This is a genomic window from Mycobacterium sp. (genome assembly GCF_004298145.1).
Classification (GTDB): domain Bacteria; phylum Actinomycetota; class Actinomycetes; order Mycobacteriales; family Mycobacteriaceae; genus Mycobacterium.
On the sequence record NZ_SCRH01000068.1, the window covers coordinates 1 to 57671 of the forward strand.

Here is a 57671-nt window from a genome sequence, read left to right on the forward strand (position 1 = left end):
GGCCGCCACTCCCGTCTCCGCCGCGATCTCGTCCCAGGCGGCGGCCGCGGCCATCATCGGCCCCGAGCCCGGACCCGCATACATGCGACCCGAATTGATTTCGGGCGGTAACGCACCGAACTCAAGCACCTATCCTCCTCAGTTGGCCAAGACCGCAGGCGATCTCGGCTGTCACATGGGAATCAGTGGTGGCGGTAATCACGGCGCTGTAAACGACCCCACCGGTCGATCGCTGCATCAACGGGAGTCCTGCCGGAGGCCCTTGCCCCGCGCCCCGGCCAGCCGGGTCGACCGGCACACGCTGACCAATGGGCTGCGTCCGGAAAGGTGATCTGCCACCACGCTTCTCGGACATTTGGTCAGAAACGACATGCACCTTGTACCTCGGCCAATCCCCGTTTTCAGCAACCGAGCGACAGCTCCGTATTCCCGAACTGCCGCCCGGGACTGAGATTAGTTCGTCACCGGGCAAACACCGACACGCAAGGGCCACTGTTCATCAATGGCCAGCCACTGTTCATTCCCGGCCGGCGTCAGTTCATATACGGCAACGGAATGTTCATAAGCCGTTTGCTTGCTGTCGCTCCGTGGCGCCGGCTCTGCGGTGGCCGCCCGTAGGTTGCGCTGTCAGTCCTCTTCGAGAATCAGCGCCATTTCGGGGCAGGACGCGACGCCGTCGCGAGTCAGTTGCTCGTCTTCGGGCCTGACCTCATGCTCCTCGAGGATCGAATAGCCTGACTCGTCAATGGGAAAAAGGTCGGGGTCGACGGCATAACACTGGGCGTGGCCCACGCATTTCGACTGTTCCAGACGAACCCTCACGATGCTTCCTCCCTGGGCGACGCGATACGGCCGCAGTCTTTCCGCAAATCTGCGCGATCGCCGTTCACGGTCCAATACCCAGATTAGTCGGTCGGTAAAGTGTTGAAGATGTTCGCCATCGAGGCCGGGGGCCGAAAAGCTCGGATGATCTCGGGCGTCCGGGTTCGTGTTCCTTTGCCCCCATACGATATTGATGCGCCCCAGACGACCGGAGATCGAAGCGCATGAGCGACGACCAAAACGGCACGTTCTTCTTGCCCCGGCTGGAATTCGGCAAGCTGCCGATGAGCGTGGATCGCGGCCTGGGATGGAAGACGCTGCGCGACGCGGGGCCGGTGGTGTTCATGAACGGCCACTACTACATAACCCGCCGCGAAGACGTGCTGGCCGCTCTGCGCAACCCCAAGGTGTTCTCGTCGACGGTGCTTCAGCGCCCCGGCCACCCATTACCGGTGCTGCCGCTGGCTTTCGACCCACCGCAACACACCCGCTACCGTAAAATCCTGCAGCCGTATTTCAGCCCGCACGCGTTGAGCAAGTCCCGTCCGGTGCTGGAGCGTCACGCCCGTGACATGATCGCGGCGCTGGCGAGCCGGGGCGCGTGCGAAGCGATGGCGGATCTCGCGAGCCTGTACCCGTTTCAGGTGTTTCTGGACCTCTACGGTCTGCCCCTCGAGGATCGCGATCGCCTGATCGATTGGAAAGATTCCGTCGTCGGCGACAAGCCCTTCCTCACCCAGGCCGACATGGAAAAGGCCCAGCAACTGCCGGAATATCTGATCGACGCTATTGCGCAGCGCCGGCAAAACCCGGGATCGGACATGTTGTCGCAGGTGATGACCGGCGAGGGCAACTTCAGTGACCTCGAGCTGCTCGGCATGAGTCACCTGTTGATCCTGGCCGGTCTGGACACGGTGACTGCGGCGATCGGATTTTCGCTGTTCGAATTGGCCCGCAGGCCGCAGCTGCGCAAGGAACTTCGCGACAACCCCAAGCAGATCAGGGTTTTCATCGAAGAGATCGTCCGGCTGGAACCGTCGGCGCCGGTGGCGCCCCGGATCACCACCGAGTTCGTCAACGTCGGCGGCATGACGTTACCGCCGGGCACCTCGGTGCGGTTGTGCATGGCGGCCGTCAATCGTGACGACAGCGACTCGATGTCGACCAACGAGCTCAATATGGATGGAAAAGTGCACCGGCACTGGGGGTTTGGCGGTGGCCCGCACCGCTGTCTGGGCTCCCATCTGGCTCGCATAGAGCTGACGGTGATCGTCGCCGAGTGGCTCACTCAGATTCCGGATTTCGAGCTGCCCGCGGACTACTCCCCCGTGATCAATTACCCCTCAAAGAGTTTCGCGCTCAAAGAACTGCCGCTGCGCTGGGGCTGAGCCCTGGTGTGACCCAGTCGGCCCCGGCGCAGCGGCTGTACGCCTTTGAGTCCTACTTGCGCAGCTCGGTCGCCGCGACCTGAACGAACACACCGGTGTCCTCGGCCATCAGCAGGCCTCGACCACGGGGCAGCGGACCACCCTTCATCTTGCCGCGGATGAATCCCTCGTCGGGGTCGGCGTCCATCACCAGCAGAGGCGCGTTCGCCTGGGCCAGCGCCCGCAACATCGGATCGCTGCCGGCCGACGACCAACCACCGAACGTGCGCGTGACGAACACGTGCAAGCCGACGTCGGCGGCCCGGGTCACCCAGGGCGCGGCCTTGTGCAACGGCGAGTCGAAACCTGCTGGCAGCTGCTGGATGTCGTCGACGATCAAGAAGATCTCCGGCCCGCTCCACCAGTTCCGCGACAGCAATTCTTCGGCGGACAACCCGGGCGGCGGCTCGCGGCCGGCCAGGACCGCGGCCAGATCGCCCATCATCGCCTGCACACCGTCGAGGTTGTACGCGAATTTCTCCACGTAATCGGAGCCGAGCGTGGTCAGCAGCTGACGGCGCGGGTCCACCAGCCACACCTGGGCCGAGGGCTGCCCGGCCGGCGGCGTCGGTGCGCTGGTCGCTCCCGGCGCGTACAGGCGCCCGATTTCTTTCATGATGGTGGCCAGCGTCGTGGTGCGCCCACATTCGCGACGGCCCGTGACCATCAGGTGTGCGTTCTCGGCGAAGTTGAGATAAACCGGCGACAGGTCCAATTCCGAGATGGCCCAGGCGATTCCGCCGGCACCGACACCCTGGCGGGTGTCTTGGGCGGCAAGCTCGCGAAGCTGTTCCACGCCGAACGTCGCCGGCAACCGGCGCACCGGCGGGGCCTGGCCGCTGGCGATCCGACTGACGGCTTCGACGATGCTGTCGGACTCGAACCGGTTGTCAGGCGTGCTGGCCAGCGCCGGCCGGGCGACCAACGTGTGCAGACCGGACTGGGGGTCGGCATCGAGGCGGACGTAGTTGACCGCGACCATGCCACGACCCGGCTTCACCGGAACATCCTTGGCGAACCGGGAACGCACCAGCTTGGCGTCCTCCACGGCGGCCAGCCGCAACTCGACGCGGGAGCCGAAGCCGCTGCGCACCGGTGGCCGCAGCTCGGATTCGCGATCGGCGGTGACCACCACGTGCACCCCGAACGAGGGGCCCTGGTTGATGATCACGTTCACCTGCTCGATCAGCACCTCGTTTTCTTCGGCCAGCGCGCGGTAGTTGTCCACCACCAGGTAGACGTCGCCGAACCCGTCATCGGGGACCGGGCCGGGCTCATCGCCGAATTTCCGCCGCCGGAACACCTCCATCGAGGCGATCTCGTACTCGAGGAAGGTGCTTTTGCGCTTCCGCACCAACGCCAGCAACTCGGCCACCGTGCGGCGGACACCGTACGGGTCGGTCGGACCGGCCACCTCACCGACATGGGGCAGACGGGCGACCGTGGTCAGCGCGGTGCTGCTGTAGGCCAAGCAGTAGAACTGGAGCTGCTCGGGCGTGTGGGTCAGCGCCGCCGAGCAGATCAGCGTCTGCAGCGCCGTGGTTTTGCCCGAACCACCGGCCCCCAGAATCAGGACGTTGGCACCGGGCCCCGACGTGTCGACCTTCCACGGTGGCTGGTCGTGCTTGAACGGGCGGTCGATGATCCCGATCGGGAAGACCAGATCCCGCGCGGTGCCGTAATCCTGCTGCCACGGGTGACCGAGGAACCGGTTGACCAACTCGTCGATGGCGACGGGCTGGTTCAGCGGCGGCTGCCACAGCCGGTACGGCTGGAAATCGATCTTGCGCAGTTGATCGATGATGACGGTACCGACCTTCGGCGTCCTGATCCCTTCGACGTCCTCGTCCGGCCCTTCAGCCTCCAACAGCTCGCCGTCGGCGGGAATGGCCGGAACGCTGACATCTGGTCCCCCGACGCTGACCTCCAGCGGGGTGAACGAGTTGGTGAACAGCTGCGGACGGACGTAGTCGATGCTGTGCGCCAACGCCGGCGCTACGTCTCCGTCGTCGGTGAGGCCGCGCGGAAAGTAGTCCCGCCAAAGGAATTCGGCCTGGAACCGGACGACGTCCTCCAGGCTGCGCCGGAAGTAGCCCAGGCCGGCCTTGGCGGGCAGGTTGACCGCGTTCGGCACGCCGGCTGCCTGCGCCGCGCCGGCGGTACGCGCTTTCAACACCAGCCGGTAACCCATGTTCTCCATGAGCTTTTCGGCGCGGCTTTCGATGGTCTGCGACGCCATCATCAGGTGAATCCAGTAGGCGCGGCCCTGACGGCCGATCGAGTCGAGGACGTCGACCGCCGTCGGCATGATGCGGAACCATTCGTAGAACTCGTCGATGACCACCACGAGCATCGGCAGTGGTGCCATGTCCTGGCCACGCGCGCGCATCCGGCCGCGTACCGAGTTGTACTCCTTGGCGTCGTCGACACCGGCGCTGTCGCAGATCGCCTTACGGCGGGCGATTTCGCCCCACAGCGCATCGAGGAAGCGCTCCATCAACGCCTGGTCCTCTTCCAGGTCGGTGATGATCCGGGACACGTGCGGCACCCCGACGAACGGCTTGACCGCCGACCCACCCTTGAGGTCGGCCAGCACGAACTGCAGTTCCTCCGGCGGGTGGCTGAGCATCAGCGATTCGATCACGGTCCGCACCAGGGTCGATTTCCCCGAACCCGTCGTTCCGGACATGACTCCGTGCGGGCCGTCACCGCCCTCGTCCAGCGACTTCATGTCCAGGAACAAAAGCTCGCCGTTGTCGGAACGAACACCGAACGGGGCCCGCAACCGCGACCTGCCCATCGAGTCGTTGCGACTGCCCCACAGCGACTCGAAGTCGATATGCCCAGGATCGTCGATTCCGTAGTAGGCCATGATGTCTCGGGCGCCGATGTGCGCCACCCGCTGGCCGATCTCTTCGTAGGCCTCGGCGAGCCGCCAGCGCGCCAGCTTCTGCGAGAACTCCTCCGCTTCGGCGATGCTGATGTGGTCGGTGAGAGCGAAGAACCAGGGCTTCTCGTCGATCACCATCCAGGTGTCGCGGTCGCGGGGCAGCGCCTCGATCACACCCTTCTTGTCGAACCGCAGGGTCCGCTCGGGGACGGCGCTCCACATGGCCGAGCCGGTGAGGTCGAAGAACGTCACCCCGTCGACGCCTTCGCCGCTGATCACGTACTCCCATTGGGGGTCAACGGCATCGGCGATGATCACGGTGTGAGGCGTCGGGGTCTGGGCCGACGAACTGGCGTGCCGGGGGGTGAAAGACCCACGGCCGGCAAACAATTCGGCTTGCTCGGCGGCGAACTCACGCACCGAGCTGTACACCATCCGTGCATTGCCGGCGGCGTCCTGGCGGCGCGGATCGCCGAAGTGCGGCAGCCATTTCACCCAGTCCCATTCGTCCAAATCGGAACTGACGACGATCATCCGCACGTGGTCGGGTCCGTGGGAGAACGCCAGCTGGCAGATGATCGCCCGCATCAATCCCAGGACCGGCTCGCGGTCCCCGGCCAGCGAGTACCAGGGTTCGACCAGCACCGAGATCATCTTGGGCAGGTTGTACACGACGCTTTGATAGCGCCCGAACTCCTGAAGTGCCTTACCGGTTACCGGCTCGAGTTCGATGTCGGTCGGCATGTTCTGGGGCTCACCCCAGGTCACCTCGGGACGTGTCATACCGACGCCGACGCGGACGACGCCGAAGTTGAGGTCCTTGCCGTCGGGTTTGCGTTCCCACATCCGCGAAGATCCGACCGCGGCCGCCAGCGTGGTGGGCGCCGGGTGGAACCACCGGTAGTTGGCGTCCATGCTGTCGGCCGACTCGTGAGCGGTCTCGCGCAGCATGTCCAGCATCAACATGAACTGGGCGCGCATCGAGTCCAACTTCGGCCGGCTCATCTGCTGCTGGCCGCCAAATCGGCCGCCGAACATCATCATCGCGACGCCGCCGATCATGAAGATCGGGAAGATGGCGCCGGCGCCGCCGAACACATGGGAACCGCTGCCGAAGACCATGGCGATCATGCCGATCAGCAGGCCGATCACCAAGACGCCGACCACGACGAGCCACCAGGGCTTGCCTTCCGGCGGCGGAATGCTCAGCGGTGTCGGAAGGACGATGTTCTCCGGCTTGATGACCGGGGGCTTCTCCGGCGTCGGCCGGGCAAATCCACGTTTCACTTGGGTACCGCCAACTCTCCTGGGGACATATCCATCGGTAGCGTGTCGTGCTGCACCAGCGCATCCGCTCGCGACAACGTCGGCCCTTGCGGCAGCAGCCGTAGCGCCACCCAGGGCGCCAGGGCAGGTGTCGTCTTCAGGCCCAACGCTTCTCGTACGTCACGGGTGTCGTCGACTCCGAACCGGGCGCCCGCGTCCGTGAGCCACCACAGCGATTCGGTCGTCTTGGCGCCGGGTTCGTTTCCGGTGACGGCCACGAAGTTCGCATAGTCGGGACCGAAGAACACCTGGTCGGCTACGCGGCCGGTGGTGTCGGCCTTGACCAGCGACACCACCCTGTTGACATCCTTGGTTTCGACCGGAATGGTCGCGCCGGAGATGACCTGCACGCGTGCCCGGTTTTCACCCGAGGTCTTCTGCCACCACCAGCAGGTCGCCGGATTCTCGCGGATATCCATCACATTCAGCGGTGCATCCGGGTAGGAGGACAGGTCCAGCTTGTTGACCACGGGCATCTTCGCCAGCGCGGACGGTTCCACGGTCACCGGTTTGGTGTTGCCCGGCCCGGCGTTTTGCAGGATCTGGGCCACCAACGGTGGCAGTGTCTGCACACCGTCAGCCAATACCAATGAATACTGTTGCGGCCCACTGATTTGCGGGGTGACGATCACCGTGCCGATCGGTCCGGGCGCCCCGGGGAACGACGCGCCGGCACCCGCGTTCTCAATCTGCGGCACCGTCAACTCCGGACCCACCGGCAGCGCGTCGTACAGGGCGCGGCTCATCGGCTTGGCCGTGCTGACCTGCTCCGGGGTCAGCCCCAGCGGCAGGAGCACCGATCGGTTCGCCGCGTCGATGCGAGAGCGGCGTCCGTCGCGGACCACCCAGGCGTCGCCGCCGTAGTTCAGCACCACCGCGTCCGTCCCGGTCAGCACCCGCCGGTGGTGGCGCAGGTCGGGATTGCCGTCGATGACCGTGACCGTCACGCCGGACGGCGCCCCGGAGCCGGTCGAGTTCGACACGGTGTCGCAGACCAACCAGGACGACGCGGCCGGGCTGGTGGGGTGGAAGCTCGACGGCGCGCCCGGGATGCCCACCATTGGGCCGCGCGGCAGGCTGGTGATTTGGTTGGACTTAACCAGGTGCGGGTTGTCCGGGCGCCCGGTGATCAGGCGGGCCGAGGCCAGGTTCAGCGCCGGGTACAGCCTCTCGCCCACGCGGACGTATAGCGCGCCGGAGTCGCGGTCGGCGATGATCGGCGAATCCCCGACCTGGCCCGCCGGGCTGATGAACGAGTACAGCAGCGCGCCCAGGCAGATCACCAGAGCGGCGGACACCGAGGCCACCACGGCCAGGTTCTGACGCCGGCCCGGCTCGACCTCCATGCGCACCCGCCACCGGGTCAGTGCGATCGCGGTCCGGCGGGCAAGGAACTGATAGCCGGTGACCTGGGTCCGCGTCGACAACCCGAGGCCGTACCCCGTGCCGCGCTGCCCGCGACTCTCTTCCGCCACTAATTCACCATCCGGTCTGCTCGAACGCCTGGATATTTTCTATCGCGCGAATTGTTACGACAACCCGTGACAACGGTAAGGCACCTACACGGACCTCGCCATGCGGCGCCGAAGCGCATTCATTTCCACATCTGTTCACGCACCCGAATCCGGCCCGTTCACCGTGTTGGAGTCTCCAGCGCGGACGGCCGCGACAGGCGCCACTGAGCTGGCAGTTTCTCTTCCCCCACGGATCAGTTCACCGGATTCTTGTCGGTCCCCTCCGGGCATCGTAATGGCGCATGGCGCCGGTGTCCTGTTGAGCGTGCGAGCGGGTTACCCACGGGAGATACAAGTGAACGGCAGGCGGCCGTCCAGCAAAGAAAATGCCAACTCGCGTCGGATCCGAGTCGCCGGTGCGCGAATCCTGGCAGCAAGATGGCGGCATGACCGAACTCGCGCCGTCGCTGATCGAACTCGCCAGGAGATACGGCATCGCGACGGACTACGAGGATTGGACCGGTCGGAGGGTGCGGGTCGCCGAGACCACGCTGAAGGCGGTGTTGGCCGCGCTCGGCGTCGCGGCCGGCGACGAGCAGGAGCGCAACGTCGCGTTGACCGCCAAGCTGCGATCGCACTGGGCGCGCCGGCTGCCGGCGACCATCGTCGGGCGTACCGGTGAGCAGATCCGGTTCTGGGCCCACGTCACCCACGGTGATCCCGCACAGGTGTGGTTGCGGCTCGAGGACGGCACGGTGCGCGGAGGCGTCGAACAGGTCGACAACTTCACCCCGCCATTCGACCTGGACGGGCGCTGGGTCGGCGAGGCCAGCTTCCTGCTGCCCACCGATCTGCCGCTGGGCTATCACCGGGTGCACCTGCGTTCCGGGGACCTGGAGGCCAGCACCGCGCTCATCGTGACACCGGATTGGCTCGGGCTGCCGGAGCAGCTCGGCAACCGCCGCGCCTGGGGCCTGGCCATTCAGCTCTACAGCGTGCGGTCCCGGCAGTCCTGGGGCGTCGGGGATCTCACCGATCTGACCGACCTGGCGGTGTGGTCGGCGTCGCGCCACGGCGCCGACTATCTGTTGGTCAATCCGCTGCATGCGGCCGCGCCCCCCGGTCCGAAGAGTCGCATGGAGCCGTCGCCGTACCTGCCGACATCGCGGCGCTTCGTCAACCCGATTTATCTTCGCGTCGAGGCGATACCCGAATTCGCCGACCTGACCAAGCGCAGCCGTGTCCGCCGACTGCGCTCGGAGGTCCAGCAGCGCGCCGGTCGCGTCGACGCGATCGACCGCGACAGCTCGTGGGCGGCCAAGCGGGTCGCACTCAAGCTGCTGCACCAAGAACCGCGGTCGGCCGGCCGGGAGCTGTCCTATGTCGCGTTCCGCGACCGGGAGGGGCGCGCGCTCGACGACTTCGCCGGCTGGTGCGCGCTGGCCGAAAAGTACGGCGACGACTGGCATTCCTGGCCCGAAGCGCTGCAACACCCCGGCGCGTCCGGGGTCGCGGACTTCGTCAGAAAGCATTCCGACACAGTCGATTTCCACCGCTGGTTGCAGTGGCAACTCGACGAGCAGCTTGCCGGGGCGCAGTCGCAGGCGATCCGCGCCGGAATGTCGTTGGGCATCATGGCAGACCTGGCCGTCGGTGTGCACCCCAATGGCGCCGACGCCTGGGCGCTGCAGGATGTGATGGCGCTCGGCGTGACGGCGGGGGCGCCGCCGGACGAGTTCAACCAGCTCGGCCAGGACTGGTCGCAGCCGCCGTGGCGACCGGACCGGTTGGACGAGCACGAATATCGGCCTTTTCGCGCAATGATCCGTGCGGTGCTGCGACATGCCGGCGGGGTGCGCATCGACCACATCATCGGGTTGTTCCGGCTCTGGTGGATCCCGCGCGGTGCATCACCCACCGAGGGCACCTACGTGCGCTATGACCACGAAGCCATGATCGGCATCGTCGCCCTGGAAGCGCATCGGGCCGGCGCGGTGGTGGTGGGCGAGGATCTCGGCACGGTCGAGCCGTGGGTGCGGGATTACCTCCTGCTACGTGGCCTGCTGGGCACCTCGATCCTCTGGTTCGAGTTGGATCGCGACGGGAACGGCGGTCCGCTGCCGGCCGAGCGCTGGCGGGAGTACTGCCTGTCCTCGGTTACCACGCACGACCTGCCGCCGACCGCCGGCTACCTGGCGGGAGACCATGTGCGCCTGCGTGATTCGCTGGGGTTGCTGACCCGGCCCGCCGCCGACGAGCTCGAGTCCGACCGGGCCGAGGTGGCGGCGTGGCTGGCCGAGTTGCGCCGGGTGGGGCTGCTCGAGGACGGCGAAGACGACCCGGAGCGGGTGATTGTGGCCCTCTACCGGTATCTGGGCAGGACACCGTCACGGCTGCTCGGTGTGGCGCTGACCGACGCGGTCGGTGACCGCCGCACCCAGAACCAGCCCGGCACCACGGACGAGTACCCCAACTGGCGGGTCCCGCTGACCGGTCCCGACGGGCGCGAGGTGATGCTCGAGGACGTGTTCACCGATCCCCGGGCCGCCACGCTGGCCGAGGCCGTGCGCGCCGCGATCGCACCCGCCACCTCAGAGACCAGGGAAAGCGCGACCCGCTGAATGCGCTACCGGTTGCCTTGTTAGCTTCACAAACCATGAAGGTCTCGGTCGTGGCCCCGGTTGCCGACGGTGTCACCGCGGACCCCGAGTGGATGGTGGGCTTCGCGCGCCACCTCGAACTGTGCGGGTTCGAATCGATCGTTGCCGTCGAGCACACGGTCCTGCTCACGCGCTACGACAGCGTGTATCCCTACGACAATTCCGGACGCGTCGGGTTGGCGGCCGATTGCCCCATTCCCGACCCGCTCGATCTGCTGGCGTTTCTGGCCGGCCACACCACCAGTCTCGGGCTGGCCACCGGGGTGTTGGTCCTGCCCAACCACCATCCGGTGGTACTTGCCAAACGGGTCGCCACCGTCGATGCGCTCTCGGGCGGAAGACTGCGGCTGTGTGTGGGTGTCGGCTGGCTCAGGGAAGAGCTGCAGGCATGTGGCGCGGACTTCGACAACCGGGGCAGGCGGGCCGACGAGCAGCTGGCTGTGATGCGGGCACTGTGGGCCGACCAACACGGAGGGGCGTCATTCCACGGCGAGTTCTTCAGCTTCGATAACGTGATGAGCTATCCCAAACCCGTTACGGCGGAGCGGTTTCCGGTGCACATCGGCGGCCACAGCCGAGCGGCCGCGCGCCGCGCGGGGCGGTTGGGCGACGGCTTCCAGCCGCTTGGCGTCACCGGAGAACGGCTCGCGTCGCTGATCGGACTCATGCGCGACGAGGCATCCTCGGCGGGCCGCGATCCTGCGGCTCTGGAGGTGTCGCTGGGCCACAGTGTCACCAAAATCGACGCCGAGCGCGCGGCCGGCCTCCTCGATCAGGGCGCCGACCGGCTCGTGTTGGCCATGCCGCCGACCCCCGATATCGAGCGGGCCAAAGACGCCTTGTCGGCGTGCGCGCAGCGACTGTCGCTGGTTCCGTGACGCGGATGACGCTTTCAGCCGGCGAGCGGATGGCGCTCAGTGATGTGGTTCACCGGTACGCCGCCCACATCGATGACCGCAAATTCGATAGCGTCGTAGAGCTTTTCACCGTCGAGGCCGAGTTGGTGGTGCCCGCACCACCGGCCGATTTGTTGCCGATACATGCGCATCGCGGCCGGGCGGCCATCGCCGTCGCCGTCGCGGCCGTGGACGCGGTGTCACGCACCGAGCACGCGATCATCGGCGAGGTGTACGACGCGGCCGAACTGCCGGGCACCGCCCGAGGACGCATCGCGTGCGTCGCCCACCACTGGACCGCGCGCGGGGACGAGGTGGTGGATGTGGTGTGGCACCTGCGCTACGACGACGCGTACGAGCTGACGGCGGCGGGCTGGCGGATAGGCCGCCGGGCGCTGACGGTCCACGCCATCGAGACCCGCCCGGCGCGTCGCCTGTTGCCCCGCGACACGGCCTAGCGGCAACTGCTAGGGACTTGTGACAAGATTCACAGCATTTGTCAAGGATCCGAATTTGCGGAGCGAATCGGTCGCTACAGAGGCACTTGCGGAGATCGCTATTGGTGCCGAGGCAGATTCTGCCCACTGGCAACTGTTGCAGACACATATTCGGCCCGACGGGGCCGCTGACCGGCCCTTTTTTCCAATCCGGCTTGGATTTATCCAGGCGTTTTCGTGTATTTTCAAGGCGTGACGTATGCCAAAAGCAAGCTCGTTGGTCCGGTGGGGAACGGCTCAGTCTCAACGTTGGCGGCAGGTACGCCGCTGACATCCGATCCGGGTTACCGGGACGAGATACACACCGCCCACGACACCATCGATGTCGAGCATTACGGCGGCGGCTTCGACCTCACCAGGCGGGCGACCGCCCCGAAGTTGCGCATCGGACGCGACCGCTGGTTCAACCTGCTGTGGCTGATCCCGATCGGCCTCGGCGCGTTGATCGCGTCGGTGGCGATCGGCAAGGGTTTGCACAACGTGCCGGCCGTGCAGTCGTTCATCGCGCGCTATCCCGGCAGCGACAGCACCGGCGTCCCCGAGGGCCTGCCCGCCTGGATCGGCTGGACGCATTTCTTCAACCTTTTCATGTTGATGTTCATCATCAGGTCGGGAATCCAGATTCTCTGCGACCACCCCCGGCTCTACTTCAGCCGCAACGCCACCCCCGGTAAGGACGAGTGGCTGCGGGTGGGCCCGCCGGTGCCGGACGACGAGCTCTGGACCGCCAACGCCGACACCGTCGCCCTGCCGCCGCAATTCGGCCTCCCCGGATTCCGGCACTCCATCGGCCTGGCCCGGTGGTGGCATCTCGGCATCGACGTCTTGTGGCTGCTCAACGGGGCGGTGTTCTATGTGCTGCTGTTCGCCACCGGACAGTGGCGCCACATCGTGCCGACCAGCTGGGACGTCTTCCCCAACGCCGCGTCGGTCGCGATTCAGTACATGTCACTGGACTGGCCGATCGACAACGGCTGGGTCGCCTACAACGGGATGCAGCTGCTGGCGTACTTCACCACCGTGTTCATCGCCGCACCGGCCGCGATGATCACCGGCCTCGGGATGTCGCCGGCGCTGTCGCAGCGTGTGCACTGGCTGAGCAAACGCCTGAGCATTCAGCACGCACGCTCGCTGCATTTCCTCGTGCTGGTGTATTTCCTGTTCTTCATCCTGGTGCACGTGACGATGGTTTTCACGACCGAGGCCCTGCGGAACCTCAACCACATGTTCGCCTCCCGGGACGACACCAGCTGGGTGGGCTTCGGGATCTTCGCCGCCGCCATGGTGGTGACGGTGATCGCGTGGGTTTGGGCCACCCCGTTCACCATTAAGCACCCGCGCGTGGTTCAGCGGGTCGGGTACGCCCTCGTGGGTCCGTTCCAGCGGGTGCTCGAGCGGCTGGACCCCAAGCCCGGCGCCTTCACCGAAAAGGACATCTCGCCGCACCACTGGCGCAACGGCCGTCTGCCGGAGACCGTCGAGTACAAGGAACTCGAGCGCGACGACTTCAAGGACTGGCGGCTGAAGGTCTACGGCCTGGTCGAGCACCCGATGGAGTTCTCGCTCGAGGATTTGATGGCGCTGCCCTACCACGAGCAGATCAGCCAGCATTTCTGCATCCAGGCCTGGTCGGGCGTCGCCAAATGGGGTGGCGTGCAGATGAATACGATCATGGACATCGTCAAACCGTTGCCCGAGGCGAAATGGGTGGTGTTCTATTCGATGGGCCTGGGCGCTACCGGCGGGATTTACTACAACGCGCATCCGCTCGACCAGATGGGCCACCATATGACGATGCTGGCCTACAACATGAACGACCAGCAGCTGCCCTACATGCACGGCAGGCCGTTGCGGCTGCGCAACGAGCTGCAGCACGGCTTCAAATTGGTCAAGTGGATCAAGGGCATCGAATTCGTCGCCGACTACCGCGACATCGGAAGCGGTTATGGCGGCTACAGCGAAGACCACAAATATTTCGGGCGGCACCAAACGCTATAAGGCGCGGCCACCGGCGTCACCTCCTCCAAGTCGTTTGTCCAACGGTCGTTTTGGGTAGCTCCAGGGCGTCGGCCGGACGGAAGCGACAGCGGAGGACACGCCCGCACCGGCGTTGCGGCCGCGATCGTTGCGATGCTCGCGTTCGGGGCCGGCCTGGCGTGGCTTGCGATGGACGGCAGGCGGATTCGCCAGGCGCAGCGCGACTGGGTGATCGGTCACCCGGGCCGGTAACTCCGCTACCGCAATGACGCGAGGTTGTTCACGGACTTCTGCACGTCGGACCGCAGCACTCTGGCGACCAGTCCCCCGATCGGCCCGCTGAGCAAACCGCCTTTGAGATCGGCGGTCAGATGAAACGTTGATCCAGAGTTGTTCTCGGTGACGGTCATCCGCACCGTGAGCCGGATTCCACCGCGGCCGCGGCCTTGCAGCTCAATCGATTTCGGCTCGTCGAACCGGGTGACCGTCCAATGGATGACGTTGCGGAAGCCCTTGACTTTGACGCACGACGAGACACACGTGCCCTCCTCGATCGTGGCCGGAACGGGCCCCCGCCACCCGGCGAAGATCGTCATCCACTGCTCGAAGCGATCGAGGTCCGACGCCAGCTTCCAGGCCGCCTCCGGTTCCACCTTTGATGACACCGAAACGTCTACTCGAGCCAAGGCCTCCTCCGCTCCGCACCGGGTGATCACCAGCGCGCCACCAGCCGGTGGCAAACGCACAACCGTGGGTGAGTACCCCGGCACCGTCGGCCCTATTCGTTGGCCAGGCTCAGGGCCACACCTCTTCGAGTTGGTGAGCCACGTCGATGATTTGCGCGGCCTGCGAGTGCGGCGCGTCGATCTCGGTCGCGACGTACTGCGCGATGAATCGCCGGATCTCACCATCAACCCCGGCCAGGATCCGCAGCACCTCCCCGCGGATGGACTTGGACGAGACGTTCACGGTGATATCGGACGGCCGCGGCTTGGCGACGTCCACGATCAGCAGCAGCGGTTCGGCCGCTCGCGCCGTGGCACGCAAGGCGATGTCTCCCGAGACCACGAAGCGCTGCTTGTCCAGCCAGAGGTCCACCAGCAGATCGATCGACAGCGGAATGTGGATGACGAAGGTGATGCTGTCGCCCAGCCGGCGAGTGACGCGGGCCTCTTGGATCTTGACGTTCGCACTGACCTTGGCGATCTTGCCCGGCCCCTGAGCGATCGGCTCCATGGCGAACTCGCTGCCCGCGATGTCGGCGAATGCGGCGGCGACACGCTCGGGGGTGACCGCGACCTCGAAGAACCTGCGACCGAATTCCTCGTAGGTGACAAAATCGTGATTCGACATAGGCTTATACCGTCTCACGTCACCTGCCCGAACGGTCGCTGATCCGCTCGCGTCGCAGGAATTACGCGTCAGAACCCGTCCCGTTGGACCTGGCCAGCCCGAACGATGCCCGGCAGGTGATCTGCGTCGATTCCGCCGGACTGTGAAGCCCACCACACGTGGTCGCTTCGATTCGATGTGCCGGGCGGTGCCCTGGGAGGCTTGATGGTGGAGGTGTTTGCAGTCTCATGCCCCAAGAAGTAACCGAGGAGCGCCGAGGCCTGGCCACAGTCGCGGGCGTTCTCATCTGGCTCGGCGGCGGGCACGGTCGCGAGCTCGACGAACACCACGAGCGATCCACCCACGCCCTCGCCGGCGCGGTGGTGGCGCTGGGAGCCACGCTGGCCTGGCTGGTCGCGACCCTGGCCGTGACCGGATCGGTGCGCTGGCCGATTCTTGGCATCGTGCCGCTCACCCTCGTCTTCGGCCTGCTGGCCGGCGCGGTAACCCGCGGCACCGTGCCGGGGGCCCAGCGGAGCCGCCCCGGCGTCGTGGGACGCGCTGCGGTGGCGGCGGCGGTGGGCGTCATTGTCGGCGAACTCGCCGCACTGGTCATCCTTTCCAGCTCGATCGACCGGCGCCTCGACGAACGGGCCTTGCGCGACGCGGAATCGGCGCCCTCGGTCTCGCAGGCCTCGGCATCCCTGCAGCGGACCAAGGACGCGCGCGCTGCGCTCGACGGCGCCGTCGCCCAAGCCCGTGACCGCCAGGACAAAGCCTTGGTCGTCGCCCGCTGCGAATACCACCCCACACCTGGCTGCCCACAGACTCGGATCACCGGCGTTCCCGGGGCCGGACCCGAAACACGCACGGCCAACGACCTTCTCACCGATGCCCAGCATGATTTGGACATCGCGCTGGCGGCCCGGGACAGCCGTGCGCCCGGGCTGGATGCCACGGCCTCGCGGCAGGAGCAGGCCCTGCAGGATGCGCGGCGCGGCGTCATGGCGGACGCCGGCCGGGGCCTGGGCGCACGCTGGGTCACGCTGAATGACCTTGCGTCCGACAACGCGGGGGCCCAGGCCCTGCGGCTGCTGACGATCGGGGCGTGCGTCCTGCTGTATCTGGCGCCATTGATCCTGGGGTTGTGGCGCGGAGAGACAACGCAGGATCGCCACGCCACCGCACGCGCGGAGCGCGACCGCGCTGAACTCGACGCACAGACCGCTATCGCGATCAAGCGGGCCGAGGTTCGCCGCGAGGCCGAAATCATGTGGGCCGAGCATCAACTGACCCAGGCCCGACTCGCCATCTCGGCGCAGACCGAGATCGACCGCGAGCACCAGCGTCGCCGGGTTCTGCAGGCGTTCGAGAGTCCGGTGCATGCGCCGTCACAGCGGGCCTTCGAATCGGCCGAGGAAGACGACGTGTATCTGCCGATCGCCGCCGAAGCGGAGGCGGCGAGCCGGGCGATCACCCAGTCGCCCGCGCCGGAGCCGGGCGGCGAGGTCGAGCCACACCAAGAGCGAAGCGCGCCGTTGATCCCGTCGATTCCGGACGCGACCAAGGCCGCCGCCCGCTGGATCCGGCCGCTGGTACCGCCGTTCGTGGCGCGGGTGATCGACACCACGACCCAGCCGCTGCGCACCGCACGGCACGTGTTCGACGGGGTGCTCGAAGAGACCGAGGAGATCACGTTCGCGCTCAAGCGAATCCGCAAAGTGACGGTCAGATCCGAGGCCTCGAGTGCCGACCCGTCTCAACCCGGTGGTGATACCGAATCCCCTTCTGCCCGAGTGGGGTTCGTTACCTTATCGCGGCACGGAAAAGGCACGGGTCACCTGTCGGAAGGTGACCACGGACCGGCGTTGACGAAGCGGGACGGACCGCAGGCATTGGATGGGCCCGAAGGTCCCTGCGAAGGCCCGCGCCAGCTGCCGCCGGCGCAGTAGCCGGGTGCCATTCGGAACCGATTGCCGGCGTTGGTTTCCGGGTTGCCAAGGACCCGCGACGCGAGGCCGGGGACGTTGCGCCCGCGCTTTCATATCGATGTCGGCGTAGTTGGAGACGGCCGGGTTACCCCTCGAGAACTCGGCCGTCCCAACGTCTTCATGCCCGCTCAACAGGGCATGGCGGCGGCGGACTCGAATAGCTGTCCCCATTCGTGCCGAGCCGCGGATTGCGCGTCGACGAAGCTCGGTGTCCGTTGGCCATCGCCGGCGAGGTGCACCAGGGCCCACGCCATCGCGAATACCGGCACCTTGTGTCGCAGCGCCGCACTGTGCAATTCATCCAGGGCGGCATCCGAAGGGCACCGGCGAAGGCCGATGAGAATGCCCCGCGCCGTGTCGAGAATGCGACCGGAGTTCGGGCCACACGAAGTCTGGGCGGGGGCCCAGTCCGATGTCATGTTGTAGATACCTCCTGCTGCGCCTCCACGAAACCGCTACTCGCATAGCGGCAGGAATCCGTGCGTTACGCATCGTCGCGGCTGCAATCCTCAAAAGGCGCCCCGTGCAATGATTTGTCGATCGATCGCGTTGTGCCAGACCACACCCGCGATTGATACCTGCCTGTGACCGATCCGGGATCGGCTGCTAATCAACGACTCCCGTTTCACGCCGGGTGGTGACGCAATTCGTAGGATTCGAATTAGCGTGCCAAAGAGAGTAATTCGTCGAAGCCACCAACGATGGCGTCGTGGAAGACGTCGTAGTCGGGAATCGCGGTGGTGTCGATGTTCAAGCCGAGCGCGCATGTGTCGACATACGTGAGCAGCGTGACATTGACGGCGGCGCCGATCGTGGGACCGAAAGCGTATTGAGCGCGTACCGGGGCGCCGCCGAGAAAGACCGGCACCGGGACGCCCGGCACATCGCTGGCCACGAAATCCACATGGCGCAGCACCGAGCCGATGTACCACCGCGGCGCCAAATTCAGAACCCCGGCGATCAATTGCGTGTACGGCAGCGATCTTTCGTTGCGTACCGCCGCGGTGCGCTGCCGAATCGCCCCGATCCGCCTTGCCGGGTCGGCTTCGCCGACGGGCACGTCGAAGCGCATCAACGTGATCCGGTTCCCGCCCATGCCATCGTCTTTGGCCCGCAGGCTGATCGGCATCGAGAGGTGCAGATCGCCCACCGCCACGCCGTGCTTCTCGTGGTAGAGGCGCAGTCCGCCCGCGACCCCGGCGACGAAAGCGTCATTGAGGGCCCCATTGCAACGGTGCGCCGCTTCCCGAAGCGGCCGCGTCGGCACCTGATGCACCCTGAGACGCCGGATCAGGCCCCGGTCGGTCACCAACGACGACCCCGTTCGGCTTATCGGCCGGACGGTCCGGTAGACCGAAGCCGCGGCGGTCGCCGCGGACCGCATGGTCGAGGCGGGCCGCCGAACGGTGTCGTACATCAGGCGTGGTAGCCGGGTGGCCGCGCCGGTCAGGGCGCTGTTGAGCAGGCCGGTCTCGTAGCGCAAGGCGTCGCGGTAGCCCCCCAGCGGTGATGACCCCGCGACCTTCGGCTCGGGCGGCATGGATTCGAGGGGGTAAAGATCCTCCGAGAGGTCGAACAGGCTCATCGCGATCTGGACTCCGCCGACCCCGTCGGTGAGCGCGTGGTGGAACTTGCAGATCATGGCCGCGCCGCCGTTTTGCAGACCGTCGATGAACGTCGTCTCCCACAGCGCGCGGGCCCGATCGAAATCCTGCATCTCGGCCACTCGCGCGATCTCGAGCACGTCGTCGAGGGTGCCCGTGCCGGAGACGGTCGCTCGCCGCAGGTGGTAATCCAGGTCGAAATCGCGGTAATGCTCCCACCGCGGCGGGGCCGGCGGGGGTGACTGCACCACCCGCTGCCTGAACATGGGCAGTGTGCGGCTGATCAGGTCGAATCGTTTCCGCACTTCGTCCCAGTCCGGGGAGCGATCCAGGAGTATGACGCTGACCACGGTCGATCGCAGCCGTGGGTCGCTTTCCATCGCCCAGGTGAACGCGTCGCTGGCGCGCATGAATGCGGTCATGTCTGTACTCCTTGCACCGAACGTACGACTGCGGGCGGCCTGCGTCACCGGGTTAGCGCCAGACGATGACTTTGGTCCCCACAGATCGCGCCTTTGGTCGACTGCCCCACCGACGCCGCGGCCTAGAGAATCGCGTTGAGCTCCTTGGCCCTGGCGATATCGGCCCAATCGACGTCGAGCTCCAGCAGGATTTCCTCGGTGTGCTGGCCGTGTTCCGGGGCACGAGCGGGCGCCGGCGGCGTCTCGTCGAATTGGACGGGCGCGGCGACGATACGGTATTTCTCGCCGTGGTCGTAGACGTTGGTCACCACGTATCCGTTGGGCTCGACCTGCGGGTCGTTGAGGGTTTCCCGCGGCGTCGCCAGGGCGCCCCACACGCCGGGCTCGTCCGCGAGCACCGTCTGCTAGTGCGCGAGGTCGTGGCGGGCGAACGTGTTCGCCAGCAGCTCGGTCGCCGCCGCCGCATTGGCGATCAAATTGCTCGACGGGACGAAGCGCTCGTCGTCGGCCAGCTCGGCGAGGCCCACGCGCCGGCAGAAACCCACCCAGAATTTGTCCGGCTGCAGGAACACCAGTTGGATCCACCTGCCGTCCTTGGTCTTGTACCGGTTGACGAGCGGGTTGATGGCCAGGCCCGGCGGGGCGCCCGGAATCCCGTCGATATCGAAGAAGTCGGCCGCCGAAATCGACGGTGCGATCGACCACATCGCCTGAGCCAGCAGCGAGGAATCGACGATCGTCGGTTCACCGGTGCGTTCGCGGTGGAACAGCGCGGCGCAGACGCCGCCGGCCAGCGTCGCCCCACCCTGCAGGTCGCCGAAGCCGGGCCCCTGAACGGCGGGCGTGTCGGTGCCGAACGGCGTGAGCGTGTAGGCGACCCCGCCCCGAGCGAGGTACGTGGCGGCATCGAACCCGCCCTTGTCCCGGTCCGGTCCCCGCACCCCCAGCCCGGTACCGCGCGCGATGATGACCTTCGGGTTGAACGACCGGATGTCGTCCACGGTCAGCCGGGCCCGCTCGAGCGCGCCCGGCAGCCAATTCGTCAAGAACACATCGGCGCTGGCCAACAGCCGGCCGAACAGCTCGCGGCCGGTCTCCGATTTGATGTCGATCGCGATGCTGCGCTTCCCGCGGTTGCCCAGCTCGAGGATGAAGTCGGCATCGGGGCGGGCCGCTTCCCGGGTGAATCCCCCGACGACGAGCGCGCGGCCGGGGTCACCCGAGGTGACGCCTTCCACCTTGATGACGTCGGCGCCCCAGTCCGACAGTGCGGCACCGGCGGACGGCACGTAGGTCCATGACGCCAACTCGATCACCCGTACGCCCCGCAGGACACCGCCGTGCACGCCGGACATCGCCAACCCCCTAGCTCGTGGTCATTCCTTGCTATTTTAGATATTCTAGCTAGTCTTGGGCGTAGTGATAGCCCATCTGCAGGTCAGCGCAGTTTTCCGGGGAAGAGACGCGATGGAGCCGACCGAAGGTCTCGTTCCGACGCCCACCGCGGTGACCCCGCGCCGCATGACGGCGCGGACGGACGACCAGCCGATTCAATCCCCCCACGGAGGCGGCCGCGTAACCGAATGCTGTTGGGCCCCAATGTGGGTCGCGATGTAGCCGCAGGGACGAAGGGTGAGCGATGGGCAGAGTGGCGGGCAAGGTGGCCGTGATCAGCGGCGCCGCGCGCGGTCAGGGGCGTTCACATGCGCGGATGCTGGCCGCCGAAGGCGCGGACATCATCGCAGTGGATCTGTGCGCGGACATCGACACCAATGAGTACCCTCTGGCCCGCCCCGAAGACCTCGACGAAACGGCGCGGCTGGTCGAAAAGGAAGGGCAGCGCGCGATCACGGCGGTCGCCGACGTTCGCGACCGGGTGGCCCTGTCCGCGGCCATCGATGCGGGCGTGGCCGAGTTCGGTCACCTGGACATCGTGGTCGCCAACGCGGGCATCTGCCCACTGACCGCGGGCCTGCCACCGCAGGCCTTCGCCGACGCCGTCGACGTCGATCTCATCGGCGTGCTGAACCTGGTGCACACGAGCCTCAAACACCTGCGGGCCGGTGCATCGATCATCGTCATCGGTTCCAACGCGGCCTTCATGTCGTCGATGAACACCGCCGGCATCGACGGTGGCCCCGGCGGGGCCGGCTATGCCTTCGCGAAACTGGCTGCCGCACACTACGTCAACGACTTCGCGTTGGCGCTCGCCCGGTTCTCCATCCGGATGAACGCGGTGCATCCGACGAACGTCAACACCGACATGCTGCACAGCCCCCCGATGTACCGCGCGTTCCGGCCGGACTTGAAAGCCCCGACCCGCCAGGACGCCGAACCGGTGTTCCCGCTCGTGCAGGCGATGCCGGTCCCCTACGTCGAACCCGAAGACATCAGCGAGGCGGTGTTGTTCCTCGCCTCGGACGCGGCACGCTACATCACCGGACAGCAGTTGCGCGTCGACGCCGGGGGCTTTCTCAAGGTCAAACCCTGGTCGGGGGCGTGATGAACACCAATCACGTTGCACCGCAACCTGACTCGGACGGCGTCTGGCGTCGCCTTTACGAACTGATGGTCCTGATGAAGGCGGCCGACGATCGGCTGTCCAAGGGGATCGCGACCGGCGAGTTCATATGCGTGTATTGGCCGTCGCGGGGCCAGGAGGCGATCGCGGCCGCGATGGGGGTTGCGCTGCGCCCCGACGATCAGTTGGTGACGACGTACCGCGGCCTGCACGACCTGATCGGCAAGGGCGTCCCGCTCGAGGAGATCTATGGCGAGATGATGGGCCGCACCGTCGGCGCCGGCCGGGGCAAGGGCGGCACCATGCACATCGCCAATCCCGCTAAGGGCGTGATGCTTTCGACCGGCATCGTCGGGGCCGGACCACCGGTGGCCGTGGGCCTGGCGATGGCCGCCAAACGCAAGGGCATCGATCGCGTGACGGTGGTCAGCTTCGGCGACGGCGCGACCAACACCGGTTCCTTCCACGAGGCGGCCAACATGGCCGCGCTGTGGGACCTGCCGATCGTCTTCGTGTGCCAGAACAATCTCTACGCCGAGATGACGCCGACCGCGGACACCATGAAGCTCGAGCATGTCGCCGACCGGGCGGCCGGGTACGGGATGCCGGGCGTGCGTGTCGACGGCAACGATCCGTTGGCGGTGAAGTCGGCGCTCGACGACGCGCTGCGGCGGGCGCGCGGCGGCCCGCGCGGCAAAGGCCCCACCTTCCTCGAATGCGTGACATTCCGCTTCCGCGGCCACTACTTCGGTGACCGGACGCCCTATATACCCAAGGAACAGCTCGAGGCGGCGATGGCCGCCGACCCGGTGCCCCGCTTCCGCAGCCGGCTCGCGGAGACGGGCGCCTGCTCACCGGACGAACTCGACCGCATCGACGGCGACGCGGCGGCCGCGGTGGAAGCGGCACTGCAAGCGGTGATGAGCGCGGATTCGCCGTCAATCGACGAGCTCGACCGCGACGTGTACGCAACCCCGATCACGTTCCCGGTGTAACGCCCGTGGACGAGAAAGAGATGACGATGCGCGAGGCGCTCAACCTCGCGCTGGACCAGGCGCTCGCGGCTGACGACCGGGTGTTCTTGCTCGGTGAGGACATCGCCGATCCCGGCGCGTCCGGACCGACCGCGGGGTTGTCGACGAAGTACGGCCACGACCGCGTCCTCGACACGCCGATCTCGGAGGCAGCGATCGTCGGCGCGGCGATCGGCGCGGCCATCGACGGCCTGCTGCCGGTGGCCGAGATCATGATCATGGATTTCATCGGGATCGCCGCCGACCAGCTGATCAACAACGCCGCCAAGCTGAGGTTCATGACCGCCGGGCGCACGTCGGCGCCGATCACCGTCCGCACGCAGGTTTACGCCGGATTGGCCACGGGTGCAACGCATTCGCAGAGCCTGGAAGCGTGGTTCATGCACATCCCCGGGATGAAGGTGATCGTGCCGGCCACCCCACGGGACGCGAAGGGGCTGCTCACCGCGGCGATCTTCGACCCCGACCCCTGCCTGTTCATCGAGACGATTCGGCTGCAAAGCAAGAAAGGGCCCGTCCCCCTCGAACCCGGCTTCTCAATCCCGCTCGGCCGGGCCGACATCAAGCGGCCCGGCACCGACGTGAGCCTGATCGCCTACGGGCGTTGCGTGCACGACGCCCTGAGCGCCGCGGCCACGCTGGGCGAACGAGGCGTCAGTGCCGAGGTGGTCGACCTGCGCACTTTGGTGCCACTCGACGTCGACACCATCGTCGGGTCCGTGCGTCGCACCCGGAGAGCCGTGATCGTCCATGACGCGGTGCGATTCGGCGGCCCCGGAGCTGAGATCGCCGCGATCCTGCACGCGGAGTTGTTCGGTGAGCTCGCCGCACCCGTCGGGCGGGTCGCCGCCCGGTTCGTCCCGAACCCGGCCGCGGCGGCGCTCGAGGCTCAGGTGTATCCGTCGCCGGCGCGGATCGCGGAGGCGGCCCAACGCACGCTGCAGAAGGCGAATCTGCGTGGCTGACTTCGTTATTCGCATCCCCCGGGTGTCGGTGGCCGTCTCGGAGGCCGAGCTGACCGGGCTGCTCGTCGGCGCCGGCGAGCACGTCGAAGCGGGGACGCCGATCTACGTCATCGCCACCGAGAAGGTCGAGCAGGAGATCGAAGCCGGGGCGACGGGCACCGTGCAGTGGACCGGCCAGGTCGGGACCACCTACGACATCGGCACCGAAATCGGCGTCATCTCGTCATAACGAAGAAAGGCAAAACCCATGGATCTCAACGAGACCCGCGAGAGAATCATCTACGAAAAAGAGGGCCCGATCGCCCGTGTCACCCTGAACTGGCCGGAGAAGGCCAACGCCCAGGACCAGAAGCTGGCCGAAGAGGTCGACGCCGCGCTGGCCGACGCCGACCGGGACTACGACATCAAAGTGCTGATCCTCAAGGCCAACGGCAAGGGCTTCTGTTCCGGACACGCGATCGGCAACAACGCCGTTGATTACCCGGCTTTCGTCGAGGGCGCCAAGGTGATGGGCACGCCGTGGAAGCCGCAGACCGACCTGTTCGTCAAGCCGATCCTGAACCTTTGGGAGTTCTCCAAGCCGACGATCGCGCAGGTGCACGGCTACTGCGTCGGCGGGGGCACCCATTACGGGCTGACCACCGACATCGTCATCGCCTCCGAGGACGCCTACTTCTCCTACCCGCCGCTGCAGGGCTTCGGCATGCCCTCGGGCGAATGCTCGATCGAGCCGTGGGTGTTCATGAACTGGCGCCGCGCCGCGTATTACCTCTATCTCGCCGAGGTCATCGATGCCAAGAAGGCCTTGGACGTCGGCCTGGTCAACGAGGTCGTCCCACGCGACCAGCTCGACGACCGGGTCGAGGCCATCGCCCGCCACATCGCGCAGGCGCCGATGACAACGCTGCTGGCGACCAAGGCCAACCTCAAACGCGCCTGGGAGCTGATGGGCATGCGCGTGCATTGGCAGAGCTCCAACGACCTCGTCGCTCTCGCGTCGATCAGCAAGGACGTGCAGGAGCTGATCCAGACGGTGTTCAAAGACAAGGTGCTGCCGTCCGAGCAGGCCCGCCGCCAGGCCGCGGCCGCCGCCCAGACCGACGGCGCCGCAACCACATAGGGTTCGGGGTTCGCCGGTGAACATCGCCGACCACGCCATGAGTGCCGCAGAGTCGCCGGCACTCATCGTCGCGGACGGCGATATGATCTCCTTCGGCACGCTGCACGCCCGCAGCCGGCGGGTCGCCGCGCTGCTGCACGACGCCGGGCTGCGCCGCGGCGACGGCGTGGCCCTGGTGCTGCCGAACCGGCCGGAGTTCTTCGAAATCACCTGGGGCTGCCAGCTTTCCGGCCTGTACTACACCGCCGTCAACACCCACTTCACCCCCGGCGAAATCGCCTATGTCATCGACGACTCCGATGCAAAGGCGGCTTTCGTCGACGCCTCGATGCCCGACCTCGCCGCGCACCTGCGCACCGCCAATCCGGCGGTGGCCGCGCACATCGCGGTCGGGGGGGCCGTGGCCGGCTGGCAGTCCTATGAGGATGCCGTGGCGGCGGCCGGCGGCGTCTCGCCGATGTCGGACGGATCGGAGATGCTGTATTCGTCGGGCACCACAGGACGGCCCAAGGCGGTGCGGCGGCCGCTTCCCGACGACGGCAACGGGTCCTGGGCGCAGTCGGTGCTGGAGATGGCGCTGATCCACAAGTACGGGATGAGCCCATCGAGTGTGTACCTGTCCCCCGCGCCGCTCTACCACGCGGCCGGAGTGAACTACACCATGGCTGCCAACCGCGTCGGCGCCGCGTCGATCATCATGAAGAGGTTCGACGCCGAGGCGGTCTTGCGGTTGATCGAGACGCACCGGGTGACCCACGCCCAGTTCGTACCGACGATGTTCGTGCGCATGCTCAAACTGCCTACGACAGTCCGCAACAAGTATGACGTCTCGAGCCTGCGTTGCGTCATCCACGCGGCCGCGCCCTGCCCCGTCGACGTCAAGCACCGGATGATGGAGTGGTTCGGACCGATCATTCACGAATACTACGGGGGCACTGAAGGATTCGCGGGAACCACGATCGGCCCGCAGGATTGGCTTACCCATCCCGGTTCGGTGGGTATTCCGATGGCCCCGGTGCACGTGGTCGGCGATGACGGGCAGGAACTTCCCGTCGGCGAATCCGGCGAGCTCTATTTCGAAGGGGGACCCGACTTCGAATACTTCAAGGATCCCGCCAAGACCGCGTCGGTGTACAACGATCGCGGGTGGCGCTCGCTCGGCGACGTGGGATACGTCGACGGCGACGGCTACCTGTACCTCACCGACCGATCGACGTTCATGATCGTCTCCGGCGGGGTCAACATCTACCCGCAAGAGGCGGAGAACCTGCTCGTCATGCATCCGAAGCTGGTCGACGCGGCCGTATTCGGGGTTCCCAATCAGGAATTCGGTGAAGAAGTCAAGGCCGTCGTGCAGCCGGCCGCCGGCGTCATGCCCGGGCCCGAACTCGAAGCCGAACTCATCGACTACTGCCGGGCCCACCTGGCCGGCTACAAGTGCCCGCGCACCGTCGAATTCGACCGGGAACTGCCGCGGGATCCGAACGGAAAGCTCTACAAGCGACGTATCCGCGACCGTTATTGGCAGGGACGGGTCTCGCGGATCTTGTGAGGCGACACAAGGGATGACGAAATGGCTGTAGGAATGGGCAATGGGACGCCGCTACCGGTGCCGTGGGCGGTCGGGGCCGCCGATCGGATCCCCAAGCAGCGCTACTACGACCCCGAGTTCTACGCGCTGGAAGCCGAGATGTTGTGGCCCCGCGTGTGGCAGATGGCGTGCCGGCTCGAGGAGATCCCCAAGCCCGGCGATTTCGTCGAATACGAAATCCTCGACCAGTCCGTCATCGTGGTGCGCGTGGACAGCCACAACGTGCGCGCCTACCACAACGCCTGCCGGCATCGCGGCGTGAAGCTGGTGGAGGGCAACGGAAATCGGCGCACCTTCGTGTGCCCGTTCCACGGCTGGTGCTGGGGCCTCGACGGCCGCAACACGTTCGTGCTGCGGCCCGAAGCGTTCGCCGAAGAGAATCTGGCCGCCGACGACCTGCGACTCGTGTCGGTGCGATGCGAGCTCTGGGGTGGTTGCGCGTGGATCAACCTCGACGACGACGCGCCGGCGTTACGTGACTGGATGGAGCCGTTCGCATCGGTCTACGACGCCTGGCAGGTCGACTCGCTGCGTGTCGAGTGGTGGCAATCGTGCCGGCTGCCGGTGAATTGGAAGCTGGCCGCGGCGGCGTTCATGGAGGGCTACCACGTCCCGCAGACCCACCCTCAGCTGTTGCCGTCCGCGCAGACCGGCGCACCCGCCGCGGCGGTACATCCGGTCGTCGCGAGCAGTCTGTACTTCATGCGCACACTCGGCGACGGCATGGGCGGCATGACGCATGAAAACGACATCCGCATCGCCGAGGGCATGCAGAACATCGACCTGCCGTCGGACCCGGCGACGGCGATGGCAGCGTGGCGTGGCGCCCTCAACGACGCCGTCGTCAACTGGCACCGCGCCCGGGGCAGCGGCATGCCCGATCTCAACGAATTGGTCCGCCGCGGGATCACCGATGCGATCGGGTTCGCCTTCCCGCACTACTTCATCCTGCCGACCTATAGCAGCGCGTCCTCGTACCGAATCCGGCCGCTGGGGCCCGAGGACACGCTGTTCGAGATCTGGTCCCTGACAAGGCTTCCCAACGACGCATCGACCGGCAAACCAACGCCACCGGAGCCGATGGCGCCCGATGACCCGCGCTGGCCGCCGATTCCCGCCCAGGACTTCTCCAACTTGCCGAGGCAACAAAAAGGGCTGCATTCCAAGGGCTTTGACTTCATGCGCTTGTCCAACCAGATCGAAGGATTGATCTCTAACTTCGAACGCGTCATCGACGGCTTCCTGGCCGGCCTGCCGTACGACGCGCTGGTACCCGCGATCCAGAAGACGAACACCACCATCGATGTGCCGATCGCCGATCTCGGCTTTACTACAAGCTCCGCGGAGGCGCGATGAGCACCCATTGGGACCGATCGGTGGATCTGCTGATCGCCGGCAGCGGCGGGGGCGGCATGGTGGCGGGGCTCGCCGCCCTGGACCGCGGGCTCGAGCCGCTCATCATCGAAAAGCAGTCACTGGTCGGCGGCTCCACGGGACTGTCCGGCGGCATCGTCTGGCTGCCGAACAACCCGTTGATGCGCGCGGACGGCATCGCCGACTCGCACGAGGACGGCCTGGCCTACCTGGCCGACGTGGTCGGCGACATCGGCGCGCCGTCCTCGCCCGAGCGGCGCGAAATGTTCCTCACCGCCGGCTACGAGATGATCAATTTCCTCACCCGCAAGGGTGTCGAACTCGTTCGGTGTGCGGGCTGGAGCGACTACTACCCGAACCACAAGGGCGGCAACGCGTCCGGCCGCGCCGTGGAGGGGATCCCGTTCGACGCCGCGAAGCTGGGCGACTGGGGCCCCAAGGTGCAGCCGCCGCTGGCCAAGAACTACGGATACGTGGTGCTGACCAACGAGCTGCGTTCGGTTCAATACTTCAACCGCTCGCCGCGCGCGTTCGCCGTGGCGGCCCGGGTGTTCCTGCGCACTGCGGCGGCCCGGATCCGGCGACGTCAGATCCTCACCAACGGCGCTTCGCTGATCGCTCAAATGCTCGAGGTCCTGATCGACCTCAGCGACGGTCATCCCCCGTTGTGGACCGATGCCGCGATGGCCGACCTCGTCGTCGAGGACGACCGGGTGCTGGGCGCGCGCGTCGTGTACGGCGGTGAACCGCTGAACGTGGAGGCCCGCAAGGGAGTCCTGTTGGCCGCCGGCGGTTTCGGTCACAACCGGGAGATGCGCCGTCGCTACAGCGGTGATCAGCCCAACGAGGGACGGTGGTCGATCGCCAACGCCGGCGACACGGGCGAGGTGCTCGAGGCGGCGATGCGCCTGGGCGCGAAGACCGATCTCCTGGACGAAGCATGGTGGTTGCCTTCGGTTTTCATCGCCAACGGCGGGGCCGTCGCCGCCTCGCTCGGTTCGGGCCGTCAGCGGCCCGGCGCCATCTATGTCGATTCGGCCGGCCGAAGGTTCTGCAACGAGTCGAACTCCTACGTCGAGGTCGGCAAGGCGATGTACGCCAACAAGGCGGTGCCCTGCTGGATGATCTTCGACGAAGGGTACGTGCGCAGATACGTCACCAGCGCCAACCCGCTGAAGCGGAACCGGCCGTTGCCGCCGGAGCTGATCGAGTCCGGTGCGGTCAAGAGGGCCGCGACCCTGTCCGGCCTGGCCCGCCAAATCGACCTACCCGCAGACGAACTGGCGCATACGATCCGGCGATTCAACCAGTACGCGGCCAAGGGTTTGGATCCGGACTTCGGCCGGGGTCAGTCGGCCTATAACGACTGCCTCGGTGATCCCGGGTATCGGCCGAACGCCGCCATCGGGCCGCTCGATACCGCGCCGTACTACGCGACCCGGGTGCTCCCGGCCGACGTCGGGACGTGCGGGGGCGTGATCACCAACGAGCACGCGCAGGTTCTCGACGAACAGGACCGGGTGATCGAGGGCTTGTACGCCACCGGCAACACCACGGCGACGGTGATGGGCCGGACGTATCCGGGTGCCGGGGCGAGCATCGCCGCCTCGATGGTGTTCGGTTACGTCGCCGCCCGGCACGCCGCCGGATGCAAAATCGCCGGGGAAAAAAGCCGCTAGTCCCCCCGCCGTCCCGCCGAGAGTGACACTGTCGTCACGCTGGGCACCGAACGTGACGCTAGCGTCACGTTGGCGGGGACTCGTTCTCGTCGCGGTCGACGAATTCGCGTGGCTTCATGCCGGACTGTATGAGCTCGGCCCGTCGCGCCTGCACATCGGAGGCGGCGCCGACCATGTTCGTCAGGATGTGACTGACCTGCAGGTGCACCCGCATTCCCATCAATTCCCACGCGCGCTTCACGTTGTTCTTGACCGCCATCAGTGTGGTCAACGGGATTTGGGCGATCCTGCGTGCCATCTCCTCGACCGTGTCCTCGAGCTCGTCGCGCGGCACCACCCTGTTGAGCAGGCCCCACTCGAGGGCCTGCTGCGCCGAGAGGGTCGGTGCCAGCAGCAGCCAGTCCATGGTGCGGTGCCAGTTCATCAAGAGCCACGGCTCGATCATGGTGTGACCGCCGGGCTCGCCGAGGCTTTGGGCAAGGGGCATCTGAAAATACGCGTCCTCGGAGGCCACGCAGAAGTCGGTCAACAGGCCGAGATAGATTCCGCCGCCCATGCAATAGCCGTGGATTTGCGAAATGGTCGGCTTGGGAAATTCCCACAGATACAACGTCGGCCACAGGAACAGGTCTGCGGTGCCCTTGTAAAGGTCCTCGAACGTCTCCCCGAAATCCGGATACGGGTTTTCGTCCGGGCCCCAGCGGGCCACGTGCCCACCGCAGAATCCTTTGCCGTTCGCTTTGAGGATGACGACCTTGATCTCCTTGTCACGGTCGGCCTCGTGCAGGCAATCGTCGACCTCGGTGACCAGGACGGCATCTTTGGTGTTGGCCTTGTCCACCCGGTTCAGAATGATGCGTGCAATCGGCGGTTCGCGTTCATAGATGACCGCTTCGAGCTCGCGCCGCTCCATCACCGGGACATTACCCTCCCGGCCATTCATCTAGCGCTTGCGCGATCTCGACGCGAGGAGTGAGCTGTACTGGGGCTGCGCGGTGACGACGGATGGAGCTCATATGCCGACTCCGATGGACCGGGTACGGCAGCTGGACCTGGTGGCCCGGCTGCAATCCTCGTACCCCGAACTTCCGGACGCACCCACGCCGGACCTCATCGACCACGACCGATTCGCCGCCTACGTCAAGACCCCGCACGATGTCGGCGGCGAGCCCGACGCTCCCATCGAATTCGAGAACAAACAGTACGAAATCTGGGAGCACAACACCTATGTCATGTGCGAGGTGCTCGGCTGGCGTGGAATCTGGCTGTCCGAGGAAAGGCGCCGGATGGGCAACGTCGACCTCGGCCGCACCATTTATCTCGGGCTTCCCTACTACGGGAGGTGGCTGCTGGCGGTCGCACGCGTCCTCGCCGAAAAGCACCATATCGGCCTGAGTGAATTGGCCGAACGGATGGCCGAGGTCAGGGCCCGATACCCGGACGGTCTGAGCGGAAAGCCCTTGGCGGCCAAGCCGAAGTTCGAAGGTGATCCCGCCACGGTCAACCGCAACCGGCACCACATCCACGCCGTCGGCAAGGGTGATCCGCAAGTGTATGCCGGGCGGGCGGGCGCATCGAAGTTCGGTGTCGGTGACAAGGTCGTGGTGCGGGATCTTCCCGTGTTGCTCTACACCCGCACCCAGGAATATGTACGCGGCGCGACCGGCGAGATCGCGCTCGTGTCGTATGAAAGCCCCGCCGCCGAGGACGAAACCTGGGACGGGGCAGACCAACAGCCCGAGTGGTTCTACATCGTCCGGTTCAACCTCTCCGAGTTATGGCACGGCTACACCGGGCCGGGCAACGACACGCTGCAGACCGAGATCCCGGAACGCTGGCTCGAATCGGCCGGCTAGCTTCGGGCTTCGGGCTTCGGGCTTCGGGCTTCGGAAAGGACTCTCAACATGACCGCTCACGAACACGATCACGAGCGCACCGCCGCGCCCATGGTGGACGAAATCACCGACTTCGAAGTCCTCGAGATCGCGCTTCGCGAATTGTGCATCGAGAAAGGCCTTTTCACCGCCGAGGATCATCGCCGCTTCACCGAGTTCGCCGAGCAGATCGGCCCCACCCCCGCGGCGCGCCTGGTGGCGCGGGCCTGGCTCGATCCCGGCTACAAGGAGCTGGTGCGCGCGGATCCGCTCGCCGCCAGCAAGGAGGTTGGGGTCGACTGGCTGGAACCGACCGGGTTCGGGACGCCGAGCGACTTCACGGCCCTGCATGTGCTTGAAGACACCCCGACGCTGCACCATGTGATCGTCTGCACGCTGTGCTCGTGCTATCCGCGGCCGATCCTGGGCAACTCGCCCGAGTGGTATCGGACGCCCAACTATCGCCGCCGCATCGTCCGCTGGCCCCGCCAGGTGCTCGCGGAGTTCGGCCTGATCCTGCCGCTGGACGTCGAGATCCGGGTGGAAGACTCCAACCAGAAGCATCGGTTTATGGTGATGCCTGTCCGCCCCGGCGGAACGCAGGGGTGGACGGAAGATCGACTCGCCGAGATCGTCACCCGCGACTGTCTGATCGGTGTCGCGCTGCCCAAGCCGGGTGTGACGACCAACGTCGTCACACAGACCCGCCGCGCCGTCCACCCCGTAGAGCAGTGAGGCCCCGATGAGCCCCGCGCACGCCCCGCGGCCGATCGGAGAATCCACCGTCGCGCCGCTGGCGAAAATCGTTGAACGCAAACAGGTCTGGGGCCGCATGGCGGCCAAGTACGGCGTCGACAACCCGGTGCCGCCCTGGCAAACCAGCCTCGACGGAATGTGTGACGCCATCGACCAAAGCCAATGCGGCGCACATGTTCTCGGTTTCGTCGAGCGGCGCGACGACGAGGACGCGCTGTCGGCGACCGTCTACTCCGATCTGCCCTACCCCGAGAACCGGCTGGTTGCGTTGGCCCACTCGCTCGTGGCGCGTGGCGTCATCGACGAATCCGAACTCGAGGAAAGGCTGGCCGCCGTGCGGGCCAGGCTGGAATCCTGAGCGAGCTTCACTGCGGCGCACATCACACCGGAGTTCCCGGGCGCTTTCTCGTCGTGGGGCACGGGGTGCGCTATGCTCACAGCAACGTTGGCTTCAATGCCTGATGTCAACTACGTCGTGGAACGCTTCTTCATCCCACTGGTGCCGCCCCGAATTCGGGCTCAACCACCACGTTCAGATGATCCGTGCACCCGCACTAGCTTGTCTCGCGGCGATCGATTTTGCCCTCCGGCAATCTCGCCACCTTGTGCCGAAAACCGCGCGCGACAAACGCGTTGCCGGTCCGGCATGACCGATGCCTGAAAGGCACCGAAAAGTGACTACCGACAAAACCTTTGCCGACCTCGGCGTGCGCAGACCAATCGTCGATGCGCTCACGAAGCGCGGTATTACCGATCCATTCCCCATTCAGGTTGCGACCCTGCCCGATACGCTGGCCGGCCGCGACGTACTCGGCCGCGGGAAAACGGGCAGCGGCAAGACCCTTGCCTTCTCGATTCCGCTGGTCAGCCGACTCTCCGAACGTAGCGGCCGCCGCTCGCGGCCATCGGGTTTGGTGCTCGCGCCCACCCGTGAGCTGGCGAGCCAGATCACCGCGACGCTGGAGCCGTTGGCAAGCGCCTGCGGTCTGCGCGTCACCACGATCTTCGGTGGCGTCTCACAACACCGTCAGGTAGCCGCCCTGAAATCCGGCGTCGACATCGTGGTGGCTTGCCCCGGTCGGCTCGAGGACCTGATGAAACAGCGTTTGATCAGTCTTGAGGCGATCGAGATCACCGTGATCGACGAAGCCGATCACATGGCCGATCTCGGCTTCCTGCCCGGCGTCACCCGGATCCTGGCCGCCACTCCGAATGGCGGCCAGCGGCTGATGTTTTCGGCGACCCTGGACAACGGCGTCGACAAGCTCGTCAACCGATTTCTCCGCGACGAGGTGCTGCACTCCGTCGATGGGGCCGACTCGCCGGTGTCCGAAATGACGCATCACGTCTTCCACGTGGCCAATGTGGAGGCCAAGAGGGAAGTCGTGCACCGGCTGGCGTCCGGCACCGGGCGCCGGATTCTGTTCATGCGCACCAAGCATCAAGCGCGCAAACTCGCCAAACAGCTCACCGAATCGGGAGTTCCGTCAGTCGACTTGCACGGGAACCTGTCTCAGCCCGCCCGCGAGCGCAACCTTGCGATGTTCGCCTCGGGCGGCGCCCGGGTGCTGGTGGCGACCGATATCGCCGCGCGCGGCGTGCATGTCGACGAGGTCGCCCTTGTCGTGCACATCGACCCGCCGGCCGAGCACAAGTCCTACCTGCACCGCTCCGGGCGCACGGCGCGGGCGGGTAGCGCCGGCGACGTCGTCACCGTCGTCCTGCCCGAGCAGCGACACGACACCCAGGCATTGCTGCGCAAGGCCGGTATCAAGGTCGCTCCTCAGCAGGTGACCGCGACATCGGAGGCGGTGCAAGCCCTCGTCGGTGAGATCGCGCCCTACCAGGCGCCCGCACCCGTCAACGTTCCCTCGCACGCGCCCCGGCAGCATCGACCGACCACCGGCGGGCAACGGCGTCGTCCGAACGGCAGCCGGTCACCCAAGCGCAGTCCCGCTCCCACCGAGGCGTCGGTATCGCACCGCGGCGCCACACCGACCCGGCGGCTGGATCGTCGGCGCTCCAGCCGCGCACAAGGAAGCAGCGGATAGTCCGCGATCCAGACCGGGTCAGCCTCGCGCCAGGAGCCAGGCCCGGCCCTGCCCCTCGCCGGCGGCGACGGGGTCCAGTTGGGCGAATGCGGCGGTCAGCTCGCCGGGCGCCGCGCGAAACGGCCCCGGGGCCGCTCCGACTTCGCTGAGCACGGCGATCGCCAGCAGCCCGCCGGGCGCCAGGCGTTCGATGATCGCTCGGTCGAGGCGGCGGTCCCGGAACCTGCAGCACAGGATGACATCGGCGGGTGCACCCGCCGGCAGACCACCGTCGAAATCGACGACGTCGAACCGACAGCGGTCGGCCACCGCGGCGCGCCGGGCCAAATCCCGCGCGTGGGAGACCGCCACCGGGGAGATGTCCAACCCGACGACCTGCAGGCCTCGCAACGCCAGCCAGACCGAGCCGATTCCCTGCCCGCAGGCCAGGTCGAGAGCCGCGCCGGCGGTGGGAAACGCATCGGTGTGGCGCGCGAAAACATCGGGCAGCCCAACCGAGCCCAACGACGGCGGTCCCTTCGCCACATACCGCTCGTCCCAGCGATGCCGATCCGCTACGCCCATACGCGTCACTCTAGGACCCGAGCTTCTTCTGGACAGCTGTCTGTTATTCGCTTCGCATGACCAATTCGACCGCGGTGAATGGGCGTTGTTGGCGTCGGACCATATTCCTACACTGGACGAGTGTCCAAAGATGCTTCCCCGGTCGTCGCTGACAGAACCGGCCCGGGTGCGGCCCGCCGGTCGGACCGCCGTCCGGGGCAGACGATTCGCAAAGTCCTCGATGCCGGGTTGGCGGAGCTACGGGAATCGTCGTACGCGAACCTGACGATGCGCGCCGTGGCGACCCGCGCCGGGGTGTCCCCGGCCAGCGCCTACACCTACTTCCCGTCCAAAAGCGCGCTGGTCGCGGCGGTGTACCTGCGCTTCCTGCGCGACCTGCCGCTGCACACCGACGTCAACGAATCGACCAAGACCCGGGTCAGCGCCACACTGCGGGACATGGCGGTCATGGTCGCAGACGAGCCGGAATTGACCGCCGCCTGCGGCGCGGCCCTGATGGCCGACGATCCGGCCGTCAAGCCGCTTCGGGAACAGATCGGTGAGGAGGTGGCCAGGCGGATCGGGGCCGCGTTGGGGCCGGGTTGGCCGCGCGCGGTGAAGTCCACGCTGCAGATGACCTTCTCCGGCGCGCTGATGACCGCCCGGTTCGTCAGTTTCGCCGAGATCGCCGGACAGCTCGACGAAGCCGTCAACCTCATCCTGGGCGCCTCGGTGGCGTGAAAGCACCCGCACCCCAAGCACATCCGCCCGAATCGTCGCGTAACTAGCCGGTAGCGGCCAGCTTTCGGGATGGGCGCCCCGCCCGCAGGAACTGACCAAATCGTTCCTTGCCCAGCTCCGGCGCGGCCTTCCCCGCACCGAACGCAAGTTTCCCGGACACCAGCACCGCGGTGACGGTCTCGTCGTTGCGATTCACCATCCGCGACAACCCGCCGTAGGACTCGACCGGATGCTCGGCGTAGCGGTCGAGCGATTCGTCGAGCCTCTCGGGATCGATGACGACGATGTCGGCCCGGTCGCCTTCGCGCAGCGTGCCGGCGTCGATGCCGTACCACTCCCCGAGCTCGCCGGTCAGCCGGTGCACGGCCCGCTCCATCGACACGAACGGCTTGCCGGACTTCTCGGCCTCGTGCGCGTGCCGCAGCAAACGCAGTCCGGAGTTGTAGAACGCCATGTTGCGCAGATGCGCGCCCGCGTCCGAGAACCCCATCTGGATTGTCGGGCTCTGCGCCATCTTTTTGAGGACCTCGGGGCGATGGTTGGAGATCGTGGTCCGCCAACGCAGCTTTTCGCCGTGTTCGACGACCAAGTCGAGGAAGGCATCGACCGGATGCAGCCCGCCGCGTTCCACGCCGACCTGACCGAACGACTTACCGACGACGGACTGGTCGGGGCAGGCCACGATTTCGGCATCGAAGAAATCGCGGTGCCATACCCGGGGCCCGAATTTGCTGTCGTAGTCCTTGCGGAACTTGCGCCGATACTGTTCGTCGCGCATGAGCTGGTTGCGCTCGACCTCGGTCTGTAGGTGCAGCGCCGCCGCGCCGGAGCCGAACTCCTCGAAGATCACCAACGAAATCCCGTCGGCGTACACCTCGAACGGCACCGGCAAATGCTGCCAGCGAAAGTTGCCGCCGAGGGCGTTGACAACGCGGGCGAGCCCGTCCATGACGTGAATGACGAACGGTATGGCCTTGATGTCGGCCGCCGACAACAGGCTGGTCTTCAATCGGGGCCGGCGGAATCCGAGTGACTTCAGCAAGTTCGATACCACCGACAGTGGATTCTTGATGTCCGGGCCGGACTGCAAGATCTTGTCGCGCCGCCGCAGAATCGCGTTCAGGCGGCGACGCTCGCGCGATGAGGCGTACGTCGACGGCAGCGTGCGCGATCGGCAGACCTCGCCGTCGAGTTTGTCGAACAGCAGTTGCTGCGACGACATCCCGACGAACCCCTCGTCGAGCGCGTCGTTCAGCATCGATTCCATCCGGGCAAGTTCCGCCGCGGACGGCCGAACATCCTTGCGCGTCGCGCGGTCCAGGCCCATCGTCGCGGCGCGCAGATCCGAATGACCGATGAAGGCCGCGAGGTTGGGGCCCAGATTGCGGCGTTCGAGTTCGGCCACGTATTCCCCGGGATTGGTCCATGACCGCGCCGCGTCGAGGTGCTCGATGACATAGCGCCTGGGAATCGCCTCGACCCGGCCGAAGATGTCACCGGCATCAACGCTGTTCAGGTAAACGGTGGACAGCGAACACGATCCCAGCATCACCGTCGTCACACCGTGCCGCAATGATTCGGAAAGCTCAGGTGCGCAGAGGATTTCGACGTCATAGTGGGTGTGGATATCGATGATGCCGGGGATCACCCATTGGCCCGTCGCATCGATGACGTCGGCGCCCTCGGTGTCGAGTGGCCCCTTGGCGATGGTGACGACGCGGCCGTCGCGTACCCCGATGTCTCGCAACGCCGATGGTCCTCCCGACCCGTCGAACCAGCGCCCGTTCGTGATCACGGTGTCGTATCGCATCGGTCGGCCTCCCAGGTCCTGGATCCGCAGTGATCATACATACTGGGCATAATGTCTGGCCGCGTTATCGGCGCACGACGCGATCGTTAGCCAGCAACGACAACACCGCGACGGACGCTATGATCCGGCTGTGGGGATCACCGCCTACGGCTTTGCCGCTCGTTAATCATGCGCAGTCACGGTTGGGCAGGAAACACGCCGGCATCCGACGCGGAGGCGATCGAGCGCATCCTCGACGCCGCCGACAAGATCGTCGACGAACGCGGTTCAGCGCTGCGGATCGCCGACGTCGCGCGGGCGCTCGGAGTCACCCGGCAGACCGTCTATCGGTATTTCCCCGGAACCCAGGCGTTGTTGGTGGCGTCCGCGATGCGGTCGGCCGACGGCTTCCTCGATCGCATGGCTGCCCATCTCGAAGGCATCACCGACCCGGTGGTGGCCATCACGGAGGGAATGGCGTTCGCCGTCGAGGAGCTGGCCTCCGACAATCAGGTCGAATTCGTCCTCAACCAGCGCCACCACGGCGGTCAGAAGGTTTCGATCATCTCCGACACCGCTTTGGCGTTCGGCCGGTCGATGCTGCATCGCTACGATATCGATTGGGAGCATTACGGTTTCGACGAAGCGGGCCTGGACGAGCTGAACGAATTCTCGCTGCGCGTCCTGCATTCCTTCCTCGCCGACCCGGGACGGCCGGCCCGCAACGGCGCCGATCTGCGGCGTTACCTCACCCGCTGGATGGGGCCGGCGATCGCCTACCCGCAGATGGTCCGGGCGATGGACGCCCTTGGCGCCGCCGAGCCGCGGCGACCGCGCCGGCGCTCGTCCAAAGCGTCCTGACCTGCACCGGGGAAGTCCGGAGTCGGCCGGTGCCTGACACGGTGACCATACGTTTTCCTCGATACGTCCGCGAGGCTGAGTGGGCGATGCGCCGCGGCGGACCGACGGTTGATCTGGTCCCCGAGTTCGGCGATCCTCGACGGATCGATGTTGACGACAACCGATCAAGGAGCCGCAATGGTGGGTCTGGGGCAGATCGCACTCGATAGCGCACCCGTCTTCGGGGGCGTGCTGCTCGCCGTCGCCGCCGGGCAGTTCAAAGGCCCCGACTATCGAGGAATGATCAAACAGGACATGGACTTGCTGGACCGATTGCCCCCGGATGCCGCCGACCGGCGTGCCGAGCTGCAGCGGACCATCGACGCCCGCATCGACGACATGGTCGACGCTGCCGACCGCAGCCGGGCATTGCGCCGGGTCGCGCTGTCTTACCAGGGCAACTGGCGCGACGTGGTCTTGCTGCTGTGTGCGGTGTTGTTCACCATCGTCTGGTGGAACGTGAGTCACAGCAGGAGCAGCTGGCTGCCCATGTTCGTTTTGTTGATCATCCTGTCGGTGGTCGCCGCCGCCTACGCGTTCCGCGGGGCGCTGCATGCCGCCAGTTCGTTCGCCCGCAAGCGACGCGGAGCCGGCCAGCCGGACTAGGTGGCAGGTCGCGACATCCGGTCGACCGGTGGACCGGCGCTCGGTGGCCGCTCATCACGCCGTCGGGGCGGCGCCGATCATCTTGTGCACTTCCTCGACCGACCACGGCCCGGCCTCATGGTGATCGCGGTAACCCAGCACACGCGGCGTCTGGCGGTCCAGACTGCCTACGAAACCGCCTGCGGCAACAAGGATCTGGCCCGTCACGTCGCGCGCCAAATCGCTCACGAGATAAGCGTAGACCGGGGCAACGAATTCCGGCGGAGCGCTGTCGAGCGAGGCCCGCATGGTCATCTCGTCGAGCAGCCCGCGGCGGTGCAGGTCTTCGATATGTCTTTCGTACTCGAGACCGGTGGACAGCCGCGTCCTGGCGCCGGGACACACCACGTTGGCCCGAATGCCGTGGGGCTTCAGTTCGGCGGCGATAGCCATCGTCAGGCCGTTGACGGCGCCCTTGCCCGCCGGATAGCCGGTCCCGCCGTAGTCACCGAGAAACGCCACCGAACTGGTGTTGATGATGGCTCCATGGCCCCGCGCGACCATGACCGGAGCGGCGGCCCGGCACGTGTGAAACACCGTGCCCAGGTGGGCGCCGATCAGCCGGTCAAACTCCGCCGCGGAGATCTTCAGGATCGACGACGCGGGCGGCTCGGCGATTCCGGCGCAGTTGATCAGCGCGTCGAGCCGCCCGAACGTGCTGACGCATTCGTCGATGAGCGTCTGGGCGATGCGCTCGTCATCTGCGGCCCCCACCACCGCGGTGGCGCGCCCGCCGGTCGCGGTGATTGCGGCCACCGTCTCCTCCACTGCGTGCCCGTCCCGCCCATTGACGACCACGCCGGCGCCCAAGCTGCCCAGCAGCTCAGCGACGGCACGTCCGATGCCGCGGCTGCCGCCGGATACCGCCACGGCGCGCCCTTCCAGCAGGGCCTGCGCGCTTCCGCTCACCGGGAGCTCCGGCAGGGACTTCCGCTGTGGGCCACGTAAAGCATTGCGCGCAAATATCTCTCGTCATCGGCTGACGGTATGCCGATCGGTTGGGCCGTGAACATTAGGCGAACAGTACCCAGCCCGTACCGAGATGAGAACCTATGCCAGCCATTTTCGGGCCGCGCGGCGCCGCGCAGCCCCTTTCGACCGGGTGTTCGGGCCGGTCGCCAAGCCACCGCCCGCTGACGGCGACCATCTCAGCGCATCCCCTTGACGGCCCCGCCAGGCTGGTCGCGATCAGCATGAGGAGGAGGTGGAAACGGGCCGCGATTCTGTTTGCCGATGATGCCGTGTCCTGGGTTCTCGGGTCGGGGGTAAGCCCACAACGTCGCAGGTCGAAAGGACGAGGGGCGCTAGCGTGCAGGCTCGGCCCCGATAGCGGCGGCTTGCTGGTATGTCATTGGTGGACGGCGGAAACAGTTGAGTGGCATCGCCAACCCACTGCCGGAACCGATCGCGGGTGATGCGAGGGGGCGTATAGTCGCCACTGAAGTCCGTTTCTGGACCTGTCGCCGTTTAGCTCAAAGCGGCCAGTCAGCCTCACGGCTACTGCGCTCGGTACTGGCTCCGGCGATCAATGATCCGAAAGCCATCTCCCCGTTGGTAGCGCGTGTGGTGGGCAAACGACAGGTCCTGCGGATCAGCATGCAGTGGAGGCGACCGTGCGGATTGCCGGCAGTGTCTTTCTGCATAGACTCCGGAAAGTGAGTCAGCAATGCAAACTTGTTCGCGCACAGGTGTTTACACGATTTATCGAGTGAACACAGGGTGCGTCAGCCGATGACCAATACAATCGCCCCAACCCGTCCAGCTCGGGCACCTGCCAGACAAACCGACGATTCATACGACGACGTAGTCGAAATGTTCTTGGCGCTGCATCAGCTGCCGGCCGAATCGCACGAGTACGGCCGCCAGCGCGAACGCATCGTGGACCGATGCCTGCCACTGGCCGACCATGTGGCCAGCCACTTCGCCCGCCGGGGCGAAGGTCTCGAGGACTTGATTCAGGTCGCGCGGTTGGGCTTGATGAACGCCATCAACCGGTTCGACCCCGCGAAGGGCCCCAGCTTCATCGGGTTCGCCGTCCCCACGATGATGGGTGAGGTCCGCCGCTACTTCCGCGACTACAGCTGGGGGATGCGTGTCCCGCGGCGGTTGCGCGAGCTGCACGTGCAGATCAGCAGGGCGACAGCCGATCTCGCCCAGCAGCTCGGGCGCGCGCCCACCGCCGGTGAACTATCGCAGATGCTCGAGGTTCCGCGGGAGGAGATCGTCGAATGCCTCGTCGCCGGCGATGCGTACCGGCTCGATTCCCTGGACGCGCCGCGCGGCACCGATACTTCCGGAACGCCGCGCTCGGTGGCCGACTCGGTGGGCGACCTCGATCCACAGATCGAGCACATCACCAACCGCGAAGCGCTGCGCGCTCTGGTTGCCACCCTGCCGCCACGCGAACGCGAGGTTTTGCGCATGCGGTTCTTCGAATCGATGACGCAGAGCCAGATTGCGGAGCGGATCGGGGTATCGCAGATGCAGGTCTCGCGCATCCTGGCCAACACGCTGCGCTGCCTGCGCGACCAACTCGAGTAGCCCGTCGGGCACCCAGTACGCTCCGCGGCGTCCCATGCCGCGGAGCAATGTACTGTGCGATTCGGACGACGAACCGAACTTTGCCGCCGGGAAGACCTGGAAGGGAGCTCGATGCGATGAGGACTTCACGAGCGCTGATCGCGGGCGTCGCGGCGGCAACGGCACTGGCGGTGTCGGTGGCCGGCTGTGGCAACAACAAATCCCAACCGTCGACGTCGAAGACGGGATCCGCTACCTCGGCAACCTCTGCCACCGGCAGCCCCAGCGCGGCACCGCCGTCATCGTCGACGGCGCCGGCACAGCCCGATGGTTACGCCCGGCTGCTCATCCAGGCGGGCGATATCAACGCCCCGGTTCCGTTTACCGCCGCTCCCCCCACCAGCAATCCCAATGGTCAGCCGGGTGCGGCGACGACCTTCACGGACGATGACGGCAGCCACGCGATCAAGGTCACGATCCAGGTCTACGAGGACCCCGATGCGGCGACCAACGCGTTGAACGCGGCCAAGGGCCAGCAGGGCGGTGTCGTCAAAGACCCGACCACGCAACCGTCGAACGTTGGCAGTGGCGGAACGATGCTGATGGGAAACACACCCGACCGCAGTAAGGGTGTCGTGATACTGCTCTTCACCGAGGGCAAGGCGCTTGCCACCCTGCAGTTCGACGGCCCGACCGACACGCTCGCCCCGCCGGATTTCGTCAGCGACGTCGGCCAGAAGCAGGACGCGGCGATCAAGAAGGGGCTCGGTGGCTAGGCGCCGCACGGACCGCCGCCGAGGGACGCCATGAACGTCATCAACGGGTTGCCGGCTCACGCCCTGCTGCTGCATTTCGTCGTGGTGCTCGTGCCGCTGACCGCCCTGCTGGTGATCGTGTGCGGGTTGTGGCCGGCGGCCCGCCGCGGCCAACTGATGTGGCTCACGCTGATCCTGGCCGCGGTCACGATGGTGTTGACGCCCATCACCATTGACGCTGGAGCGTGGCTCTACGACCGCCAGGCCAGCCCCAGCCCGATCTTGCGCGAACACGCCGCGCAGGGCGGCCTCATGACCTACTTCTCCGCCGCGCTGCTGGTGGTCGCCATCCTGCTCGTCGCACTCCGGGTGATCGAGCGCCGATCCGACAAGCGCCGCGTGGTGCTCCACGTGCTCGTCGCGATCGTGGTGCTCGCGACCGGCATCTCGTCAATACTCCAGATCCACCGCGTGGGCGACGCCGGCGCCCAGGCGGTCTGGGGCGGCTAGGAGCCTCCGAAGCAACCCCGTCCAGCGTTGCGCGCCGCCCTGCCAACAAGCGCTGCCGAAGTAACTGCGGCAAGTACGCGCAATGTGCGACGTGGTCCTCCGCGTTGGGTTACCGTTTGCGGTGTCGAAGCCGGGGCGGAAGGGAGCCTAGCCGTGAGCAACTCTTTGAGGCTTGTCGTTGCGGTGCCGCTGATGATGTCGGTGGCGGGCGCATCGCTGATCGGCTGCAGCCACAGTTCGACATCATCACCCGCGGCGACGTCATCGAGCGCCTCGACCTCGGCCGGCCACAGCCCGGCGTCGACGTCCGCGCCCGCACAGCCGTCCGACTACACTCGGTTGCTGATCGCGGCGAGCGATATCAATGCGCCCGAAGTGTTCACGGCCAGCCCCCCGGTCAACAACCCGAACGGCCGACCGGGCGCCAGCATCACCTTCAGTAACGACGATCGCACCCACGTGATTACCGACAGCATCCAGATCATGTCCGATACCGCCGGCGCGCTCAGCGCGCTGGAATCGGCAAAGGTGACGCACGACGGTTATGTGCACGGGGTGCCCCAACCGATCGCGATCGGCACCGGTGGCACCACAATTTCGGGACCTTCACCCGACGGCGCCAAGGGGGTGACGGTGTTGCTGTTCACCGAGGGCAGGGCGTTCGCCGAACTGGAATTCGACGGGCCGCCCGATGTCCTGGTGCCGCCGGACTTCGTGACCGACGTCGGCCAAAAGCAAGATGCGGCCATCAAGAAGGCACTCGCCGGCTAGGTGTCGATGGCGCCGAACAGCACCGCGATCAGGTGATCGGCGTCAAAAGAAACAGCCGAAATCGGCGCGCGCCGGCGCGATCTTGGGCAACCCGATAGTTCGGCCAATGGTCCAGCACCGCGGCCCACGCTTGCTCGCGCTCCGCGCCGCTGAGCAGTTGCACCGTTGCCACGAACCGATGGCCACGCCTGCGCACGGTAACCCGTTGTGCCGCCTTGAGATTCGCCGACCACGACGGGTGGCGCTCTCGCCCCCAGTTCGATCCGACCACCAGTAGGCCGTCGCGAAAGGGGGCGTACTGCGCCGTGGCGCTACGGGCAAGACCCGTCTTGCGGCCCGAGGTCGTGATCCGCACGTTCGGCAGACCGGCGAGGTCCAGCGCACCGAGCCGCCCACTCGTCGCGAACCGGAGCAGCGACTCGAGGCCTTCGACAATCGGTCGCCCACTGCGCATCAGCACGCGGTAGGCCGACGGGTTGCGGGCCAGCCGCTGCAGCGGATTCATGGGGTGACTGTATTCGCCGTGGGTCGTGTCCGGGCGTCAGGCCGATGAAATACCGCTGACAACCCCGGGTTTCGGGCACCGCGTTCTACTCAGCCGGTCTGAGCTAAATAAACTGCTTGATTTAACAGATCGGTAGGTGTTCACTGAGGCGATGACCGCCGAGCGGATCGCTCGCTCCGACAGGTCGACGGGCACCCGAGAGGCGCTCTTGTCGGCCGCCGAAGTGTTATTCGCCGAACGCGGGATGTACGCGGTGTCGAACCGGCAGATCAGCGAAGCGGCCGGGCAGGGCAACAACGCCGCGGCCTGCTACCACTTCGGGACCAGGGTCGACCTGCTCCGCGCGATCGAAAGCAAACACCGCGAGCCGATCGAGGAGCTGCGCGCACAGATGTTGGCGGCCGTCGGCGATTCCACCGAGCTACGGGACTGGGTGGGCGCGTTGGTGCGCCCGTTGACCGACCATCTCTCCGCGCTGGGCACCCCGAGCTGGTATGCCAGGTTCGCCGCCCAGGCCATGGCCGATCCCACGTACCGCCATGTGGTCACCAAAGACGCGCTGGCCTCGCCGTTACTGGTGCGCACGCTCGACGGCATCAACCGCTGCCTCCCCGAACTACCCAGGCGGGTGCGTTCCGAGCGAATGGTGATGGTGCGCAACCTGCTCATGCACACCTGCGCCGAGCACGAAGGCGCGCTGGCCGAGCACGGACCGCGGTCGCGCTCACCCTGGCCGGTCGCCGGTGAAGGGCTGATCGACGCGATCGTCGGTCTGTGGCGCGCACCGGTGCACGTGGGTGCGGCGGGCGGCCAGCCAGCACCGACAACTGCGCAAGCCGACAACCGAGGAGCACGATGACCGAAGGATCCACCGCCACCGATATCCCGGAGTTCCCGATGACGAGGGCGCCCGGTTGCCCGTTCGCCCCGCCTCCGACGGTATTGGAGCTCAACGCCGACAAGCAGCTGAGCAGGGTGCGGATCTGGGACGGCAGCACCCCATGGCTCATCCACGGGTACGACACGATACGGGCGTTGTTCACCGATTCGCGCACCAGTGTCGATGACCGCCTGCCGGGCTATCCGCACTGGAACGAGGGCATGCTGGCCACGGTGCACAAACGCCCGCGTTCGGTGTTCACCTCCGATGCCGAGGAGCACACCCGGTTTCGCCGGATGCTGTCGAAGCCCTTCACGTTCAAGCGGGTTGAAGCGCTGCGCCCGGCGGTGCAGAAGATCACCGATGACCACATCGATGCCCTGCTCGCCGGCCCGAAGCCGGGCGACGTCGTCAGCGGCCTCTCGCTGGCGGTCCCCTCCCTGGTCATCAGCGAACTACTCGGCGTGCCGTATGAGGACGCGGAATTCTTCCAGACACACGCCCAGCGCGGCGTGAGCCGTTACGCGACGGAGGAGGACACCGCCCAGGGCGCCGCCGCATTGGCGAAGTATCTGGCCAATCTGGTCCGGACGAAAATGCAAGGCCCGTCAGAGGATTTGGTGTCCGACCTCGCCGAGCGGGTCAACGCCGAAGAGCTCAGCGTGCGCGAGGCAGCGCAATTGGCCGTCGGCGTGCTGATCGCGGGTCATGAGACCACCGCGAACATGATCAGCCTGAGCATCGCGGCGCTGCTCGAACATCCCGATCAGCGGGCGCTGCTGTGCGACACCGACGATCCGAAAGTCGTTGCCACCGCGGTCGAGGAGCTGATGCGCTACCTGAGCATCATCCAGACCGGCCAGCGGCGAATCGCCGTCGAAGACATCGAGATCGGCGGTGAGACGATCCGGGCCGGCGACGGCATCATCCTCGACGTCGCCCCCGCCAACTGGGATGCCCGCCAGTTCCCCAACCCCGACCGCCTCGACCTGCTCCGCGACGAGGGACCGCATGTCGGGTTCGGCTACGGTCGCCACCAGTGTGTGGGTCAGCAGCTGGCACGCATGGAATTGCAGATCGTCCTGCCCACCCTGCTGCGCCGCGTCCCGACACTGCGACTCGCCGTGCCGCTGAACGAGCTTCCGTTCAAACACGACGCGCTGGCCTACGGTCTCTATGAGCTCCCCGTGACATGGTGAAACCTGATCTAGCGCTGCACGTTCCCGATCTGCGTGGCAGATTCGCCGTCGTCACCGGAGCCAACAGCGGTCTGGGGTTCGGCGTGACGAGGCGGCTGGCGGCCGCGGGCTCGGACGTGGTCATGGCGATCCGCGACCGGGCGAAAGGCGAGCGGGCGATCGTCGAGATCCGCCGAGAGGTACCCGAGGCCAAGCTCACCATCAAGCAACTGGACCTGTCGTCGCTGCACAGTGTGGCTGCGCTGGCCGAAGACCTGGCCGCAGAGGGACGTCCGATCGACATGCTGATCAACAACGCCGGTCTCATGACACCCCCACAACGACAGCAGACCCGCGACGGCTTCGAATTACAGTTCGGGACAAACCATTTAGGTCATTTCGCCTTGACCGGACGCCTGCTAGGGCTGCTGCGGGCCGCGGAGTCCCCGCGTGTGGTGAGCGTCAGCAGCCTCGCCGCGACTCAGGGCAATCTCGAATTCGGCGACGTCAACGCGGAGCGCGGCTATAAACCCATGTACTCGTATGGCGTCGCCAAGCTGGCGCAGCTGATGTTCGCGGTCGAATTGGACCGGCGCAGCCGCCAGGGAGATTGGGGATTGATGTCCAACGCCGCGCACCCCGGGCTGACCAAAACCAACCTGCTCAGCGGCGCCTCGTACGGCCGCACCACACCGACCTTGACGGCGCGGCTCACGCGCCTGACGTGGCGGGCTCTGCCGTTCATGTGGCTCGATATCGATGAAGGCATCAAACCCACCCTCTACGCCGCGGTCTCACCGGACGCGCAGGGCGGAAAGTACTACGGTCCGCGTGGCTTCTACGAAACAGTCAGGGGGGGAATCACTTTCGCTGGGATCCCCCGACCGGCACGCAACGAGCCCGACATGCGCCAGCTGTGGCAGCTCTCCGAGCAACTCACCGGTGTCAGCTATCCCGACTGAGATGCACAATGATAAGTGATCGCCAAACGAAGGGACGATGATGTCCAGCCCAGCCCGGACCCTGTACCCCGAAGGCGTGATCGGCGCACCCAAGCACCGCCGCGGTCACGCGGCGGAATTCCGCACCGGCCTGCCGACCGGCACCGAAGTGTTCTCCGCTGACAACCACATCTCCGTGGCCGACGACATCTTCTACGAGCGCTTTCCCGACGAACTCAAGGATCAGGCCCCACGGATCTGGTATGAGGATGGCGCGTATCTGCTTGGCCCACCGGGACAGTCGATGGTGGTCGGTGATTTCAGCGCGGTGCTCATGCAGTACGACGATCTCGCCGGGGCGGCCACCAACAACGTCGAAGCGAGGGTTCGTGAGCTCGCCGAAGACGGCGTCGACAAGGAGCTGGCCTTCCCCAACGCGGTGCTCGCGCTGTTCCACCATCCCGACCACGAAATTCGCGAACGGATCTTCCGCGTCTACAACGAGCACATCGCCGAGGTTCAGGCACGCTCCGACGGGCATTGCTACGCAGTGGGGCGGATCAACTGGTGGGATCCGCGCGGGGCCCGCCGCACGCTCACGGAACTGAAATCGCTGGGGCTCAAAACGTTTCTGATGCCGATCAGCCCGGGCAACGATGACAACGGTCAGCCTATCGATTACTCCAGCACGGCAATGAGCGCGGTGTGGGACGAGATCGAAGAGGCCGGCCTGCCCGTCACGCACCACATCGGCGAGAGTCAGCCCAAGTTCCCCAGCGAGGTCAACAGCGTCGCGGTGGCCATGATGGTCAACATCGACTCGTTCCGGGAGATGTTCTCCAAGTACATCTTCGGCGGCGTCCTCGACCGGCATCCAAGGCTGCGGATCGGCTGGTTCGAAGGTGGAATTGCCTGGGTGCCAACGGCGCTGCAAGATGCCGAGCACGTGCTGGCCTCCTATCGGCACATGCTGGCGCACCAGCCCGAGCATGACACCCGCTACTACTGGGACGCGCACATGTGCGCCTCGTTCATGGTGGATCCCCTGGGCCTGGGGCAGATCAACGAGATCGGCATCGACAAGGTGATGTGGTCGTCGGATTACCCGCACAACGAAAGCACCTTCGGCTATTCGGAGAGGTCGCTGTCCGCGGTGGTCGACGCCGTCGGCCCCGAGGACGCCGTGCGCGTCGTCGGCGGGAACATCAAGAAATTCCTGGGGATCTGAGCATGACGAACGCGGCGACCGCCCTCGGCTCGGTGCTTGAGATCCCCGACGAGCCGGATCGGGTCCGGATGCGCGCGGAGACCGGAGCACGGCTGCGCGCCGCGATGGCCGAACACGGCGTCGACGCGCTGATCCTTCTCCTCAACGGCTACGTCGGCTACGCCACGGGGGCCAGCTGGCCGCTGCTGGACGCGGGCCTGTCGCACGTGGAGCGCCCCGTTGCGGTCGTGCTCGCAGATGACGCGCACCCGCACCTGTTCATGCCGTTCCGCAGCGGGGCATCGGCGGAAGCACCGGTGCCCGACGACCATCTGCACGGCCCCGCCTACCTCGAATTCGACCACGGTGTCGAGGCTTTCGCGCGGGAACTCGCCGAAATCGTCCCACCGGGAGCCAGCATCGCCGTCGACGAACTCACCGGGGCGATGCGACGGGCGGCGCCCATTCTTTTCCCCGCCGGGCCGCCGACCGATGCGGCGATGGTGGTCGGTGCGGCGCAGTTGGTGAAGACCCGCGACGAATTGTCCTGTCTGCGCCGGGCGGCCCGCATCACCGAACAGGCCATCGTGGACGTGCAGCAGGCGCTGGTGCCGGGTGTGCGGCAGATCGACCTCTCGGCCACGTTCGTGCGTCGCGCGTTCGAGCTGGGCGCCACCACCAACATGCTGGAGGCGATCTGGCAGGTGATGCCGACTTCGCGGGAAGCCGGAGTGTGGACGACGCATGGGGATCTCGCGCTGCCGCTGCTGCCCACCGACCGTGAACTGGCCGCCGGCGACGTGCTGTGGACCGACATCAGCATCACCTACCACGGATATTGTTCCGACTTCGGTCGAACCTGGATTGTCGGCGAGCAGCCCACGCCGCGACAGCAGGACCAGTTCCGGCAGTGGCGGGCCATCCTGGACGCGGTGCTGGCGGTGACCAAAGCCGGTGTGACGTCGGGTGATTTGGCGCGCGCGGCGATCGCGGCCAACGGTGGGCGCAAACCGTGGCTGCCGCATTTCTATCTGGGACATGGCATCGGCACCTATCCCGCCGAGGCGCCGATGATCGGAACGGATCTCGGTGAGGAGTTCGACGACAACTTCGTCTTTCCGCCCGGCATGGTTCTGGTCTTGGAACCCGTGGTGTGGGAGGACGGAACGGGGGGCTATCGCAGTGAGGAGATCGTGGTGATCACCGAAGACGGCTTCGCGCCGATTACCGACTACCCCTATTCCCCCTATGGCGACTGAGGTTCTGCCCGACCCCGGGTCGCTGCGGTACGGGCGCCGGGAACGGGTGCTGGCCCAGATGGACGAGCACGGTCTCGACATCCTGGTGCTCGGGCGGCAAGCCAACATTCGTTATGTCACCGGCGCGCCGCAGCTGTGGATAGCCGGGACACGACCGTTCGGTCCGATGTGTGTGCTGGTGCGTGCCACCGGAGACATCTACCTCAACAGCACCGACGATGAGGGCGTCCCCGAGGAGATCGACCACGATCACCTCTACGGGCTGGCGTGGAACCCGATGACGCTCATCGACGTGCTGAGGAAGGTCGACGGCGCCGGAACGGCGCGACGGGTCGGAACCGACGCGATCACACCGACATTCGCCGCGCTGCTGCCCGACGCGTTCCCCAACGCCGAGCTCGTCGATGCCGAGCCGGCGATACGCGCGGCGCGGCGCATCAAGACACCCGACGAAATCGCCGCGATGGATCAGGCCCTTCGTGTTGCCGAACGCGGACTCGCCACTGCCCGGGCCGAATTGGCGCCCGGCGTCCCGGAGCGGACCCTGGCCGGGATGATGATGGAGGCGATGGCCGCCGGTGGGGTCAGCACCCCGGCCACCCAGGACGCGGCGTGGGTGACGTCGCGGGAATACCCGTGGCGGCGCGCCTCTGCGCAAGAGATCCGATCGGGCGACCTCGTCGCGTTCGCCGCGGGCGCGCTGGCGAACGGCTATGTCGCCGAGGTCGGCCGAACCTGGCCCGCCGGCGATGGGGCGGACGCTCGCGCGCTCTTCGCGCGGTCGAACACGCTGCACGACAGGATGCTTGCCGCCTGCCGCCCCGGCGCACCCACCAGAGATCTGCTGGCCGCCTATGAGGCGGCCGGCGAGCCAATCCCGCCGATGCCGATCGCGCACGGGCTGGGGCTGGGTTTCGACCCGCCCGTCGTGTCCGAAACGCTCGTGGCCGCGGGCGAACACGACCAACTCGACGCGGGCATGGTGTTGGCGATCACCGGCTACGTGTGGCAGCAGGGTGTCGGCGCGGTGTTCCGCCGCGACACCGTCCACATCACCGAGGATGGCGTCGATGTGCTGACGGCCAGCCCGGTGTGGACTTAGCCGAGGCGGCTTCGGCCTGGTAATCCGCCGGTTCCGGATATCGAGAACGTATATTGAAATCCCCTGTGTCACTAAGGTTTCGGTGGTCACAATGCGGGGCTTCTTGTCGGTGGGCCTTCGTAGGGTCTGGGGCATGGGTTCGGGCGGCATCATGGATCGCGACGAGATCGGCGCGGCCTTCGATGCCCTCGATCATGCGATCGACGCTGTGGCAGGGTTCTGTTTTGACGCGTTGACTCCGCGGGAGTGGCTGGCACTGTTGGAGCGCACCGAAAGGGTGCGTCGGCGGCTGCCGGTGCCTGAGCATCGGTTGATCAATCACCTCTCCCGCCAAGCCAGCACTCAAGAACTAGGCGGCAAGCTCGATCACGCGCTAGCCGATCGGCTCAGGATCAGCCGCGCCGAGGCCTCCCGCCGCGTCAAAGAAGCCGCCGATCTGGGGCCGCGCCACGGCCTGACCGGCGAACCCCTGCCGCCGGTGTTGGCGGCCACCGCCGCCGCCCAACGCGAGGGCACGCTGGGTGCTGGGCACGTCGCCGTCATCCGCGGCTTCTCCCGCCGCCTGCCCGGCTGGATCGACGCGGCCACCCGCGAGCGCGTCGAAGCCGACCTGGCCGCCCACGCCAGCCACTACCGCCCCGAAGAACTCAACGGCCTGGCCCACACCCTGCAGGACTGCCTCAACCCCGACGGCACCTACACCGACGAGGACCGCGCCCGCCAACGCGGCCTGACCCTGGGCAACCAGCAACCCGACGGCATGTCACAGCTGCGCGGTGTGATCACCCCAGAGCTGCGCGCCACCCTTGAAGCCGTGCAGGCCAAACTCGGCGCCCCGGGCATGTGCAACCCCCACGACCAGACCCCGTGTGTGGACGGTGCACCCAGCCAAGACGCCATCGACCGCGACACCCGCTCGGGCGCCCAACGCAACCACGACGCCCTGCTCGCTGCGCTGCGCGCCCTGCTGGCCTCCGGAGAGCTCGGCCAGCACAACGGGCTACCGGCCGCCATCATCGTGACTACCACACTGGCCGACTTGGAGGCCGCCGCCGGACACGGCCTGACCGGTGGGGGCACCATCGTGCCGATGAGCGACGTGATCCGCCTGGGCCGCCACGCGCACCATTATCTGGCGATCTTCGACAAAGGCAAAGCCCTCGCGCTCTACCACACCAAACGCCTGGCCTCCCCCGGACAGCGAATTGTGTTGTACGCCAAAGACCGTGGGTGCACCGCCCCGGGCTGCGACGTCAAGGGCTACTACTGCGAAGTCCACCACACCACCGACTACGCCACCTGCCACACCACCGACATCAACGACCTCACCTTCGCCTGCGGCCCACATCACCGCATGCTGACCCCCGGCGCCTGGACCACCCGCAAAAACACCCGCGGCGACACCGAATGGCGACCACCGGCCCACCTCGAGCGCGGACAACCACGCACCAACGCCTACCACCACCCCGAACGATTCCTGAACCACGACGAAGACGACGACCCCGTTTGACGCTAAGGCAGCACGCCTTCGAGAAGTTCCCCGATGCGATGCCGTTCCCACACATTCAGCAGGTTCGACAGCATCTGCAGGGGCGCGCGCACGCTTTCGTCGTCCCTGATGCGCGGATCCTTGCGGGTGCGCGGCACGGCGTCGAATCGCTTGCGGATCAAGGCCGGTACGTCCAACAGCCAGGTGACCCCCATCGCGGCCGCATACAGCAGCATGTGCCGGCGCAACCGCTCTGTATCGAGGTGGGGTCCGCCGCAGCCCTCGAATTCCGAGACGAACAGGTGCAGCAGTTCGTCGAGATGGGTGTCCCACATATCGGTTTCGGCACCGGACATCGCTCCCCATAGGGCCATGCCCAGGTTCATCTGGCTGACGCATCCCCAGTCCATCAGGCCGCAACACAAGGCGCCGCCACCGTCTCGCCAGAACCACGCGTTATCGATGTTGGCGTTCCAGTGGCACAGCGCGACATAGTCGGCGTCGTCGGCCAGTTGGCGTGCGACCGCGTGCTCGTGGTGCGCGAATCGTGGCACCTCGGCGCGCAGGCGTGCGATGAACTCCGGTGAGCCGGCAGCCGCCGGCAGCAGCCCGGGATGGGTTTGCGCGAATTCGGCTAGTTGGTTCACCCGCCGTTCCAGCTTCTCCGTGGACAGCGGCGCTCGCTCCCCCACCGTCGCGGCCTGCACGTCCACGGGAAAGGGCGCGGTCAGTTCTGCCGGCAGCCGGCCGGAGCGATGCGTGCCGGCCAGGCGCGCCAGCGCGGTCAGCAGCGCGCGGTAGTGCTCTAGCGGTTGGGGCATCTCGTAGTCGAGGCACTTGTGATGTTGGCGCTCGATCCCGTTGCCGCCGAAGTTGATTCGCTCGGTGATCAGTATTCCGGTTCCGGTCGGGCGGTGGTAGTCGGCGAATTGCGGGCTGGGCACCTCGATGGGGAATTCGGGGGCGCGTGACAGTAAGGCGAAGCGGACTTCGGGTTCCATCTGGGTCTTGCCCCGGTCTCGCACCGGATTGTCGAGATCGCGGGAGAACTTGACGAACAGATCGGCGTGCAGATCCGGTGCGGGATGGTCATATTCGACCGACAGCGCAACCTTGCGTCCAGTGCTGCCGCCGTTGATCTCGCGGTAGCCACTGATGCGAGCGACGCTGTTGTCGCCCAGTATGCCCGAGGCCCGAAACGCCTTGGTGAGGAACGGCGCTCCACCACTGAGCAAGGTCGCGGGGTCGGCCGGGATGGGCAACCCGTGTTGATCGCCGACCACCCAATGTGACGTCACACCGCTACCAGGTCTGTTCGGCGGCGCGCACCAGCATGTGGTTCACCGCGACCCGTCGGTCGCGGGTGACCATGAACAGGACCGCGTCGGCGATGTCCCCGGGCCGCAGCATGACCATGCCAGACGTCTGCTTTTCGAAGGCTTCCCGTGATGATTCGGCCAGGTGGCTGAAGATTTCGGTATCGACCGTTCCGGGCCCCACCACGCCGACGCGCACCCGCTTGCCGAGCACCTCCTGGCGGATGCCTTCGCTGAACGCGTTCACGCCGAACTTGGTCAGCGAATACACGGCGGTGTTGGGCCGGGCCACCCACCCGGCGGTGGAACTGATGGTGACCAGGTCCGCCACGCCGCGTGGCGAGTCGGCGGCGGCATCGATCAGGTGCGGAAGCGCCGCGCGGGTCGCATAGAGGACGCCCCGCACGTTGACGGCCACCATGTTGTCCCAGTCCTGCAGCCGCGCTTCGGTTGCGGGCGCCGACTGCATCAGGCCGGCGTTGTTCACCAGGGTGTCGAGGCGCCCGAACTCCTCGACGGTGCGCTGTACGGCGGCCGCCACCTGGCCGGCATCGGTGACGTCGGCGGGGACGACGAGCGCTGTGCCACCGGCGGATTCGATCTCGGCCTTCAGCTGCGCCAGCCGGTCGCCGCGGCGCGCGAGGAGGCCCACCGCAGCACCCTCGGCGGCCAGCGCTTTGGCCGTCGCCGCCCCGATGCCGCTGCTGGCGCCGGTCACCAGGGCCGCGGTGTGCGCCAATGTCGTCATGATCCGCCCGTCGGTTGCGATCCGGCCGCCGGTGCCGGCGAGCGCAGTATCTCGTGTAGAACGTAGTCGGTGTCCTCGCCCAGGTCGGGTGCGCCGCGCGCGATCCGCGCCGGGTTGCGCGCCAGCCGCCAGGACGGTCCCAGCACCGGACGCTGACCCTCGCGGTGATCCGAGACGAAACGATACAGCTCGCGGTCCCAGAGTTGTTGATCGCCAATCACATCGATGGCGGTGGCGCTCTTGGCGGCCGGCACTCCCGCCGCCCGCAGGCGACGCGCCAGCTCCTCGGCATCGAGAGTGCGGCTCAGCGCCGCAAGATCGGCGTCGAGCGCGTCGACGTGTGCGCGCCGGCCGTCCACGGTGGCATAGCGGGGGTCGCCCGCCAGTGATGCGGCACCGAGCGCGTCGCACAACCGTTGCCATTCGGTATCGTTCGCGACGGCCACGCTGACCCACGCACCGTCGGCGCAGGGATAGCAGCCGTGCGGGCACATGTCGGGGTGGTTGTTGCCGTCGGGCCCGAGGCGTCGCCCGCTGAGGCTGTGTTCGAGCAGGCAGTCCCCGATCATCGAGGACAGGGATTCGACGGCCGATACGTCGACGAATTGCCCCGCGCCACTGAGTTCGCGGTGCAGCAGCGCCACCAGGGCGGCGTAGGCGGCCGCCGCGCCGACCGTGGAATCCCCGTAGCGCATGCTGGTTCCGAGCGGGGGCCCACCGGGATAGCCGACCAGCGGCGCCAGGCCGGCCAGCGCGGCGAAGCACGGCGCGTAGCCGGTCTGATGCCCCAGCGGCCCGTCGTTGCCCCACATTTTGATCGAGACCGAGATGATGTCGGGTTTGATCTCTTTGAGCTGGTGATACCCCAGACCCTGGCGTTCCATCGCGCCCGGGCGCAGGTTGTTGATGACGATATCGCTGCGGGCGATCAGCTCACGCAGTTGCGCCATGCCCTCGGCCGACTTGATATCGATGTCCACGCTCAAGATCTCGGGATTGATGCTCAGAAAGAACGGCGCGTGGTTGATGTCGGTGCCGCCGTAGGCGCGCATCTCCTCGGGCTGCGTCGCGGTTTCGACCTTGATCACCTCGGCGCCCAATAGCGCCAGCAATTTACCGGTGTACGGGCCGGCCCACACCTTGGTGAGCTCGACGACGCGGACCCCTTCCAGGGGGCCGCCGCGCGGGCGCTTCGGCGGCTTCAGCTGCGCGGACCGCGCCACCGGCGAGGCGTGCGGGGCGTCGAGACTGTCCAGGACCCACCCGCTGTGCTGGCCGAGAGCGGAAGCCGCGGAGGTGATTTCGGCCGGGGATGCGCTGAGCAGGTACGGCACCGTGGGGTATGACGCATCCCCCAACACGGGATGGCTGACGTCGGAAAAGAAACCGCGGTGGCGGTACTGCGGCGAGTGGTGCAGATCGGCGGCGTCGTTGACGGGCACCAGCGGAACGCCCAGGCGCTGGGCCTGCTCGGCCGCCGCCTCCTTGGACAGGTCGCGGACCCACCGCGCGAAACCCTGCTGGAAGGTGGCGACCTTTTCCGGAGTGACCGAGAACTCCAGCCAGTCGTCGTCGAAGTCCTCGAGCCAGACCGGGCGACCCATCAGCTGCTTGATGCCGAGCCAGTGGGCGCGGTTGGTCATGTACAGGTAGACGAAGCCGTCGGCGCAGGGGAAAAACGACGCCGGGCCCTGCTGGTCGTAGTCGTCGCGGGCGCCGGGGGCGGGGACTTCGCCGCTGATCAGCCGTCCGAGAATGCAATCGGCGCGCGAGACCAGCACCGCATGCTGGGAAACGTCGATGGCCTCACCCCGGCCGGTGTGCAGGCGCCCGAACAACGCCGCTGTGACGCACAGCGCCGCCTCCAGCCCCGCTTCGTAGTCGGTCAGAAACCGGCCCGGCCCCCGCAGCGGCGGCCTGGTGGGGTCCGGGTGGCTGGGAGTGTGATATCCCCAGCCACTGGCGTGGAAGACGTTGATGCTCTTCGCATTCACGTATTCGGCCGGGGCTCCCAGACCGAACGGCGTGATCGAGCAAGCCACCACACTCGGGTGCCTCCGCGCCCAATCCGCATCGCCGTCGTCGATGACCGCGTCGGCGCTGGCGACGAGCTTATCCACGACATCGGCTTGCACGGTGGTGTCGAGAACGACGGACCGCTTGTTCGTGTTGAGGTACGCGAACAACGCACTGCCTTCGGGGCCGTCGGCAAGGCGGGGCGCCATGGCCCGAGTCGGGCTTCCGCGCCCCGGCGCCTCGACCTTGATCACCTCGGCGCCGAAGTCGGCCAGCAGCTTTCCGCAGTACTCCCCTGCGACCGACCCCGCCAGCTCGACGACCCTGAAGGCCGTCAGCGCCGACATGCGCACCCTCGCAAAGCGGTCAGGGCTTCGCGCGGCCGGAGCGACTCAGCCGCCACTCCGGCGGGAAGTTCATGTCGTTGTCCTTCACCACGTTGTTCAGGCCCTTCTCGAAGGTGCCCGCGGTCAGGTCGACCTCTTGTGCGTCATTGGCGATCATCGGCAGCATGCCCTCGACCATGCCGGTCAGCAGGCTGCCGAAGTACTCACCCTTGTGCTGCTTGTAGAGCTCCAGGAAGGTCTTCTGCACGGCGACGGTGTCGGTCGGGCGGGTCTTCGAGCACGCCAGCGCGTACTTGAGGGTCTCGTCTTCCAGCTTGTCACGGGGCACCACGCTGTTGACGAAGCCGCAGTCGTACATCTCCTTCGCACTGAACGGCCTTCCCGTGAAAAGCATTTCGGAGAACTTGCGCAGGCCCATCGTCTCGGCCCACCACCACAGCCGGGGCCCCCAGCCCACGTAGCGGAATGCCGGGTGGCCGAAGAGGGCGTCGTCGGAGGAGATCACCAGGTCGGCGTCGCCTGCCTGGTAGAAGTGCCAGCCGTAGCAGTAGCCCTTGGCCTCGATGATGCTGATCTTCCGAAGTTCTTGCAGCGGACGGTTTCCGGCGCGCGCTTTGGCGTAGAAGTCGGTGACGGTGGACAGGTAGCGGTACGAGCCACCGGGCGGGTACTTGACGTCGTCATCGTTGATGGCGAGCTCGTGCAGCAGCGGCATGCCCGGGTTCTCCAGCATCCCGCGCTGTTCGGGCAGGTCCCCGCCGCTACCGAAGTCCTCGCCCTCGCCGCGGATCACGACGACCTTGACGTCGTCGTCGACGTTGCACTTGTGGATCAGATCAGCGTAGTTCTGCCGCATCCCCAGCGTGGTGGAGTTCTGCGCGTCGGGACGGTCGAAGGTGATGTAGGCGATGCGGTTCTTCTTGTCCTTTTCGAACTTGATGTACTGCTCGGCTTCCTTCTTCATCTCTTCGTAGTCGTATTCAGGCATAGTGTTCTTCTTTCAGTTGATTCGGTTAGCGCCTATTTGAGCAGTGCGCCCGCGTCGACGGGCAGCGAAACCCCGGTGACATAACGAGATTCATCGGAGGCGAGGAACAGGACGGCATTGCTGATGTCAACCGCTTCCACCCAGGGCACCGGCATGGTGTGCGTCATCTGCGAGAACGGGGCGAAATCCTCCGGCCCGGGGTTTTCCAGGTCGGGTCGAAACAGCCGGAACGTCACCTCGTTGATCGTCATCGGCGTG

The 57671-nt window shown here is 66.5% G+C and carries 50 protein-coding genes and 2 pseudogenes (1 of these 52 running past the window's edge); 33 read left to right on the forward strand and 19 right to left on the reverse strand.

Going from position 1 to position 57671, the window contains the following annotated elements:
- The coding region (locus EPN51_RS26820) for a PPE domain-containing protein (protein WP_293049019.1) at positions 1-129 on the reverse strand (129 nt) is incomplete at its 3' end.
- Positions 130-627: 498 nt separating this feature from the next.
- Positions 628-822 carry a ferredoxin gene (locus tag EPN51_RS26825; protein ID WP_293048910.1) on the reverse strand — a complete coding sequence of 65 codons (195 nt, stop codon included), beginning with the start codon at positions 820-822 and terminating at the stop codon, positions 628-630.
- A gap of 224 nt (positions 823-1046) precedes the next feature.
- Between EPN51_RS26825 and EPN51_RS26830 the strand changes: the two genes are divergently transcribed.
- Entirely contained in the window at positions 1047-2210 is a 1164-nt protein-coding gene (locus EPN51_RS26830) for a cytochrome P450 (RefSeq protein WP_293048911.1), read from the forward strand.
- A gap of 52 nt (positions 2211-2262) precedes the next feature.
- Here EPN51_RS26830 and eccCa read toward each other — a convergent pair whose 3' ends face one another.
- Together eccCa and eccB are read right to left on the reverse strand one after the other, a co-directional pair.
- The gene (eccCa, locus tag EPN51_RS26835; protein WP_293048912.1) at positions 2263-6426 is read right to left on the reverse strand and encodes a type VII secretion protein EccCa; all 4164 of its coding nucleotides are present in this window, start codon (positions 6424-6426) and stop codon (positions 2263-2265) included.
- Complete coding sequence (eccB, locus tag EPN51_RS26840) at positions 6423-7940, reverse strand: type VII secretion protein EccB (protein ID WP_293048913.1); 1518 nt, start codon at positions 7938-7940, stop codon at positions 6423-6425. Before eccB ends, eccCa begins: the two co-directional genes overlap by 4 nt.
- A 425-nt stretch (positions 7941-8365) precedes the next feature.
- On the opposite strand from eccB, the gene malQ reads away from it, so the two are divergent.
- The 5 genes and pseudogenes from malQ to EPN51_RS26865 all read left to right on the forward strand — a co-directional run.
- Positions 8366-10540, forward strand: a complete 2175-nt coding sequence (malQ, locus tag EPN51_RS26845; protein ID WP_293049020.1) for a 4-alpha-glucanotransferase — start codon at positions 8366-8368, stop codon at positions 10538-10540.
- A gap of 35 nt (positions 10541-10575) precedes the next feature.
- Positions 10576-11457: an LLM class F420-dependent oxidoreductase gene (locus EPN51_RS26850; RefSeq protein WP_293048914.1), complete on the forward strand. Its 882-nt coding sequence runs from the start codon at positions 10576-10578 to the stop codon at positions 11455-11457.
- 5 nt (positions 11458-11462) lie between these two features.
- Entirely contained in the window at positions 11463-11933 is a 471-nt protein-coding gene (locus tag EPN51_RS26855; RefSeq protein ID WP_293048915.1) for a nuclear transport factor 2 family protein, read from the forward strand.
- Positions 11934-12221: 288 nt separating this feature from the next.
- The gene (locus EPN51_RS26860) at positions 12222-13970 is read left to right on the forward strand and encodes a molybdopterin-dependent oxidoreductase (protein ID WP_293049021.1); all 1749 of its coding nucleotides are present in this window, start codon (positions 12222-12224) and stop codon (positions 13968-13970) included.
- An 81-nt stretch (positions 13971-14051) separates the two neighbouring features.
- Positions 14052-14201: pseudogene (locus EPN51_RS26865) on the forward strand (LapA family protein); the annotation flags it as partial.
- A 5-nt stretch (positions 14202-14206) separates the two neighbouring features.
- On the opposite strand, the gene EPN51_RS26870 reads toward EPN51_RS26865, so the two are convergent.
- Positions 14207-14635: an SRPBCC family protein gene (locus EPN51_RS26870; RefSeq protein ID WP_293048916.1), complete on the reverse strand. Its 429-nt coding sequence runs from the start codon at positions 14633-14635 to the stop codon at positions 14207-14209.
- A 109-nt stretch (positions 14636-14744) separates the two neighbouring features.
- Positions 14745-15302 (reverse strand): hypothetical protein, encoded by a 558-nt coding sequence (locus tag EPN51_RS26875; RefSeq protein ID WP_293048917.1) that lies wholly within the window; start codon positions 15300-15302, stop codon positions 14745-14747.
- 227 nt (positions 15303-15529) lie between these two features.
- Between EPN51_RS26875 and EPN51_RS26880 the strand changes: the two genes are divergently transcribed.
- Complete coding sequence (locus tag EPN51_RS26880; protein WP_293048918.1) at positions 15530-17233, forward strand: DUF4407 domain-containing protein; 1704 nt, start codon at positions 15530-15532, stop codon at positions 17231-17233.
- Between the two features lie 167 nt (positions 17234-17400).
- On the opposite strand, the gene EPN51_RS26885 is transcribed toward EPN51_RS26880, so the two are convergent.
- From EPN51_RS26885 to EPN51_RS26895, 3 genes and pseudogenes are all read right to left on the reverse strand, one after another.
- Positions 17401-17691 carry an antitermination regulator gene (locus EPN51_RS26885; protein WP_293048919.1) on the reverse strand — a complete coding sequence of 97 codons (291 nt, stop codon included), beginning with the start codon at positions 17689-17691 and terminating at the stop codon, positions 17401-17403.
- 242 nt (positions 17692-17933) lie between these two features.
- Positions 17934-19298, reverse strand: coding sequence for a wax ester/triacylglycerol synthase domain-containing protein (locus tag EPN51_RS26890; RefSeq protein ID WP_293048920.1), 1365 nt, complete (start codon positions 19296-19298; stop codon positions 17934-17936).
- A 122-nt stretch (positions 19299-19420) separates the two neighbouring features.
- A pseudogene (locus EPN51_RS26895) lies at positions 19421-20653 on the reverse strand (CoA transferase).
- Between the two features lie 284 nt (positions 20654-20937).
- Here EPN51_RS26895 and EPN51_RS26900 point away from each other — a divergent pair.
- From EPN51_RS26900 to EPN51_RS26935, 8 genes are read left to right on the forward strand one after another with little or no spacing between them, the layout of a single operon-like run.
- Complete coding sequence (locus EPN51_RS26900; RefSeq protein WP_293048921.1) at positions 20938-21801, forward strand: mycofactocin-coupled SDR family oxidoreductase; 864 nt, start codon at positions 20938-20940, stop codon at positions 21799-21801.
- On the forward strand, positions 21801-22814 hold the full coding sequence (locus EPN51_RS26905) for a thiamine pyrophosphate-dependent dehydrogenase E1 component subunit alpha (protein WP_293048922.1): 1014 nt from the start codon (positions 21801-21803) through the stop codon (positions 22812-22814). Before EPN51_RS26900 ends, EPN51_RS26905 begins: the two co-directional genes overlap by 1 nt.
- Before the next feature lie 5 nt (positions 22815-22819).
- Positions 22820-23818 carry a transketolase C-terminal domain-containing protein gene (locus EPN51_RS26910; protein WP_293048923.1) on the forward strand — a complete coding sequence of 333 codons (999 nt, stop codon included), beginning with the start codon at positions 22820-22822 and terminating at the stop codon, positions 23816-23818.
- Positions 23811-24047 carry a biotin/lipoyl-containing protein gene (locus tag EPN51_RS26915; RefSeq protein ID WP_293048924.1) on the forward strand — a complete coding sequence of 79 codons (237 nt, stop codon included), beginning with the start codon at positions 23811-23813 and terminating at the stop codon, positions 24045-24047. The genes EPN51_RS26910 and EPN51_RS26915 overlap by 8 nt, the downstream gene beginning before the upstream one ends.
- Before the next feature lie 18 nt (positions 24048-24065).
- Entirely contained in the window at positions 24066-24938 is an 873-nt protein-coding gene (locus EPN51_RS26920; RefSeq protein ID WP_293048925.1) for an enoyl-CoA hydratase-related protein, read from the forward strand.
- Between the two features lie 16 nt (positions 24939-24954).
- Positions 24955-26490: an acyl-CoA synthetase gene (locus EPN51_RS26925; protein WP_293048926.1), complete on the forward strand. Its 1536-nt coding sequence runs from the start codon at positions 24955-24957 to the stop codon at positions 26488-26490.
- A 21-nt stretch (positions 26491-26511) separates the two neighbouring features.
- On the forward strand, positions 26512-27885 hold the full coding sequence (locus EPN51_RS26930) for an aromatic ring-hydroxylating dioxygenase subunit alpha (protein ID WP_293048927.1): 1374 nt from the start codon (positions 26512-26514) through the stop codon (positions 27883-27885).
- Positions 27882-29582 (forward strand): FAD-binding protein, encoded by a 1701-nt coding sequence (locus tag EPN51_RS26935; protein ID WP_293048928.1) that lies wholly within the window; start codon positions 27882-27884, stop codon positions 29580-29582. Before EPN51_RS26930 ends, EPN51_RS26935 begins: the two co-directional genes overlap by 4 nt.
- A gap of 64 nt (positions 29583-29646) precedes the next feature.
- Here EPN51_RS26935 and EPN51_RS26940 read toward each other — a convergent pair whose 3' ends face one another.
- Positions 29647-30495: an enoyl-CoA hydratase-related protein gene (locus tag EPN51_RS26940; protein WP_293048929.1), complete on the reverse strand. Its 849-nt coding sequence runs from the start codon at positions 30493-30495 to the stop codon at positions 29647-29649.
- 103 nt (positions 30496-30598) lie between these two features.
- On the opposite strand from EPN51_RS26940, the gene EPN51_RS26945 reads away from it, so the two are divergent.
- From EPN51_RS26945 to EPN51_RS26960, 4 genes are all read left to right on the forward strand, one after another.
- Positions 30599-31438, forward strand: a complete 840-nt coding sequence (locus tag EPN51_RS26945; RefSeq protein ID WP_293048930.1) for a nitrile hydratase subunit beta — start codon at positions 30599-30601, stop codon at positions 31436-31438.
- Between the two features lie 48 nt (positions 31439-31486).
- Positions 31487-32191, forward strand: a complete 705-nt coding sequence (gene scnC / locus EPN51_RS26950; RefSeq protein WP_293048931.1) for a thiocyanate hydrolase subunit gamma — start codon at positions 31487-31489, stop codon at positions 32189-32191.
- Positions 32192-32198: 7 nt separating this feature from the next.
- A complete protein-coding gene (locus tag EPN51_RS26955; protein ID WP_293048932.1) occupies positions 32199-32570 on the forward strand; it encodes a thiocyanate hydrolase in 372 nt (123 codons plus the stop codon).
- Between the two features lie 316 nt (positions 32571-32886).
- Positions 32887-34263 (forward strand): DEAD/DEAH box helicase, encoded by a 1377-nt coding sequence (locus tag EPN51_RS26960; protein ID WP_293048933.1) that lies wholly within the window; start codon positions 32887-32889, stop codon positions 34261-34263.
- An 18-nt stretch (positions 34264-34281) separates the two neighbouring features.
- On the opposite strand, the gene EPN51_RS26965 is transcribed toward EPN51_RS26960, so the two are convergent.
- The gene (locus EPN51_RS26965) at positions 34282-34827 is read right to left on the reverse strand and encodes a class I SAM-dependent methyltransferase (RefSeq protein WP_293048934.1); all 546 of its coding nucleotides are present in this window, start codon (positions 34825-34827) and stop codon (positions 34282-34284) included.
- 120 nt (positions 34828-34947) lie between these two features.
- Here EPN51_RS26965 and EPN51_RS26970 point away from each other — a divergent pair, with 120 nt between their 5' ends.
- Entirely contained in the window at positions 34948-35547 is a 600-nt protein-coding gene (locus tag EPN51_RS26970) for a TetR/AcrR family transcriptional regulator (protein WP_293048935.1), read from the forward strand.
- Positions 35548-35590: 43 nt separating this feature from the next.
- Here EPN51_RS26970 and EPN51_RS26975 read toward each other — a convergent pair whose 3' ends face one another.
- On the reverse strand, positions 35591-37357 hold the full coding sequence (locus EPN51_RS26975) for an amidohydrolase family protein (protein WP_293048936.1): 1767 nt from the start codon (positions 37355-37357) through the stop codon (positions 35591-35593).
- Positions 37358-37525: 168 nt separating this feature from the next.
- Here EPN51_RS26975 and EPN51_RS26980 point away from each other — a divergent pair, with 168 nt between their 5' ends.
- A complete protein-coding gene (locus tag EPN51_RS26980; RefSeq protein WP_293048937.1) occupies positions 37526-38197 on the forward strand; it encodes a TetR family transcriptional regulator in 672 nt (223 codons plus the stop codon).
- Positions 38198-38374: 177 nt separating this feature from the next.
- Complete coding sequence (locus EPN51_RS26985; protein ID WP_293048938.1) at positions 38375-38842, forward strand: hypothetical protein; 468 nt, start codon at positions 38375-38377, stop codon at positions 38840-38842.
- A 54-nt stretch (positions 38843-38896) separates the two neighbouring features.
- On the opposite strand, the gene EPN51_RS26990 is transcribed toward EPN51_RS26985, so the two are convergent.
- Complete coding sequence (locus EPN51_RS26990; RefSeq protein ID WP_293048939.1) at positions 38897-39790, reverse strand: SDR family NAD(P)-dependent oxidoreductase; 894 nt, start codon at positions 39788-39790, stop codon at positions 38897-38899.
- Positions 39791-40612: 822 nt separating this feature from the next.
- Between EPN51_RS26990 and EPN51_RS26995 the strand changes: the two genes are divergently transcribed.
- The 4 genes from EPN51_RS26995 (at position 40613) to EPN51_RS27010 (ending at position 43437) form a co-directional block, all read left to right on the forward strand.
- The gene (locus tag EPN51_RS26995; RefSeq protein ID WP_293048940.1) at positions 40613-41422 is read left to right on the forward strand and encodes a SigB/SigF/SigG family RNA polymerase sigma factor; all 810 of its coding nucleotides are present in this window, start codon (positions 40613-40615) and stop codon (positions 41420-41422) included.
- 116 nt (positions 41423-41538) lie between these two features.
- A complete protein-coding gene (locus tag EPN51_RS27000; protein ID WP_293048941.1) occupies positions 41539-42177 on the forward strand; it encodes a hypothetical protein in 639 nt (212 codons plus the stop codon).
- A gap of 30 nt (positions 42178-42207) precedes the next feature.
- Positions 42208-42666 (forward strand): DUF2231 domain-containing protein, encoded by a 459-nt coding sequence (locus EPN51_RS27005; RefSeq protein WP_293048942.1) that lies wholly within the window; start codon positions 42208-42210, stop codon positions 42664-42666.
- 153 nt (positions 42667-42819) lie between these two features.
- Positions 42820-43437 carry a hypothetical protein gene (locus tag EPN51_RS27010; RefSeq protein ID WP_293048943.1) on the forward strand — a complete coding sequence of 206 codons (618 nt, stop codon included), beginning with the start codon at positions 42820-42822 and terminating at the stop codon, positions 43435-43437.
- A 28-nt stretch (positions 43438-43465) separates the two neighbouring features.
- Here EPN51_RS27010 and EPN51_RS27015 read toward each other — a convergent pair whose 3' ends face one another.
- Positions 43466-43942 (reverse strand): nitroreductase family deazaflavin-dependent oxidoreductase, encoded by a 477-nt coding sequence (locus EPN51_RS27015; protein WP_293048944.1) that lies wholly within the window; start codon positions 43940-43942, stop codon positions 43466-43468.
- 136 nt (positions 43943-44078) lie between these two features.
- Between EPN51_RS27015 and EPN51_RS27020 the strand changes: the two genes are divergently transcribed.
- From EPN51_RS27020 to EPN51_RS27050, 7 genes are all read left to right on the forward strand, one after another.
- Positions 44079-44801 carry a TetR family transcriptional regulator gene (locus EPN51_RS27020; protein WP_293048945.1) on the forward strand — a complete coding sequence of 241 codons (723 nt, stop codon included), beginning with the start codon at positions 44079-44081 and terminating at the stop codon, positions 44799-44801.
- The gene (locus tag EPN51_RS27025; RefSeq protein ID WP_293048946.1) at positions 44798-46021 is read left to right on the forward strand and encodes a cytochrome P450; all 1224 of its coding nucleotides are present in this window, start codon (positions 44798-44800) and stop codon (positions 46019-46021) included. The genes EPN51_RS27020 and EPN51_RS27025 overlap by 4 nt, the downstream gene beginning before the upstream one ends.
- Positions 46015-46962: an SDR family oxidoreductase gene (locus EPN51_RS27030; protein ID WP_293048947.1), complete on the forward strand. Its 948-nt coding sequence runs from the start codon at positions 46015-46017 to the stop codon at positions 46960-46962. Before EPN51_RS27025 ends, EPN51_RS27030 begins: the two co-directional genes overlap by 7 nt.
- A 40-nt stretch (positions 46963-47002) precedes the next feature.
- The gene (locus EPN51_RS27035; RefSeq protein WP_293048948.1) at positions 47003-48169 is read left to right on the forward strand and encodes an amidohydrolase family protein; all 1167 of its coding nucleotides are present in this window, start codon (positions 47003-47005) and stop codon (positions 48167-48169) included.
- A gap of 2 nt (positions 48170-48171) precedes the next feature.
- Complete coding sequence (locus EPN51_RS27040; protein ID WP_293048949.1) at positions 48172-49407, forward strand: Xaa-Pro peptidase family protein; 1236 nt, start codon at positions 48172-48174, stop codon at positions 49405-49407.
- Positions 49397-50509 (forward strand): M24 family metallopeptidase, encoded by a 1113-nt coding sequence (locus EPN51_RS27045; RefSeq protein ID WP_293048950.1) that lies wholly within the window; start codon positions 49397-49399, stop codon positions 50507-50509. Before EPN51_RS27040 ends, EPN51_RS27045 begins: the two co-directional genes overlap by 11 nt.
- Positions 50510-50642: 133 nt before the next feature.
- On the forward strand, positions 50643-52019 hold the full coding sequence (locus EPN51_RS27050; protein WP_293049022.1) for an HNH endonuclease signature motif containing protein: 1377 nt from the start codon (positions 50643-50645) through the stop codon (positions 52017-52019).
- A 2-nt stretch (positions 52020-52021) separates the two neighbouring features.
- On the opposite strand, the gene EPN51_RS27055 is transcribed toward EPN51_RS27050, so the two are convergent.
- The 5 genes in view from EPN51_RS27055 to EPN51_RS27075 are tightly spaced (at most 32 nt apart) and all read right to left on the reverse strand, a layout consistent with a single transcriptional unit that may run on beyond the window.
- The gene (locus EPN51_RS27055; RefSeq protein ID WP_293049023.1) at positions 52022-53281 is read right to left on the reverse strand and encodes a hypothetical protein; all 1260 of its coding nucleotides are present in this window, start codon (positions 53279-53281) and stop codon (positions 52022-52024) included.
- Between the two features lie 19 nt (positions 53282-53300).
- Positions 53301-54062 carry an SDR family NAD(P)-dependent oxidoreductase gene (locus tag EPN51_RS27060; RefSeq protein ID WP_293048951.1) on the reverse strand — a complete coding sequence of 254 codons (762 nt, stop codon included), beginning with the start codon at positions 54060-54062 and terminating at the stop codon, positions 53301-53303.
- Entirely contained in the window at positions 54059-56425 is a 2367-nt protein-coding gene (locus tag EPN51_RS27065; RefSeq protein WP_293048952.1) for a CoA transferase, read from the reverse strand. Before EPN51_RS27065 ends, EPN51_RS27060 begins: the two co-directional genes overlap by 4 nt.
- 19 nt (positions 56426-56444) lie before the next feature.
- A complete protein-coding gene (locus EPN51_RS27070; protein WP_293048953.1) occupies positions 56445-57413 on the reverse strand; it encodes an enoyl-CoA hydratase/isomerase family protein in 969 nt (322 codons plus the stop codon).
- 32 nt (positions 57414-57445) lie between these two features.
- On the reverse strand, positions 57446-57671 hold the 3' portion of the coding sequence (locus tag EPN51_RS27075; protein WP_293049024.1) for a mycofactocin-coupled SDR family oxidoreductase. The gene runs 611 nt beyond the window's last position; the window shows 226 of its 837 coding nt (coding positions 612-837); its start codon lies beyond the right edge, outside the window — the gene reads right to left on this strand; its stop codon occupies positions 57446-57448.

Excerpts from the sequence above, each read along its gene's own strand:
- EPN51_RS26830 (WP_293048911.1), top strand. The coding sequence starts at position 1,047 with ATGAGCGACGACCAAAACGGCACGTTCTTCTTGCCCCGGCTGGAATTC.
- malQ (WP_293049020.1), top strand. The coding sequence starts at position 8,366 with ATGACCGAACTCGCGCCGTCGCTGATCGAACTCGCCAGGAGATACGGC.
- EPN51_RS26850 (WP_293048914.1), top strand. The coding sequence starts at position 10,576 with ATGAAGGTCTCGGTCGTGGCCCCGGTTGCCGACGGTGTCACCGCGGAC.
- EPN51_RS26855 (WP_293048915.1), top strand. The coding sequence starts at position 11,463 with ATGACGCTTTCAGCCGGCGAGCGGATGGCGCTCAGTGATGTGGTTCAC.
- EPN51_RS26875 (WP_293048917.1), bottom strand. The coding sequence starts at position 15,302 with ATGTCGAATCACGATTTTGTCACCTACGAGGAATTCGGTCGCAGGTTC.
- EPN51_RS26880 (WP_293048918.1), top strand. The coding sequence starts at position 15,530 with ATGCCCCAAGAAGTAACCGAGGAGCGCCGAGGCCTGGCCACAGTCGCG.
- EPN51_RS26885 (WP_293048919.1), bottom strand. The coding sequence starts at position 17,691 with ATGACATCGGACTGGGCCCCCGCCCAGACTTCGTGTGGCCCGAACTCC.
- EPN51_RS26890 (WP_293048920.1), bottom strand. The coding sequence starts at position 19,298 with ATGACCGCATTCATGCGCGCCAGCGACGCGTTCACCTGGGCGATGGAA.
- EPN51_RS26900 (WP_293048921.1), top strand. The coding sequence starts at position 20,938 with ATGGGCAGAGTGGCGGGCAAGGTGGCCGTGATCAGCGGCGCCGCGCGC.
- EPN51_RS26905 (WP_293048922.1), top strand. The coding sequence starts at position 21,801 with ATGAACACCAATCACGTTGCACCGCAACCTGACTCGGACGGCGTCTGG.
- EPN51_RS26920 (WP_293048925.1), top strand. The coding sequence starts at position 24,066 with ATGGATCTCAACGAGACCCGCGAGAGAATCATCTACGAAAAAGAGGGC.
- EPN51_RS26930 (WP_293048927.1), top strand. The coding sequence starts at position 26,512 with ATGGCTGTAGGAATGGGCAATGGGACGCCGCTACCGGTGCCGTGGGCG.
- EPN51_RS26935 (WP_293048928.1), top strand. The coding sequence starts at position 27,882 with ATGAGCACCCATTGGGACCGATCGGTGGATCTGCTGATCGCCGGCAGC.
- EPN51_RS26940 (WP_293048929.1), bottom strand. The coding sequence starts at position 30,495 with ATGGAGCGGCGCGAGCTCGAAGCGGTCATCTATGAACGCGAACCGCCG.
- EPN51_RS26945 (WP_293048930.1), top strand. The coding sequence starts at position 30,599 with ATGCCGACTCCGATGGACCGGGTACGGCAGCTGGACCTGGTGGCCCGG.
- scnC (WP_293048931.1), top strand. The coding sequence starts at position 31,487 with ATGACCGCTCACGAACACGATCACGAGCGCACCGCCGCGCCCATGGTG.
- EPN51_RS26955 (WP_293048932.1), top strand. The coding sequence starts at position 32,199 with ATGAGCCCCGCGCACGCCCCGCGGCCGATCGGAGAATCCACCGTCGCG.
- EPN51_RS26965 (WP_293048934.1), bottom strand. The coding sequence starts at position 34,827 with ATGGGCGTAGCGGATCGGCATCGCTGGGACGAGCGGTATGTGGCGAAG.
- EPN51_RS26975 (WP_293048936.1), bottom strand. The coding sequence starts at position 37,357 with ATGCGATACGACACCGTGATCACGAACGGGCGCTGGTTCGACGGGTCG.
- EPN51_RS26980 (WP_293048937.1), top strand. The coding sequence starts at position 37,526 with ATGCGCAGTCACGGTTGGGCAGGAAACACGCCGGCATCCGACGCGGAG.
- EPN51_RS26985 (WP_293048938.1), top strand. The coding sequence starts at position 38,375 with ATGGTGGGTCTGGGGCAGATCGCACTCGATAGCGCACCCGTCTTCGGG.
- EPN51_RS26995 (WP_293048940.1), top strand. The coding sequence starts at position 40,613 with ATGACCAATACAATCGCCCCAACCCGTCCAGCTCGGGCACCTGCCAGA.
- EPN51_RS27000 (WP_293048941.1), top strand. The coding sequence starts at position 41,539 with ATGAGGACTTCACGAGCGCTGATCGCGGGCGTCGCGGCGGCAACGGCA.
- EPN51_RS27005 (WP_293048942.1), top strand. The coding sequence starts at position 42,208 with ATGAACGTCATCAACGGGTTGCCGGCTCACGCCCTGCTGCTGCATTTC.
- EPN51_RS27015 (WP_293048944.1), bottom strand. The coding sequence starts at position 43,942 with ATGAATCCGCTGCAGCGGCTGGCCCGCAACCCGTCGGCCTACCGCGTG.
- EPN51_RS27025 (WP_293048946.1), top strand. The coding sequence starts at position 44,798 with ATGACCGAAGGATCCACCGCCACCGATATCCCGGAGTTCCCGATGACG.
- EPN51_RS27030 (WP_293048947.1), top strand. The coding sequence starts at position 46,015 with ATGGTGAAACCTGATCTAGCGCTGCACGTTCCCGATCTGCGTGGCAGA.
- EPN51_RS27035 (WP_293048948.1), top strand. The coding sequence starts at position 47,003 with ATGTCCAGCCCAGCCCGGACCCTGTACCCCGAAGGCGTGATCGGCGCA.
- EPN51_RS27040 (WP_293048949.1), top strand. The coding sequence starts at position 48,172 with ATGACGAACGCGGCGACCGCCCTCGGCTCGGTGCTTGAGATCCCCGAC.
- EPN51_RS27045 (WP_293048950.1), top strand. The coding sequence starts at position 49,397 with ATGGCGACTGAGGTTCTGCCCGACCCCGGGTCGCTGCGGTACGGGCGC.
- EPN51_RS27050 (WP_293049022.1), top strand. The coding sequence starts at position 50,643 with ATGGGTTCGGGCGGCATCATGGATCGCGACGAGATCGGCGCGGCCTTC.
- EPN51_RS27060 (WP_293048951.1), bottom strand. The coding sequence starts at position 54,062 with ATGACGACATTGGCGCACACCGCGGCCCTGGTGACCGGCGCCAGCAGC.
- EPN51_RS27065 (WP_293048952.1), bottom strand. The coding sequence starts at position 56,425 with ATGTCGGCGCTGACGGCCTTCAGGGTCGTCGAGCTGGCGGGGTCGGTC.
- EPN51_RS27070 (WP_293048953.1), bottom strand. The coding sequence starts at position 57,413 with ATGCCTGAATACGACTACGAAGAGATGAAGAAGGAAGCCGAGCAGTAC.